49 protein-coding genes, 3 tRNA genes and 1 pseudogene (2 of these 53 only partly in view) are annotated in these 57,671 nt (G+C 55.9%); 33 read left to right on the top strand and 20 right to left on the bottom strand.

Annotated features, from left to right (window positions below; translation table 11 throughout):
• From sucA to sdhC, 5 genes are all read right to left on the bottom strand, one after another.
• On the bottom strand, positions 1-2,262 hold the 5' portion of the coding sequence (sucA, locus tag C6A40_RS01905; protein WP_008501092.1) for a 2-oxoglutarate dehydrogenase E1 component. 546 nt of this gene lie to the left of the window's left edge; 2,262 of the gene's 2,808 nt are visible here — the first part of the coding sequence; it begins with the start codon at positions 2,260-2,262; its stop codon lies off the left edge, out of view.
• Between the two features lie 248 nt (positions 2,263-2,510).
• Entirely contained in the window at positions 2,511-3,227 is a 717-nt protein-coding gene (gene sdhB, locus C6A40_RS01900; protein WP_008501090.1) for a succinate dehydrogenase iron-sulfur subunit SdhB, read from the bottom strand.
• Positions 3,228-3,242: 15 nt separating this feature from the next.
• A complete protein-coding gene (gene sdhA / locus C6A40_RS01895; RefSeq protein ID WP_008501089.1) occupies positions 3,243-5,009 on the bottom strand; it encodes a succinate dehydrogenase flavoprotein subunit in 1,767 nt (588 codons plus the stop codon).
• Positions 5,009-5,356: a succinate dehydrogenase membrane anchor subunit gene (sdhD, locus tag C6A40_RS01890; protein WP_008501088.1), complete on the bottom strand. Its 348-nt coding sequence runs from the start codon at positions 5,354-5,356 to the stop codon at positions 5,009-5,011. Before sdhD ends, sdhA begins: the two co-directional genes overlap by 1 nt.
• Positions 5,350-5,754, bottom strand: coding sequence for a succinate dehydrogenase cytochrome b556 subunit (sdhC, locus tag C6A40_RS01885; RefSeq protein ID WP_020684965.1), 405 nt, complete (start codon positions 5,752-5,754; stop codon positions 5,350-5,352). Before sdhC ends, sdhD begins: the two co-directional genes overlap by 7 nt.
• A 639-nt stretch (positions 5,755-6,393) precedes the next feature.
• Here sdhC and C6A40_RS01870 point away from each other — a divergent pair.
• A complete protein-coding gene (locus C6A40_RS01870; protein ID WP_008501086.1) occupies positions 6,394-7,677 on the top strand; it encodes a citrate synthase in 1,284 nt (427 codons plus the stop codon).
• An 85-nt stretch (positions 7,678-7,762) separates the two neighbouring features.
• Here the strand turns inward: C6A40_RS01870 and nei are convergent, their stop codons facing one another.
• The 7 genes from nei to C6A40_RS01835 all read right to left on the bottom strand — a co-directional run bounded on the left by nei (position 7,763) and on the right by C6A40_RS01835 (position 13,610).
• Positions 7,763-8,554 carry an endonuclease VIII gene (gene nei / locus C6A40_RS01865; RefSeq protein WP_045335490.1) on the bottom strand — a complete coding sequence of 264 codons (792 nt, stop codon included), beginning with the start codon at positions 8,552-8,554 and terminating at the stop codon, positions 7,763-7,765.
• 18 nt (positions 8,555-8,572) lie between these two features.
• The gene (pxpA, locus tag C6A40_RS01860; RefSeq protein WP_045335489.1) at positions 8,573-9,313 is read right to left on the bottom strand and encodes a 5-oxoprolinase subunit PxpA; all 741 of its coding nucleotides are present in this window, start codon (positions 9,311-9,313) and stop codon (positions 8,573-8,575) included.
• On the bottom strand, positions 9,300-10,232 hold the full coding sequence (gene pxpC / locus C6A40_RS01855) for a 5-oxoprolinase subunit PxpC (protein WP_021241019.1): 933 nt from the start codon (positions 10,230-10,232) through the stop codon (positions 9,300-9,302). The genes pxpA and pxpC overlap by 14 nt, the downstream gene beginning before the upstream one ends.
• On the bottom strand, positions 10,226-10,882 hold the full coding sequence (pxpB, locus tag C6A40_RS01850) for a 5-oxoprolinase subunit PxpB (RefSeq protein ID WP_021241020.1): 657 nt from the start codon (positions 10,880-10,882) through the stop codon (positions 10,226-10,228). The genes pxpC and pxpB overlap by 7 nt, the downstream gene beginning before the upstream one ends.
• Positions 10,883-10,896: 14 nt before the next feature.
• Positions 10,897-11,640 (bottom strand): type 2 GTP cyclohydrolase I, encoded by a 744-nt coding sequence (locus C6A40_RS01845; protein WP_045335488.1) that lies wholly within the window; start codon positions 11,638-11,640, stop codon positions 10,897-10,899.
• A 10-nt stretch (positions 11,641-11,650) separates the two neighbouring features.
• Entirely contained in the window at positions 11,651-13,063 is a 1,413-nt protein-coding gene (gene phrB / locus C6A40_RS01840) for a deoxyribodipyrimidine photo-lyase (protein WP_045335487.1), read from the bottom strand.
• A 340-nt stretch (positions 13,064-13,403) separates the two neighbouring features.
• Positions 13,404-13,610, bottom strand: coding sequence for a YbfA family protein (locus tag C6A40_RS01835; protein WP_008501079.1), 207 nt, complete (start codon positions 13,608-13,610; stop codon positions 13,404-13,406).
• Between the two features lie 309 nt (positions 13,611-13,919).
• On the opposite strand from C6A40_RS01835, the gene kdpF reads away from it, so the two are divergent.
• From kdpF to potE, 9 genes are all read left to right on the top strand, one after another.
• Complete coding sequence (kdpF, locus tag C6A40_RS01830; RefSeq protein WP_014069365.1) at positions 13,920-14,009, top strand: K(+)-transporting ATPase subunit F; 90 nt, start codon at positions 13,920-13,922, stop codon at positions 14,007-14,009.
• A complete protein-coding gene (kdpA, locus tag C6A40_RS01825; protein ID WP_023326917.1) occupies positions 14,009-15,688 on the top strand; it encodes a potassium-transporting ATPase subunit KdpA in 1,680 nt (559 codons plus the stop codon). The genes kdpF and kdpA overlap by 1 nt, the downstream gene beginning before the upstream one ends.
• 18 nt (positions 15,689-15,706) lie before the next feature.
• Positions 15,707-17,755, top strand: coding sequence for a potassium-transporting ATPase subunit KdpB (gene kdpB / locus C6A40_RS01820; RefSeq protein ID WP_023326916.1), 2,049 nt, complete (start codon positions 15,707-15,709; stop codon positions 17,753-17,755).
• Between the two features lie 12 nt (positions 17,756-17,767).
• Positions 17,768-18,343, top strand: a complete 576-nt coding sequence (gene kdpC / locus C6A40_RS01815; protein ID WP_114191227.1) for a potassium-transporting ATPase subunit KdpC — start codon at positions 17,768-17,770, stop codon at positions 18,341-18,343.
• On the top strand, positions 18,344-21,031 hold the full coding sequence (gene kdpD, locus C6A40_RS01810; protein WP_008501075.1) for a two-component system sensor histidine kinase KdpD: 2,688 nt from the start codon (positions 18,344-18,346) through the stop codon (positions 21,029-21,031).
• Positions 21,028-21,705: a two-component system response regulator KdpE gene (gene kdpE, locus C6A40_RS01805; protein ID WP_045335485.1), complete on the top strand. Its 678-nt coding sequence runs from the start codon at positions 21,028-21,030 to the stop codon at positions 21,703-21,705. Before kdpD ends, kdpE begins: the two co-directional genes overlap by 4 nt.
• A gap of 278 nt (positions 21,706-21,983) precedes the next feature.
• Entirely contained in the window at positions 21,984-22,088 is a 105-nt protein-coding gene (speFL, locus tag C6A40_RS01800) for a leader peptide SpeFL (RefSeq protein WP_003858645.1), read from the top strand.
• A 254-nt stretch (positions 22,089-22,342) separates the two neighbouring features.
• On the top strand, positions 22,343-24,541 hold the full coding sequence (gene speF / locus C6A40_RS01795; protein WP_045335484.1) for an ornithine decarboxylase SpeF: 2,199 nt from the start codon (positions 22,343-22,345) through the stop codon (positions 24,539-24,541).
• Entirely contained in the window at positions 24,538-25,851 is a 1,314-nt protein-coding gene (gene potE / locus C6A40_RS01790; RefSeq protein ID WP_008501072.1) for a putrescine-ornithine antiporter, read from the top strand. Before speF ends, potE begins: the two co-directional genes overlap by 4 nt.
• 90 nt (positions 25,852-25,941) lie before the next feature.
• Here potE and pgm read toward each other — a convergent pair whose 3' ends face one another.
• Both pgm and seqA read right to left on the bottom strand, forming a co-directional pair.
• The gene (gene pgm, locus C6A40_RS01785) at positions 25,942-27,582 is read right to left on the bottom strand and encodes a phosphoglucomutase (alpha-D-glucose-1,6-bisphosphate-dependent) (RefSeq protein ID WP_023343591.1); all 1,641 of its coding nucleotides are present in this window, start codon (positions 27,580-27,582) and stop codon (positions 25,942-25,944) included.
• A 24-nt stretch (positions 27,583-27,606) separates the two neighbouring features.
• On the bottom strand, positions 27,607-28,155 hold the full coding sequence (gene seqA, locus C6A40_RS01780) for a replication initiation negative regulator SeqA (RefSeq protein ID WP_008501070.1): 549 nt from the start codon (positions 28,153-28,155) through the stop codon (positions 27,607-27,609).
• 183 nt (positions 28,156-28,338) lie between these two features.
• On the opposite strand from seqA, the gene ybfF reads away from it, so the two are divergent.
• From ybfF to fur, 4 genes are all read left to right on the top strand, one after another.
• The gene (ybfF, locus tag C6A40_RS01775) at positions 28,339-29,112 is read left to right on the top strand and encodes an esterase (protein ID WP_045335483.1); all 774 of its coding nucleotides are present in this window, start codon (positions 28,339-28,341) and stop codon (positions 29,110-29,112) included.
• Between the two features lie 128 nt (positions 29,113-29,240).
• Positions 29,241-29,528, top strand: coding sequence for a LexA regulated protein (ybfE, locus tag C6A40_RS01770; protein WP_008501068.1), 288 nt, complete (start codon positions 29,241-29,243; stop codon positions 29,526-29,528).
• Positions 29,529-29,683: 155 nt separating this feature from the next.
• The gene (gene fldA / locus C6A40_RS01765; protein WP_008501067.1) at positions 29,684-30,214 is read left to right on the top strand and encodes a flavodoxin FldA; all 531 of its coding nucleotides are present in this window, start codon (positions 29,684-29,686) and stop codon (positions 30,212-30,214) included.
• 291 nt (positions 30,215-30,505) lie between these two features.
• The gene (gene fur / locus C6A40_RS01755) at positions 30,506-30,952 is read left to right on the top strand and encodes a ferric iron uptake transcriptional regulator (RefSeq protein ID WP_008501066.1); all 447 of its coding nucleotides are present in this window, start codon (positions 30,506-30,508) and stop codon (positions 30,950-30,952) included.
• Between the two features lie 91 nt (positions 30,953-31,043).
• Here the strand turns inward: fur and chiQ are convergent.
• The 4 genes and pseudogenes from chiQ to nagE all read right to left on the bottom strand — a co-directional run bounded on the left by chiQ (position 31,044) and on the right by nagE (position 37,061).
• Positions 31,044-31,370, bottom strand: a pseudogene (gene chiQ / locus C6A40_RS01750) (ChiQ/YbfN family lipoprotein).
• A gap of 47 nt (positions 31,371-31,417) precedes the next feature.
• Positions 31,418-32,815, bottom strand: a complete 1,398-nt coding sequence (gene chiP, locus C6A40_RS01745) for a chitoporin ChiP (protein ID WP_023293022.1) — start codon at positions 32,813-32,815, stop codon at positions 31,418-31,420.
• 446 nt (positions 32,816-33,261) lie between these two features.
• The gene (glnS, locus tag C6A40_RS01740; protein ID WP_008501063.1) at positions 33,262-34,929 is read right to left on the bottom strand and encodes a glutamine--tRNA ligase; all 1,668 of its coding nucleotides are present in this window, start codon (positions 34,927-34,929) and stop codon (positions 33,262-33,264) included.
• A 179-nt stretch (positions 34,930-35,108) separates the two neighbouring features.
• Positions 35,109-37,061, bottom strand: a complete 1,953-nt coding sequence (nagE, locus tag C6A40_RS01735; protein ID WP_025912724.1) for a PTS N-acetyl glucosamine transporter subunit IIABC — start codon at positions 37,059-37,061, stop codon at positions 35,109-35,111.
• A gap of 326 nt (positions 37,062-37,387) precedes the next feature.
• Here nagE and nagB point away from each other — a divergent pair, with 326 nt between their 5' ends.
• The 8 genes from nagB to C6A40_RS01695 all read left to right on the top strand — a co-directional run bounded on the left by nagB (position 37,388) and on the right by C6A40_RS01695 (position 43,864).
• Entirely contained in the window at positions 37,388-38,188 is an 801-nt protein-coding gene (gene nagB / locus C6A40_RS01730) for a glucosamine-6-phosphate deaminase (RefSeq protein ID WP_008501061.1), read from the top strand.
• Positions 38,189-38,243: 55 nt separating this feature from the next.
• On the top strand, positions 38,244-39,392 hold the full coding sequence (gene nagA, locus C6A40_RS01725) for an N-acetylglucosamine-6-phosphate deacetylase (protein WP_008501059.1): 1,149 nt from the start codon (positions 38,244-38,246) through the stop codon (positions 39,390-39,392).
• 8 nt (positions 39,393-39,400) lie between these two features.
• Complete coding sequence (gene nagC / locus C6A40_RS01720) at positions 39,401-40,621, top strand: DNA-binding transcriptional regulator NagC (RefSeq protein WP_021242995.1); 1,221 nt, start codon at positions 39,401-39,403, stop codon at positions 40,619-40,621.
• A 46-nt stretch (positions 40,622-40,667) separates the two neighbouring features.
• On the top strand, positions 40,668-41,420 hold the full coding sequence (gene nagD / locus C6A40_RS01715; RefSeq protein ID WP_008501057.1) for a ribonucleotide monophosphatase NagD: 753 nt from the start codon (positions 40,668-40,670) through the stop codon (positions 41,418-41,420).
• Between the two features lie 249 nt (positions 41,421-41,669).
• Entirely contained in the window at positions 41,670-43,334 is a 1,665-nt protein-coding gene (gene asnB, locus C6A40_RS01710) for an asparagine synthase B (protein WP_021242994.1), read from the top strand.
• A gap of 225 nt (positions 43,335-43,559) precedes the next feature.
• Positions 43,560-43,636: transfer RNA gene (locus C6A40_RS01705), tRNA-Met, on the top strand.
• A 42-nt stretch (positions 43,637-43,678) separates the two neighbouring features.
• A tRNA-Gln gene (locus tag C6A40_RS01700) sits at positions 43,679-43,753 on the top strand.
• A gap of 36 nt (positions 43,754-43,789) precedes the next feature.
• A tRNA-Gln gene (locus C6A40_RS01695) sits at positions 43,790-43,864 on the top strand.
• 105 nt (positions 43,865-43,969) lie between these two features.
• Here the strand turns inward: C6A40_RS01695 and ubiF are convergent.
• Positions 43,970-45,145, bottom strand: coding sequence for a 3-demethoxyubiquinol 3-hydroxylase (gene ubiF / locus C6A40_RS01690; RefSeq protein ID WP_045335481.1), 1,176 nt, complete (start codon positions 45,143-45,145; stop codon positions 43,970-43,972).
• A gap of 135 nt (positions 45,146-45,280) precedes the next feature.
• Here ubiF and miaB point away from each other — a divergent pair, with 135 nt between their 5' ends.
• From miaB to rihA, 10 genes are all read left to right on the top strand, one after another.
• Complete coding sequence (miaB, locus tag C6A40_RS01685) at positions 45,281-46,705, top strand: tRNA (N6-isopentenyl adenosine(37)-C2)-methylthiotransferase MiaB (RefSeq protein ID WP_021242573.1); 1,425 nt, start codon at positions 45,281-45,283, stop codon at positions 46,703-46,705.
• Positions 46,706-46,868: 163 nt separating this feature from the next.
• Positions 46,869-47,915 (top strand): PhoH family protein, encoded by a 1,047-nt coding sequence (locus tag C6A40_RS01680; protein ID WP_008501053.1) that lies wholly within the window; start codon positions 46,869-46,871, stop codon positions 47,913-47,915.
• Complete coding sequence (gene ybeY, locus C6A40_RS01675) at positions 47,912-48,379, top strand: rRNA maturation RNase YbeY (RefSeq protein WP_008501052.1); 468 nt, start codon at positions 47,912-47,914, stop codon at positions 48,377-48,379. Before C6A40_RS01680 ends, ybeY begins: the two co-directional genes overlap by 4 nt.
• 89 nt (positions 48,380-48,468) lie before the next feature.
• Positions 48,469-49,347 (top strand): CNNM family magnesium/cobalt transport protein CorC, encoded by an 879-nt coding sequence (corC, locus tag C6A40_RS01670; protein WP_021242574.1) that lies wholly within the window; start codon positions 48,469-48,471, stop codon positions 49,345-49,347.
• A gap of 5 nt (positions 49,348-49,352) precedes the next feature.
• Positions 49,353-50,891: an apolipoprotein N-acyltransferase gene (gene lnt, locus C6A40_RS01665; protein WP_021242575.1), complete on the top strand. Its 1,539-nt coding sequence runs from the start codon at positions 49,353-49,355 to the stop codon at positions 50,889-50,891.
• 400 nt (positions 50,892-51,291) lie between these two features.
• Positions 51,292-52,197 (top strand): amino acid ABC transporter substrate-binding protein, encoded by a 906-nt coding sequence (locus C6A40_RS01660; protein WP_045335480.1) that lies wholly within the window; start codon positions 51,292-51,294, stop codon positions 52,195-52,197.
• Positions 52,198-52,352: 155 nt separating this feature from the next.
• Complete coding sequence (gltJ, locus tag C6A40_RS01655; protein WP_008501048.1) at positions 52,353-53,093, top strand: glutamate/aspartate ABC transporter permease GltJ; 741 nt, start codon at positions 52,353-52,355, stop codon at positions 53,091-53,093.
• The gene (gene gltK / locus C6A40_RS01650) at positions 53,093-53,770 is read left to right on the top strand and encodes a glutamate/aspartate ABC transporter permease GltK (protein WP_008501047.1); all 678 of its coding nucleotides are present in this window, start codon (positions 53,093-53,095) and stop codon (positions 53,768-53,770) included. The genes gltJ and gltK overlap by 1 nt, the downstream gene beginning before the upstream one ends.
• Positions 53,767-54,492: an amino acid ABC transporter ATP-binding protein gene (locus C6A40_RS01645; protein WP_014883001.1), complete on the top strand. Its 726-nt coding sequence runs from the start codon at positions 53,767-53,769 to the stop codon at positions 54,490-54,492. Before gltK ends, C6A40_RS01645 begins: the two co-directional genes overlap by 4 nt.
• Positions 54,493-54,612: 120 nt before the next feature.
• Positions 54,613-55,554 carry a pyrimidine-specific ribonucleoside hydrolase RihA gene (gene rihA, locus C6A40_RS01640; RefSeq protein ID WP_045335479.1) on the top strand — a complete coding sequence of 314 codons (942 nt, stop codon included), beginning with the start codon at positions 54,613-54,615 and terminating at the stop codon, positions 55,552-55,554.
• A gap of 54 nt (positions 55,555-55,608) precedes the next feature.
• Here rihA and C6A40_RS01635 read toward each other — a convergent pair whose 3' ends face one another.
• Positions 55,609-56,091 carry a zinc ribbon-containing protein gene (locus C6A40_RS01635; protein ID WP_023617134.1) on the bottom strand — a complete coding sequence of 161 codons (483 nt, stop codon included), beginning with the start codon at positions 56,089-56,091 and terminating at the stop codon, positions 55,609-55,611.
• A 214-nt stretch (positions 56,092-56,305) separates the two neighbouring features.
• Here C6A40_RS01635 and leuS point away from each other — a divergent pair, with 214 nt between their 5' ends.
• On the top strand, positions 56,306-57,671 hold the 5' portion of the coding sequence (gene leuS, locus C6A40_RS01630; RefSeq protein WP_021242577.1) for a leucine--tRNA ligase. Its footprint extends 1,217 nt past the window's final position; the window shows 1,366 of its 2,583 coding nt (coding positions 1-1,366); its start codon is at positions 56,306-56,308; the stop codon falls past the right edge of the window.

The following is a 57,671-nucleotide window of genomic DNA, read 5'->3' as shown; positions in this document are numbered from 1 at the left end:
CGACGGCACGCAAACCTGCATGTTCTGCTCGGCGCAGAGCTGCAGATAACGTTCCAGACGCGCGGAGGAGTGCTCCGGACCCTGGCCTTCATAGCCGTGCGGCAGCAGCATCACCAGGCCACACATACGGCCCCATTTCTGTTCGCCGGATGAGATGAACTGGTCGATAACCACCTGCGCACCGTTGGCGAAGTCACCGAACTGCGCTTCCCAGATGGTCAGGGTGCGCGGTTCTGCCGTGGCGTAACCGTATTCGAAAGCCAGTACCGCTTCTTCAGACAGTACGGAGTCCCAGACCTTGAACTGGCCCTGACCGTTGTGCACGTGCTGCAGCGGGGTGTAGGTTGAACCGTTAGACTGGTTGTGAACCACCGCGTGACGGTGGAAGAAGGTGCCACGGCCCGCATCTTCACCGGACAGACGAACAGGAATGCCTTCGTCAACCAGCGTCGCGTAAGCCAGCGTTTCCGCGCCGCCCCAGTCGAACAGCTTCTCGCCTGCCGCCATGGCCTGACGGTCAGCATAAATTTTCGCCACGCGAGACTGCATCTCGATAGCGTCCGGCACGGTGCTGATGCGTTTAGCCAGCTCCTGCAGGCGCTTCATCTCCACCTTGTTCGGGTAGCTCTCATCCCACTCGTGGTTGAGGTACGGCGACCAGGTAAAGGAGTGCATGTTCATCGGGCGCAGCTCTTTCACTACGCATTCACCCGCGTCCAGCGCGTCGCGGTAGAGGTTGACCATTTCGGTCGCATCTTCCAGCGTCGCCACTTTGTCGCTTTCCAGCTTGTCAGCATAGATTTTGCGCGGCGTCGGGTGTTTTTTGATTTTCTGGTACATCAGCGGCTGGGTTGCACTTGGCTCATCCGCTTCGTTGTGGCCGTGACGGCGGTAGCAGAAGAGGTCAATGAACACATCGCGTTTGAAGGTATTACGGAAGTCCAGCGCCAGGCGGGTCACGAAAGCCACGGCTTCCGGGTCATCCGCGTTAACGTGGAAGATCGGCGCCTGAACCATCTTACCGATGTCGGTGCAGTACGGGGTAGAACGTGCGTCAAGCGGGTTAGAGGTGGTGAAGCCCACCTGGTTGTTGATCACGATGCGAACGGTACCGCCCACTTCGTAACCACGCGCTTTGGACATGTTCAGGGTTTCCTGCACCACGCCCTGCCCTGTCACCGCCGCATCACCGTGGATGGTGATTGGCAGAACTTTGTTGCTGCTCGGCTCGTCCAGACGATCCAGACGCGCGCGCACGGAACCGATAACCACCGGGCTGACGATCTCGAGGTGCGACGGGTTAAACGCCAGCGCCAGGTGAACCAGACCGCCTTCGGTTTCGATATCAGACGAGAAGCCCATGTGGTACTTCACGTCGCCGGTGCCGAGGTGTTCTTTATGTTTGCCCGCGAATTCGTCGAACAGGTCCTGCGGTTTTTTACCCAGCACGTTGACCAGTACGTTCAGTCGACCACGGTGTGCCATGCCCAGCACCACTTCACGGGTGCCGCTCTTGCCTGCGTGACGAATCAGCTCTTTCAGCATCGGCACCAGGGCGTCGCCGCCTTCCAGCGAGAAGCGTTTTGCGCCCGGGAACTTCGCGCCCAGATAGCGCTCAAGGCCTTCCGCTGCGGTCAGTTCGCTGAGGAAGCGTTTTTTCTCGTCAGCCGAGAAGGTCGCGTGGCCCGCTACGGATTCGATGCGCTGCTGGATCCAGCGCTTCTCTTCGGTAGAGGTAATGTGCATGTATTCCGCGCCGATGGAGCCGCAGTAGGTTTGCTTGAGCGCATCAATCAGATCGCCCAGCTTCATCGTGTCTTTGCCGATGGCAAAGGAACCTACGTTAAAGCTTTCCTGGAAATCGGCCTCGGTCAGATCGTGATACGCCGGATCGAGATCGGCCACACGGTCTTGTTTCCACAGTCCCAGCGGATCGAGATTCGCATGCTGGTGACCACGGAAGCGATAAGCGTTGATAAGCTGCAGGACTTTAACCTGCTTCGCATTGGTGTCAGGGTCGGAAATCGCAGAAGAGTAACGTGAGGCATCCTTCGCCAGACGACGGAAATAATCACGTGTTTTGGAATGGAATTGATCCGGTTTGACCCCTGTACCAGGCAACTGCTGGAACATGGAACGCCAGTTTGCGTCCACTGAGTCAGGATCGGTTAAGAAGTCTTCATAGAGCTGTTCTATCCAGCTCTGGTTGGCACCAGAGAGGTAAGAAGAGTCCAGCCAGGCTTTCATTGCGCCGTTCTGCATCGTGATCCCTTAAGCATTTTTATGCTTACTTTCGCCGTAGAAACTACCACGCACACCACGTGTACGTGCCGGGGTTCACCTGCGAGCTCTTTTCATTTGGCCCGCGAAGGAACCTTTAGAAACTGTCTGGACTTCAGGGTAGTACAGGGCAGTTTTTAAAGGTTTCTGCATTTTGCCCGGTGGCGCTACGCTTACCGGGCCTACAGTTTCGTAGGCCGGGTAAGCGCAGCGCCATCCGGCAACGTCACTTACGCACTGCGCTGCAGCAGCATCGACTTAATATGGCCGATGGCGCGCGTCGGGTTCAGCCCCTTCGGACACACACTGACGCAGTTCATGATGCTATGGCAGCGGAATACGCTGAAAGCGTCACTCAGTCCTTCCAGACGGCTGTCGGTTTCGGTGTCGCGGCTATCGATCAGGAAACGATAGGCAGCCAGCAGACCGGCCGGGCCGATAAACTTGTCCGGGTTCCACCAGAACGACGGGCAGGACGTAGAACAGCATGCGCAGAGAATACACTCGTACAGACCATCGAGTTTTTCACGCTGCTCAGGAGACTGTAAGTGCTCACGAGCCGGTGGATTTTGCCCATTATTCAATAAGTAAGGCTTAATCTTCTCATATTGTGCATAGAATTGCCCCATGTCTACCACCAAATCACGCACGACCGGCAGGCCTGGCAGAGGACGGATAACAATTTTCTGACCAGGACGCTGCAACGCTGAAATTGGCGTGATGCAGGCCAGGCCATTTTTGCCGTTCATGTTCACACCGTCAGAACCACACACCCCTTCACGGCAGGAGCGACGGAACGACAGGGTTGGATCTTTTTCTTTCAGCTGGATTAAGGCATCCAGCAGCATCATGTCGCGACCTTCTTCCGCTTCCAGGGTGTAGTCCTGCATGCGCGGAGCGTCATCAACATCCGGGTTATAACGATAAACTGAGAATTCGAGTTTCATTATCCTGTCTCCGCATTAGTAAGTACGAATCTTCGGCGGGAACGCCGGACGCAGTTTCGGTTCCATGTTGACGCTACGACGCGTCATGGTTTCCGACTCTGGCAGATACAGGGAATGGCACAGCCAGTTTTCGTCATCACGCTCCGGGAAGTCGAAGCGGCTATGCGCGCCACGGCTTTCGGTACGGAAGTTTGCCGACATCGCGGTCGCGAACGCGGTTTCCATCAGGTTATCCAGCTCCAGGCACTCAACGCGCTGGGTGTTGAACTCGCTGGAGGTGTCGTCCAGACGGGCATTTTTCAGACGCTCGCGGATCGCTTTCAGCTGCTCAAGACCTTTGGCCATCGCGTCGCCTTCGCGGAATACCGAGAAGTTGTGCTGCATGCACTCCTGCAGCGCTTTACGGATTTCCACCGGATCTTCGCCGTTACGGTTGCCGTTCCAGCGGTTGAGGCGCTCAAGAGAGGCATCAATTTCGTCGTCGGTCGCGTCACGCAGCGCGCCCTGCTCGGCAATGGATTCCTGCAGATGCAGACCCACTGCGCGACCAAACACCACCAGATCCAGCAGCGAGTTGCCGCCCAGACGGTTTGCGCCGTGTACGGATACGCAGGCAATTTCGCCCACCGCGAACAGGCCAGGAATGACCACGTCTTCGCCCTGCTCGTTCACGGTCAGCGCCTGACCGGTCACTTTGGTCGGAATACCGCCCATCATGTAGTGGCAGGTTGGGATAACCGGAATCGGCTCTTTCACCGGATCGACGTGCGCGAAGGTGCGGGACAGTTCCAGAATGCCCGGCAGACGGGACTCCAGCACTTCTTTACCCAGGTGGTCGAGCTTCAGCTTCGCGTGTGGACCCCAAGGGCCGTCACAGCCGCGGCCTTCACGAATTTCGATCATGATGGAACGCGCCACCACGTCACGACCCGCCAGGTCTTTCGCATTCGGGGCATAACGCTCCATGAAGCGCTCGCCGTGTTTATTCAGCAGGTAGCCACCTTCACCACGGCAGCCTTCTGTTACCAGCACGCCTGCACCGGCGATGCCGGTTGGGTGGAACTGCCACATCTCCATATCCTGCACCGGCACGCCCGCGCGGATAGCCATACCGACACCGTCACCGGTGTTGATGTGGGCGTTGGTGGTGGACTGGTAAATACGGCCTGCACCGCCGGTCGCCAGCACGGTTGCGCGGGCTTTGAAGTAGACCACTTCACCGGTTTCGATGCACAGCGCGGTACAACCAACGATGGCGCCATCGGCGTTTTTCACCAGATCCAGCGCATACCATTCGGAGAAGATGGTGGTGTGGTTTTTCAGGTTCTGCTGATACAGGGTGTGCAGCAGCGCGTGACCGGTACGGTCAGCCGCCGCCGCGGTGCGTGCCGCCTGCTCGCCGCCGAAGTTTTTCGACTGGCCGCCAAACGGACGCTGATAGATGGTGCCATTTTCCAGACGGGAGAACGGCAGACCCATGTGGTCCAGCTCCAGAATCGCTTCCGGGCCAGTTTTACACATATATTCGATGGCATCCTGGTCGCCGATGTAATCGGAACCTTTTACCGTGTCATACATGTGCCATTCCCAGTTATCTTCATGGGAGTTACCCAGCGCAACGGTAATACCGCCCTGCGCAGACACAGTATGGGAACGGGTTGGGAAGACTTTAGAGAGCAGCGCACAGCTCTGGCCACTCTGGGAAATTTGCAGTGCGGCACGCATACCTGCGCCACCGGCACCAATCACAACAGCATCAAATTCTCTGACTGGCAGTTTCATTACACACCCCACACCACAACGAATCCATAAATAACGTAAACCACCAGTGCAACCACAATGGCCAGCTGCAGTGGAAGGCGAATCGCCAGCGGTTTAACGTAATCGGTCAACACCTGCCACATGCCAATCCAGGCATGAATAAGGATGGAGAAAAGGGCCAGCAGGGTGAACACTTTGGTGAAGGCGGATCCGAAGAACCCACTCCAGATTTCCCACGTCAGCGTGCCGCTGGTCGCGAAGAAACCGATCATATAGATGATGTAGAGGGTGAGAACGATGGCGGTAGCACGGACCAGAATGAAGTCATGTACGCCATTGCGTCCTAATGCGGAGGCGTTGCTTACCATACGAGAACTCCTGCGAGAAGTGAAAGCACGACTGTAATCACAAATGAAATGTTAGCGGAGCGTTTCCCGGCTTCGAAGGTCTCTTCCAGGTAGCCAAAGTCCATCAGCATATGGCGAACACCCACCACAACGTGGTACGCCAGCGCGGTCAGAATGCCCCACATGATGAATTTCACGAAGAAGCTGTTCATGATGGCAGAGGCCTGGAGGAATCCTTCAGGGGAAGAGAGGCTGGTGCCCAGTAACCACAGCAGAATACCGACCGCCACAAACGTAATCACACCAGAAACACGGTGCAGAATGGACGCTATTGCTGTTACGGGGAACCGGATCGTTTTGAGATCCAGATTGACAGGTCTTTGTTTTTTCACATTTCTTATCATGAATAACGCCCACATGCTGTTCTTATTGTTTCCTTCCTCCGGACTGCGATGCGGGTCAGACAGCGTTCCTTTTCTATAACTGCGCGTCATGCAAAACAGTGCTTCCAGATGCTTAAACGACACATTACAACGCTGGGTGGCTCGGGATTGCAGGGTGTTCCGGAGACCTGGCGGCAGTATAGGCCGTTCACAAAATCATTACAATTAACCTACATACAGTTTGTCGGGTTTTCTCTGGAACAGTGATCAGGGTCACGATAACAACATCTTTTTAATTTTTAATCATCTGATTTGACAAATGTTAAACAATATTGTTACAAACGTCATCAGAAAAGGCATATAATGCGCAAAAGTTATGAGGTCTCTCTTTCACCTGACAAATAGTTATGTAACAGTGTGATGGTATTGACCGAAGTTATCAGGACAGTTATTAGTGATATACAGGTTTGAATAATTCGGACTGCAAAAACGCTGATTTGCTGTTGTTTCACTGATATTTCATTCGTTTACCTGCAAGGCGCCATAGCTCTGTACCCTGGTTTGTCCTCGTGAGCTGAGCGGTAAGCCAAATAACAATCTGGTAACGGTGATTAACAGCTGAAAGCAAATCCGGTAAAGCGCAGTCTTAAGCATAAGGCGCTAAGGAGACCGTAAATGGCTGATACAAAGGCAACGCTCACCCTAAATGGTGACACTGCTATTGAACTGGATGTGCTAAAAGGCACGCTCGGTCAGGATGTTATTGATATCCGTACGCTGGGTTCCAAAGGGGTATTCACCTTTGACCCTGGATTTACCTCTACCGCATCTTGCGAATCCAAAATCACCTTTATCGACGGTGACGAAGGTATCCTGCTCCATCGCGGCTTCCCTATCGATCAGTTAGCCACCGAATCCAACTATCTGGAAGTGTGCTACATCCTGCTGAACGGCGAAAAACCGACGCAGGCCCAGTTCGATGAATTTAAAACCACCGTGACCCGTCACACCATGATCCATGAGCAGATTACCCGTCTGTTCCATGCGTTCCGTCGTGACTCTCACCCAATGGCGGTGATGTGCGGTATTACCGGTGCGCTGGCAGCGTTCTACCACGACTCCCTTGACGTGAATAACCCACGTCACCGTGAAATCGCCGCTTACCGTCTGCTGTCCAAAATGCCTACCATGGCGGCGATGTGTTACAAATACTCCATCGGCCAGCCGTTTGTGTATCCGCGTAACGACCTCTCCTACGCGGGCAACTTCCTGCGCATGATGTTCTCCACGCCGTGCGAAGAGTACGAAGTGAACCCGGTTCTGGAACGCGCGATGGACCGTATTCTGATCCTGCATGCTGACCACGAACAGAACGCCTCGACCTCAACCGTTCGTACCGCAGGCTCTTCAGGCGCGAACCCGTTCGCCTGTATCGCTGCGGGCATTGCCTCCCTGTGGGGACCGGCGCACGGCGGCGCGAACGAAGCGGCGCTGAAGATGCTGGAAGAGATCAGCACCGTTGAGCACATTCCTGAGTTCGTGCGTCGCGCGAAAGACAAGAATGACTCCTTCCGCCTGATGGGCTTCGGTCACCGTGTTTACAAAAACTATGACCCGCGCGCCACCGTGATGCGTGAAACCTGCCACGAAGTGCTGAAAGAGCTGGGTACCAAAGATGACCTGCTGGAAGTGGCGATGGAGCTGGAACACATCGCGCTGAACGACCCGTACTTCATCGAGAAGAAACTCTACCCGAACGTCGATTTCTACTCTGGCATTATTCTGAAAGCGATGGGCATTCCGTCTTCCATGTTCACCGTGATCTTCGCCATGGCGCGTACCGTAGGCTGGATTGCGCACTGGAACGAAATGCACAGCGAAGGCATGAAGATCGCCCGTCCTCGTCAGCTGTATACCGGCTACGAGCAGCGTGATTTTAAGTCTGACCTGAAGCGCTAAAAGTTAAGCCCGGTGGCGCTACCGCTTACCGGGCCTACAAATGCGAAACGTAGGCCGGGTAAGGCGTAGCCGCCACCCGGCTTTTTTATTTTTGACAATGTGGACACCAGTAAAAGGGTCTCGAAGAGAGCATAATCCTGTCGATAATCCCGCCGCACCGCTCGCACTTCTTCCCCGCCCGATGAAACACCTTGAACCGGAACAGCGCCCCGTGGTGCTTGTTTTCATCTACGATGCCACGCGTGTTGTACGACAGCCGCGGGATGTCCAGCAGCGCGTGGGACAGCGCCTCCAGCTGTTCATCGCTCAGCTGAGAAGCTTTGTGCTGCGGTGCCAGCCCGACTTCCCAGAGGATCTCCACCCGCAGGTAGTTGCCAAGCCCGGCGAGAAAGGCCTGGTCAAGGAACAGGCCGGAAAACTGCCGGTTGCGGAATGCGGTAGATAGCAGCCGGGCCTTCACATCGCTCGCCGTCAGGCGCATATCCAGCACGTCCGGCCCAACCCGCTGTAAGAACGGGTGCGTGAGCAACTGCTCAGGCGTTAACATTTCGATATCAGAGGCGCTATAGAGCAGGATCGCCTTATCCGCCGTTTGCAGCCTGACGCGCAGCACGCGGGTCGTTTGCGGCTGTTCACCCGCCTCCACCACGCGCCACACGCCGTAAAGCTGGTTATGGCTATATAACGTCAGGTTATGGGAAAAGTGCGTGAGCAACGCTTTGCCGCGCGTTTCAATATGCGTTACCGACTGCCCTACCAGCTGTGATTCAAACGGTTTCAGTTGAGGAAAAGCAAACCAGACCTCCGTCAGCGGTTTGCCCTTTATCGCCGCCTCGAGGCTATCCGCCGCGCGGCGGATCTCCGGGCCTTCTGGCATTTTTCTGTCCTTTTATGATTAATCTGCGCTGACAAGAATGCCCTCTTCAGCGAACGCGGCCCGCAGGCGGCGCGCGAACTGGAGCGCATGCTCGCCATCGCCGTGTAAACATACCGTATCAGCCTGAACGTGCGCCGTTGTGTCATCCACGGCGGTCACTCGCCCGTAGCGCACCATCTCCAGCGTCTGCGCCAGCGCTTTCGCTTCATCGGTAATCAGCGCACCGGCTTGCGTGCGCGGAACCAGACTGCCGTCCGGCATGTATCCCCGATCGGCAAACACCTCCTGCCGCGTGGTCAGCCCCAGCCGTTCTCCGGCACGAATAAGCTCACTGCCCGCCAGGCCGACCAGAATCAGCTGCGGATTACAGTCCCGCACCGCACGGGCAATCGCCGCCGCCAGCACCGGGTCTTTTGCCGCCTGGTTATAGAGCATACCGTGCGGCTTCACGTGACGCAGTACGCCCTTCCCGGCGCGAACCATCGCCTCCAGCGCGCCAGTCTGGTAGAGCACCTGCGCGTAGACCGTCTCAGGCGGCAGGTCCATCGCGGTGCGACCAAAGTTCTCCCGGTCAGGGAAGCTCGGGTGAGCGCCAATCGCCACGCCATTTTTGATGGCATGACGCACGCTCTCCAGCATGGTTTGCGCATCGCCCGCGTGAAAGCCGCAGGCAATATTGACCGAAGAGACCAGCGTCATTAGCGCCGCGTCGGCGCTGCCGCCCTCGCCCAGATCGGCGTTTAAATCAATCTTTACCATCGAGCCTCCACGCCAGCTGTTCGAGATAGCGCTGCTGATCCTGCCGCGCCTTTAGCGCCTCCTCCAGCGAACACTGCACGAAGTGAATCGGCTGTCCGAGGGGAATTTGCGCCAGATGGTAGCGATCGGCTTCAATAATGCAGGCAATTCGCGGATAGCCCCCCGTCGTCTGCGCGTCGTTCATTAAGACGATCGGTTGCCCGTTGCCTGGAACCTGAATCACGCCGGGCAACAAACCGTGGGAGAGCAGTTCCCGGTCGGTGGTCCGGATCAGCGGCTGCCCCTGCAGACGATAGCCCATTCGGTTACTCTGCGGACTAAGCTTCCACGGCGCGCGCCAGAAAGACTCTTTTGAGGCCTCGTCGAACTCATGATATTCCGGCCCCGGTAAGGCGCGGATCTGGTTTCCCCAGAGAAGTTGTTTCACCCCCTGAGCCGTCGAGAAGTGACGCGAAGAGGGCTTAATCGCCAGGCGATCGCCGTCGCGCAACAGACGTCCTTCGTGACCGCCTATCCCGGCTTTCTGATCGGTACTGGATGAGCCCAGCACCTCAGGCACATCAATGCCGCCAGCCACCGCGAGATAGCTACGCACGCCGTGCAGAGGACGTTTTAAGGTCAGACGCTGCCCGGCTTTCGCCCGCAGACGCCAGCCGGTCCACACCGCTTTGCCGTCCAGCGTGGCATCACAGCCTGCGCCGGTAAGTGCGAACCAGGTCTCCTGACCAAACTCAATGACACACTGGCCGAGCGTAATTTCGAGCGCCGCCGTGCTGCCGGGGTTGCCCACCAGCACGTTAGCGATTTCCAGCGCTGGACGGTCCAGCGCGCCACAATAGCTCACGCCGGACTGGCGCATGCCAAAGCGCCCGGCATCCTGTACGGAGGTGTAAAGCCCGGCGCGAATAAGCGTTAACATACCCCCTCCTTCTGCGGGATAAAGCGAAGGGTGTCGCCCGGGCGCAGGAGTATTGGCGACGCCAGCGCGGGGTCAAATAACGGGGTGGCGGTATGCCCAATAAGCTGCCAACCACCGGGCGAAGCCAGCGGATAGACGCCGGTCTGCTCGCCACCAATCGCGACCGTCCCCGCCGGTACGCTCAGGCGCGGTTCAGCGCGGCGCGGCGTATGCAGCCGGGGAGATAATCCCCCCAGATACGGGAATCCGGGCTGGAATCCCAGGAACCAGACGACGTAATCCACCGAACTGTGCAGTTCAACCACCTGCTTTTCGGTGAGCCCGCAATGGTCTGCGACTACACCAAGATCCGGTCCCCCCGTACCGCCATAAACGACCGGGATCTCAATGGCACGCGATTCCGGCTCCAGCGCCTCGCTCTCTTCCCACCAGCGCTGTAAACGCTCGATGGCATCCAGCGCCAGCGTATGCGGACTACGCAGCACCACCGTGATGTTATTCATCCCCGGAATGGCTTCAACCACGTCCGGCAGATCGACCAGACGCTGGGTTAGCCGCCAGATACGCTTTTGCGTGGCAAGGGTCACCGGCGGCTCGAGCTCCAGAACCACTGCCGTTTCTCCCAGAAGATAACAACGCGCTCGCTGCACTCAGGCACCTCTCATCAGGCCGGATTAGGGATATCAATAAAGGTTACATCCAGATCGGTATTTTCCGTCAGCCACTCGCTGAGGGCCCGAATGCCGCCGCGCTCGGTGGCATGATGGCCGGCCGCGTAGAAATGCAGCCCCTGTTCACGCGCCGAGTGAATGGTCTGCTCGGAAACCTCGCCGGTGATAAAGGCATCAACACCGAAGCGCGCGGCGCTGTCGATAAAGCCCTGCCCGCCCCCGGTGCACCAGGCAACGCGTTTTACCAGGTCCGCGCCCGTATCGCCGCACCACAGCGGGCGACGCCCCAGGCGCGCTTCAATCCACGAGGCCAGCTCCAGTCCGGGAACCGGCATCGCCAGCTCGCCCCACGGCACCAGCGGCTCGATTTCGCCCATTACGGTTATCCCCAACAGCTGCGCAAGCTGAACGTTGTTGCCCAGTTCCGGGTGTGCGTCCAGCGGCAGGTGGTAACCGTACAGGTTGATGTCATTTGCCAGCAACGTTTTCAGGCGGTTGCGCTTCATGCCGCGAATAATCGGTGATTCGTTTTTCCAGAAGTAGCCGTGATGGACAATCACCGCATCGGCTTCCTGACGGACAGCCTCGTCCAGCAGCGCCTGGCTTGCCGTGACGCCGGTGATAATTTTCTGCACCGTTTCGCGCCCTTCTATCTGCAGGCCATTTGGGCCATAGTCGCTAAAGGAGGCGGTATTGAGTTTTTCGTTAATCAGGCGTTCCAGTTCACTGTTTTTCATCTTTATGCTCTCAAACTTTTCGGGCGGCTTCGTACGCCGCCAGCGTGGCGGTGCGCGCCTGTTTATGGTCAACAATCGGGCGGGGATAATCGAGCTTTACGCCCTGTTTATCCGCCCATGCCCACGGGTCGTGGATCGCTTTCGCAGGAACGTTCCTGAGCGCGGGCAACCAGCGGCGGATAAAGTCGCCGTTGGCATCAAATTTTTGCCCCTGAGTGGTCGGATTAAAAATCCTGAAATAGGGAGCCGCATCGGTGCCGGTAGAGGCCGCCCACTGCCAGCCGCCGTTATTCGCAGCGAGATCGCCGTCGATCAGCTGAGAGATAAAATAGCGCTCTCCGATACGCCAGTCGATAAGCAGATCCTTCACCAGAAAGCTGGCGGTAATCATTCGCAGGCGGTTGTGCATCCACCCGGTTTCATTCAGCTGGCGCATGGCGGCATCAACAATCGGATAGCCCGTTTCCCCTTTTTGCCAGGCCTGTAAACGTGCCTCATCGTGCTGCCATTTTACGTTGTCGGTCCAGGGGATGAACGGACGATGCTTACAGAGATCGGGATGATACGTCATCAGATGGCGATAGAATTCACGCCAGATGAGTTCGTTCAGCCACACCGAACCCGCCCCACCGTCCATCGCCTGCGGCTGCTCGGCCAGAAGACGATGTAAACACTGGCGAGGAGAGAGTACGCCCAGCGCCAGGCTTGCCGATAAGCGGCTTGTCCCTTCAATCGCCGGGAAATCCCTGCGCGCATCGTACTCTCCCGCGCCCTGTTTGCAAAACTGGCGCAGCTTCGCAATTGCTGCCTTCTCGTTTGCGGGGAACAGAAGCTCATCGAATGTCTGTTGGGGATAGTTAAACGTTAATTCAGGCAGCGTGGTTATAGCTTCCCCTCTGGCTGCGGGTGCGGGTACGCACTCCGGCAGCGCCTCTTTCAGACGCTTAACAAAAGCATTTTTAAACGGCGTGAACACTTTATACATTTCATGGCCGCCGGTCATGACGCTGCCCGGTGCCAGCATTACGCTGTCATCAAATCCTTCACAAACCACCTCGCCCAGAATGTTCTCCAGTTGGCGATCCCGCAGCCGTTCGTTCAGCTCGTACTGGTAGTTATAAAAAAGATGCGTGACGCCGTTCTGCTGACATACCTCCCGCAACATCTTAAGCTGCGCGGCAAAGTCACTGACCTCTTTGTAGATCAGCGGGATACCTTTTTCAGCAAGTGAGTGTTGCAGATCGTTCAGATGCGATTTGAGGTAAGCCGCCTGCCGCGGGGCCATATCATGCTGCTGCCACTGTTCGGGCGTAGCGATAAACAGCGCCAGCACGCTGGCGTCATCGGAACGGCAGGCTGCCGCGAGTGCGAAGTTGTCATGTACGCGCAGGTCCGCGCGAAACCAAACCAGATGGGTGGGCATAAAACTCCAGGCTATTGTCCATTATGTCCATAAGGGCATGCCGTAAAAGGAAAAAGCATGCATTGAACTACTTTGCCATGAAGTGTAGACGGGATGAAATAAAAAAGGCCGCCCAAGGCGGCCTTACAGACTGATGACAAGGTGCATGCTGTGCATTTCGCCCGGCGTCGCTACGCTTGCAAGGGCCTACAATGAAACATGCAATGCATTGATCTCTTTGCCCTGTGTTTGCCGGGTAAGCGCAGCGTCACCCGGCAAGAAAGACGACTATTATGTGCCTGTAAACCCTGACGAGGGGCTATCGCTCCCCCGGCGTTTTTTTCTGGGTGTCGTCTTAGTATCAGTAAAAATCGCAGGTCGCTTTCTCGGCCTGATCCATCCACACCGGCTTCTCGCTGGTTTTCGCCCAGACGCGGTGCAGATAGCTATAAAAACGTGCACGATCTTTCCAGAACAGCATCACCGGCAGAGCCAGCACGCCAGCCACTACGGCGAAAGCGCGGCGCATGAACACGATATGAGCCGGAAACTCTTTATAAAGATCCATATTTTTCTCCCCTATAGTTGGCCGGAAACGTCATCCGGAAAATTCAAAATCTGTGACCTGGCTAAAATAATATCGCTTTGTTTGTAATTTTACTACTCATCCGACCACTTATTTTCGTCCGTTTAGCCAAAATTTACATTCACGCCGTAATTAAGTTACAAAAAAGTTAACGATTTACTTATCAATAGTTAAATTGTGGGCTTTGCCATTTTTATACTTTTTTTACACCCGCCCTTCTCATTTTTGCGAAATCTTTGCGCCATAAATCCTACCGTTAGCACAACAACAAAAGTCACCCGGAGGTGGATTGTGAGTGCAGGTCTTATTGCCGGCATCGTGCTGGTGTTCCTGTTATTGGGTTATCTGGTTTATGCCCTGATTAATGCGGAGGCATTCTGATGGCTGCTCAGGCGTTTTTGCTTATTGCCAGTTTCTTAGTGGTGTTGTTCGTCCTGGCAAGGCCACTGGGCTCGGGGCTGGCACGGCTGATCAATAACGTTCCCCTGCCCGGCACGGGAAGCGTTGAAAAAGGGATCTGGCGCGTACTGGGTATAGACGATCGGGAGATGAACTGGCGTGACTATCTGATCGCTATTCTGCTGCTGAACATTGTCGGACTCATTGCGCTTTTTGCCATGCTGATGTTGCAGGGTGTCCTGCCTTTGAATCCGCAACAGTTACCGGGCCTGTCCTGGCATCTCGCGCTAAACACGGCGGTCAGTTTTGTCACCAACACCAACTGGCAGTCCTATTCCGGTGAAACCACGCTCAGCTACTTCAGCCAGATGGTCGGATTAACCGTGCAGAACTTCCTCTCTGCCGCCAGCGGTATTGCGGTGATCTTCGCGCTGACGCGTGCGTTTGCACGTCAGAAAGTGAGTACGTTAGGTAACGCATGGGTAGACCTGACGCGCATTACGCTGTGGATCCTGCTGCCGATTGCGCTGCTGATCGCGCTGTTCTTCATTCAGCAGGGCAGCCTGCAAAACCTGCTGCCTTACGCACCTTATACCTCGCTGGAAGGTGCAAAACAGCTCCTGCCGATGGGGCCAGTGGCGTCGCAGGAAGCCATCAAAATGCTCGGGACGAACGGCGGCGGCTTCTTCAACGCCAACTCCTCGCATCCGTTTGAAAACCCGACCGCCCTGACCAATTTTGTGCAGATGCTGGCGATTTTCCTGATCCCCGCCGCGCTCTGCTTTGCCTTTGGCGACGTGGTCAACGATCGCCGTCAGGGGCGTACCCTGCTCTGGACCATGTCGCTGATCTTTGTGGTCTGTGTTGCGCTGGTGATGTGGGCCGAATGGCAGGGTAATCCGCACTTCCTCTCACTGGGTGCAGATAGCGCAATCAACATGGAAGGTAAAGAGAGCCGCTTTGGCATTCTCGCCAGCAGCCTGTATGCGGTGGTCACCACGGCAGCGTCGTGCGGGGCCGTCAATGCCATGCATGATTCCTTTACGGCACTGGGCGGCATGATCCCGATGTGGCTGATGCAGATTGGTGAGGTGGTGTTTGGCGGCGTGGGCTCCGGTCTTTACGGCATGCTGCTGTTCGTGCTGCTGGCGGTGTTTATTGCCGGTCTGATGATTGGCCGCACCCCGGAGTATCTGGGTAAAAAGATCGACGTTCGCGAGATGAAGTTAACCGCACTGGCGATTCTGGTCACCCCGGCTCTCGTGCTGCTCGGCACCGCGCTGGCGTTGATGACCGAGGCCGGACGCAGCGGCATCTTTAACCCCGGCATTCACGGTTTTAGCGAAGTGCTGTATGCCGTCTCCTCTGCCGCCAACAACAACGGCAGCGCCTTTGCAGGCCTAAGCGCCAACTCTCCATTCTGGAACTGTCTGCTGGCGTTCTGCATGTTCGTGGGCCGCTTCGGGATCATTGTGCCGGTTATGGCGATAGCCGGATCGCTGGTGAACAAAAAAATCCAACCGACCACCACCGGAACGTTACCGACCCACGGCGCACTGTTTATCGGCCTGCTGACGGGCACCGTGTTGCTGGTCGGCGCCCTGACCTTTATCCCCGCCCTCGCGTTAGGCCCGGTCGCGGAATACCTCTCTTTACGCTGATTTTGCGGAGAAATTGTCATGAGTCGTAAACAACTGGCCCTGTTCGAACCGTCATTAGTTCGCCAGGCGCTCATGGATGCGGTGAAAAAGCTGAGCCCGCGCGTGCAGTGGCACAACCCGGTGATGTTTATCGTCTGGGCGGGAAGCGTCCTGACCACCGCCCTGGCGATTGCCATGGGAACGGGCCATATGCCGGGAAATGCGATGTTTACCGGCGCCATCAGCCTGTGGCTGTGGTTTACCGTGCTGTTCGCCAACTTTGCGGAAGCGCTGGCGGAAGGCCGGAGTAAAGCCCAGGCCAACAGCCTGAAAGGGGTGAAAAAGACCGCCTTCGCGCGCAAGCTACGTGAGCCGAAGTACGGTGCCCAGATGGACCACGTTCCGGCAGATGAACTGCGTAAAGGCGATGTGGTGCTGGTGGAAGCCGGTGACATCATCCCTTGCGACGGCGAAGTCATTGAAGGGGGCGCATCGGTGGATGAGAGCGCCATCACCGGCGAATCCGCGCCGGTGATCCGTGAGTCCGGCGGCGATTTCGCCTCCGTGACGGGCGGGACGCGCATTCTCTCCGACTGGCTGGTGATCCAGTGTAGCGTTAACCCGGGTGAAACCTTCCTCGACCGGATGATCGCCATGGTGGAAGGCGCACAGCGTCGTAAAACGCCAAACGAGATTGCCCTGACCATCCTGCTGGTGGCCCTGACCATTGTCTTCCTGCTGGCAACCGCGACGCTGTGGCCGTTCTCTGCCTATGGCGGTACCGCGGTCACCGTCACGGTGCTGGTGGCGCTGCTGGTTTGTCTGATCCCCACCACCATCGGCGGCCTGCTGTCGGCCATCGGCGTGGCCGGCATGAGCCGTATGCTCGGTGCCAACGTCATCGCCACCAGCGGGCGTGCGGTAGAAGCCGCCGGTGACGTGGACGTCTTGCTGCTGGATAAAACCGGCACCATTACCCTCGGTAACCGCCAGGCGTCGGATTTCTTACCCGCCCCGGGCGTGGATGAAAAAACGCTGGCGGATGCCGCCCAGCTCTCCTCGCTTGCCGATGAAACCCCGGAAGGCCGCAGTATTGTGATCCTCGCCAAGCAGCGCTTTAACCTGCGCCAGCGCGACGTTCAGAGCCTGCACGCCACGTTCGTGCCCTTCACGGCGCAAACCCGCATGAGCGGCATTAACATTCAGGATCGCATGATCCGTAAAGGCTCGGTTGACGCCATCCGCCGCCACATCGAGGCCAACAACGGCCACTTCCCGCCGGAAGTGGACAGCCTGGTCGAAAGCGTGGCCCGTCAGGGGGCGACGCCGCTGGTGGTGGCCGAAGGCGCGCGCGTGCTCGGGGTCATTGCCCTGAAGGACATCGTCAAAGGCGGCATCAAAGAGCGCTTTGCCCAGCTGCGTAAAATGGGGATCAAAACGGTGATGATCACCGGGGATAACCGTCTTACCGCCGCGGCGATTGCTGCCGAAGCGGGCGTGGATGATTTCCTTTCCGAAGCCACACCGGAAGCCAAGCTGGCACTGATTCGTCAGTATCAGGCGGAAGGCCGTCTGGTGGCGATGACCGGCGACGGGACCAACGATGCTCCTGCCCTCGCGCAGGCCGACGTGGCGGTGGCGATGAACTCCGGTACCCAGGCCGCAAAAGAGGCGGGCAACATGGTCGACCTCGACTCTAACCCGACCAAGCTGATTGAAGTGGTGCACATCGGCAAGCAGATGCTGATGACGCGCGGTTCGCTGACCACGTTCAGTATCGCCAACGACGTGGCGAAGTATTTCGCCATCATTCCGGCCGCGTTTGCTGCGACCTATCCGCAATTAAACGCCCTGAACGTGATGCACCTGCACTCTCCGGCCTCGGCCATTCTGAGCGCAGTGATTTTTAACGCCCTGATTATTGTCTTCCTGATCCCGCTGGCGCTGAAGGGCGTGAGCTATAAGCCGCTCACGGCGGCCGCCATGCTGCGCCGCAACCTGTGGATTTACGGCCTGGGCGGGCTGGTGGTGCCTTTCATCGGTATCAAGGCTATCGACCTGCTGTTGACCCTGTTCGGGCTGGTTTAAAAGGTGAATTAAATGACCATGTTACGCCCCGCTATACTTCTGTTCATACTGTTGTCTCTCATTACCGGCGGGCTGTACCCGCTGGTGACCACCGCGCTGGGCCAGTGGTGGTTTAAGGATCAGGCCAACGGCTCGCTGATACTGCAAAACGGTGAAAACCGCGGCTCTCGCCTGATTGGTCAGAACTTTACGGATGCCCGCTACTTCCAGGGACGCCCTTCCGCCACTGCCGAAAGCCCGTATAATCCGATGGCATCCGGCGGCAGCAACCTGGCGGGCAGCAACCCCGAGCTGGACAAAGCCGTCGCGGAGCGCGTAGCAGCCCTGCGCGCCGCGAATCCGCAGGCCAGCCGTGACGTTCCCGTGGAGCTGGTAACCGCCTCGGCCAGCGGGCTGGACTACAGCCTGACGCCGGCAGCGGTGGCATGGCAGATCCCGCGCGTCGCCGCTGCCCGTCAGCTGACCGACGAACAGGTGAGCAGGCTTGTGGCAGAGCACACGCAAAAGCCGCTGGTCAGCTTCATCGGCATGCCCGTGGTAGATATTGTTGAGCTGAATCTGGCGCTGGACGCGCTAAGGAAAAACTAAATGACCGACGAGCCCATGCGCCCGGATCCGGACAGGCTGCTCGAACAAACAGCTGAGGCCCATCGCGGCAAACTGAAAATTTTCTTCGGCGCCTGCGCGGGCGTCGGGAAAACCTTCGCCATGCTGACGGAAGCCCAGCGGCTTCGGGCGCAGGGGCTCGATATTCTGATCGGCGTGGTTGAAACCCATGGACGTAAAGAGACGGCATCACTGCTGAAGGGGCTGGCTACCCAGCCGCCCCGCCGCATCAGCCACCGCGGTCGGTTAGTCACTGAATTCGATCTCGATGCCGCCCTCGCCCGCCGCCCCGCGCTTATCCTGATGGACGAGCTGGCGCACAGCAATGCGCCAGGCTCGCGCCACCCCAAACGCTGGCAGGATGTTGAAGAGCTGCTCGAGGCCGGCATTGATGTGTTCACAACGGTTAACGTTCAGCATCTTGAAAGCCTGAACGACGTGGTCAGCGGCGTGACCGGCATTCAGGTGCGCGAGACGGTGCCCGACCCGTTCTTTGATTCTGCCGATGAGGTGGTGCTGGTTGACCTGCCTCCTGACGATTTGCGCCAGCGCCTGCACGAAGGCAAGGTTTATATTGCCGGCCAGGCCGAGCGCGCCATCGAACATTTCTTCCGCAAAGGTAACCTGATTGCCCTGCGCGAGCTGGCCCTGCGGCGTACTGCCGATCGCGTTGACGATCAGATGCGCGCCTGGCGCGACCTGCAGGGACAGGAGCGCGTCTGGCACACGCGGGATGCTATTCTGCTGTGCGTGGGCCACGGCAGCGGCAATGAAAAACTGGTCCGCACCGCTGCGCGCCTGGCGGCCAAATTTGGCAGCGTCTGGCATGCGGTGTATGTTGAAACGCCGCAGCTGCACGCGCTGCCCGAAAACCAGCGTCGTGCGATCCTGAGTTCGCTGCGCCTGGCGCAGGAGCTGGGCGCGGAAACCGCCACCCTTTCCGATCCGCAGGAAGATAAAGCGATTCTGCGCTACGCGCGCGAGCATAACCTGGGGAAAATCGTCATCGGCCGTCGCCAGCATCGCCGCTGGTTTAGCCGCGAATCCTTTGCCGACAAGCTGGCCCGTCGCGCGCCGGATCTGGATCTGGTGATCGTGGCGCTGGACGACAAACCTACCCCCTTACCCAATCGCGCGCCGGACAGCCGTACCTTCAGCGATAAATGGCGCATTCAGCTTCGCGGCTGTCTCGTCGCCGTCGTGCTCTGCGCCCTGATTACCGTGATTGCCAGCCAGTGGCTGATTGCGTTTGATGCCGCCAACCTGGTGATGATCTACCTTTTGGGCGTGGTGGTGGTGGCGCTCTTCTACGGGCGCTGGCCGTCGGTCCTGGCGACGGTGATCAACGTCATCAGCTTCGATCTGTTCTTTATTGCCCCCCGCGGGACGCTGGCCGTCTCGGACGTACAGTACATCCTCACCTTTGCCGTCATGCTCACCGTCGGGCTGGTGATCGGCAATCTGACGGCGGGCGTGCGCTATCAGGCGCGCATCGCCCGCTATCGCGAACAGCGCACGCGCCATCTCTATGAGATGTCGAAATCGCTGGCGGTGGGCCGCACGCCGCTGGATATCGTGCAGACCAGCGAGCAGTTTATCCGCTCGACGTTTCATGCCAGCAACCTGATTTTACTCCCGGACGAACACGGCAAGCTGCGCCCGCTGACCTCCGCCACAGGCATGACGCCCTGGGACGAAGCCATCGCGCGCTGGAGCTTTGACAAAGGCTTACCGGCGGGCGCAGGGACCGACACCCTCCCCGGCGTGCCCTACCAAATTCTGCCCCTGCGCAGCGCCGATAAAAATCAGGGGCTGGTCATCGTGGAGCCTTCCAACCTGCGCCAGCTGATGATCCCCGAACAGCAGCGACTGCTGGAGACCTTTACCCTACTGGTGGCCAGCGCGCTGGAACGACTGGCCCTCACCGCCAGCGAGGAACAGGCCCGTCTGGCGAGCGAGCGTGAAAGCATTCGTAACTCGCTGCTGGCGGCGCTCTCTCACGATCTGCGTACCCCGCTCACCGTCCTGTTTGGTCAGTCAGAAATTCTGACGCTGGACCTGGCGGCGGAAGGCTCTAAACATGCCCTTCAGGCCAGCGAGATCCGCCAGCACGTGCTGAATACCACGCGCCTGGTGAATAACCTGCTCGACATGGCGCGTATCCAGTCAGGCGGATTTAACCTCAAAAAAGAGTGGCTCACGCTGGAAGAGGTGGTGGGCAGCGCGCTGAAAATGCTCGAGCCCGGCCTGGGCGGGCGACATATTGCGCTGAACATGCCCGAACCCCTGACCTTAATTCACGTTGATGGTCCGCTGTTTGAACGGGTGCTGATCAACCTGTTGGAAAATGCCGCCAAATATGCGGGCGCCAGCGCGCAGATTGGGGTGGATGCGACGGTGGACGACGGCGCGCTTCGCCTTAACGTCTGGGATACCGGCCCGGGCATTCCTGCCGGGCAGGAGTTGGCTATTTTCGAGAAATTCGCGCGCGGCAATAAGGAGTCGGCCATTCCGGGCGTGGGGCTGGGGCTGGCCATTTGCCAGGCGATCATTGACGTGCATGGCGGCTCCATTTCCGCGGAGAATCGTCCGGAAGGCGGTGCGCGTTTTTGTGTTACACTTCCTCTGGAAACCCCGCCAGAACTTAATGAATTACCAGAGGATTTGTGATCAACGTTCTGATTGTTGAAGATGAGATCGCCATTAGCCGTTTTCTGCGCGCTGCGCTGGAAGGAGGCGGTCTGCGCGTCCATGATGCAGGTACGCTTCAGCGGGGGTTAATTGAAGCGGCCACCCGCAAGCCGGACCTGGTGATCCTCGATCTGGGTCTCCCGGACGGTGACGGCATCGATTTTATTCGTGAAGTCCGTCAGTGGAGCCAGATGCCGATTCTGGTGCTCTCCGCCCGTACTGAAGAGACGGATAAAATCGCCGCGCTGGATGCCGGGGCGGATGACTACCTGATTAAACCGTTTGGCATCGGCGAGCTACAGGCTCGCCTGCGCGTGGCGCTGCGTCGCCACAGCGCCACCACGCCTGCCGATCCAACCTACACATTTGGGGATATCCGGGTTGACCTGGCCGCGCGGCGCATTGTGCGCGGCGAAGAGGAAATTCACCTCACGCCCATCGAATTTCGCCTGCTCGCCGTGCTGCTCAACAATCACGGCAAGGTTCTCACCCAGCGCCAGCTGTTAAGTCAGGTGTGGGGGCCCAACGCCGTGGAACATAGTCACTATTTACGCATATATATGGGGCACCTTCGTCAGAAACTCGAAGTCGACCCCGCTCGCCCTCGCCATTTATTAACTGAAACCGGTATCGGTTATCGGTTTATGCTCTGAATAACTATTCAGTTTATTTTTAAATAAAATAAAAACCTCTCAGAAAATATTTCATAAATAATCCAATCGATATTTTTTGGGTTATCTATGCCCATTTAAAACATTTGCAATACATTCTGTTAACCCGATACCAACAAATCAGAATTTTGATCTGCGATATTCATCAAAAACGACTATTTATTTCTAAAATGATCGGTTAACGGTGATCTCCTTCACAGTTAATCGCGTTTTCCTGGATAAAATGACCGTGCTTTCAATTACTGAAAGGAAAATAAATCATGGAAAACAACAATCGTTTAATGCCCCATATAAGGCGGACAACACATATCATGATGTTTGCCCACCGAAACTGCTTTGACTTTCATCTCTTTAATGCCCGGTAGTCCTTCGACTTCTGGCGCATTCGCTTACAGGTTACCCTGAAACCTCTTATTTTACAGGCCATTGCCTGTGAACGCGTGCGCTCATTCATTTTGATTCAGACCCATCCGCACCGGGCGGACTGAATTTCAATCATCAAAAAAGCAATGTACTGATTTTAATCAGCGGCCACCCTTTGCTTTTTTTCCGGAAAATTATCGATTTCTTTTTTGCAAGAAATCGAGGGACGCTTATTACCTAAAATAAAGAGAGAAAGATGAAAAGTTTAAAAATCGCAGCCAGCCGCGCCTGTCCTGATTGCTTTACCACCCAGCGTGAACTGGTGGATGTCCGGGCCTCGGATTATATCGACGTTGCCGCTATTGTGCTGGCGGTCAGTGATATTACCGACGGCATACTGGAAGAAATAGAAGCCACCGGATTTGGCATTCCTGTTTTTGTCGCGACGCATAAAGAAGAATTCATTCCGGCAGATTATTTATCGCGCATTCATGGCGTATTTGAGTATTCAGACACCAGCAACGACTTTTATGGACGCCAGCTGGAGGCGGCTGCCCTGAAGTATGAAACCCAGCTGCGTCCGCCGTTTTTCCGCGCCCTTGTCGACTATGTAAAACAGGGCAACAGCGCGTTTGACTGCCCGGGGCATCAGGGCGGCCAGTTCTTCCGCCGCCATCCTGCCGGTAATCAGTTCGTTGATTTCTTTGGCGAGACGCTTTTCCGCGCCGATCTGTGCAACGCCGACGTGGCAATGGGCGATCTGCTGATCCACGAAGGCGCGCCGTGCATCGCACAGCAGCATGCGGCGAAGGTCTTTAATGCCGATAAGACCTATTTCGTGCTCAACGGTACCTCGTCATCCAACAAAGTGGTGCTGAACGCCCTGCTCACCCCGGGCGACCTGGTGCTGTTCGACCGTAATAACCACAAATCCAACCATCACGGTGCCCTCCTCCAGGCAGGCGCAACGCCGGTCTATCTGGAAACCGCGCGCAACCCGTACGGCTTTATCGGCGGCATTGACGCCCACTGTTTTGAAGAAAGCTATCTTCGCGAGCTTGTGGCAGAAGTCGCACCCGGCCGTTCACGCGATGCGCGTCCGTTCCGTCTGGCGGTGATCCAGCTGGGCACCTACGATGGCACCATCTACAACGCCCGCCAGGTGGTGGATAAGATTGGGCATTTGTGTGATTACATCCTGTTTGACTCGGCCTGGGTGGGTTACGAGCAGTTTATTCCAATGATGGCCGACTGCTCGCCGCTGCTGCTGGAGCTGAACGAAAACGACCCGGGGATTTTGGTTACCCAGTCCGTGCATAAACAGCAGGCCGGCTTCTCGCAGACCTCGCAAATCCACAAGAAAGACAGCCATATCAAAGGCCAGCAGCGCTATGTCCCGCATAAGCGGCTGAATAATGCCTTTATGATGCACGCCTCCACCAGCCCGTTCTATCCGCTGTTTGCCGCGCTGGACATCAACGCCCGTATGCATGAAGGCCAGAGCGGCCGCAACATGTGGATGGACTGCGTGGTGAACGGGATTGAGGCGCGAAAACTAATCCTGGAGAACTGCCAGTATCTGCGACCGTTCGTGCCGGAGACGGTGGATGGCCGTCCGTGGGAAAGCTGGGACACGGCGGAGATTGCGACCGATCTGCGCTTCTTCCACTTCGTACCGGGTGAAAACTGGCACGCTTTTGAAGGCTACGCCGAGCATCAGTATTTTATCGACCCGTGCAAGCTCCTGCTGACCACGCCGGGCATTAACGCCCGCACCGGGGAGTATGACGGCTTCGGCGTGCCTGCCACCATCCTCGCCAACTTCCTGCGTGAAAACGGCATCGTGCCGGAGAAATGCGATCTCAACTCGATCCTGTTCCTGCTCACGCCTGCGGAAGATATGGGCAAGCTGCAGCAGCTGGTGGCGCAGCTGGTGCGTTTCGAAAAACTGCTCGAGAGCGATGCTCCATTAAAAGAGGTGCTGCCTTCCATCTGCAGACAACATCCGGAACGTTACGCGGATTACACCCTGCGCCAGATCTGCCAGGAGATGCATGACCTGTACGCCCGTCACAATGTCAAACAGCTGCAGAAAGAGATGTTCCGCAAGTCTCACTTCCCGCGCGTGATGATGAACCCGCAGGACGCGAACTACGCCTATCTGCGCGGAGAAGTGGAGCTGGTCTCCCTGCGCGACGCGGAAGGCCGCATCGCCGCCGAAGGCGCCCTCCCTTATCCACCGGGGGTATTGTGCGTGGTTCCAGGGGAGGTCTGGGGTGGCTCCGTACTGCGCTACTTCGCCGCGCTGGAAGAAGGCATCAACCTGCTGCCGGGCTTCGCGCCGGAGCTGCAGGGTGTGTACGTCGAAGAGTGCGAGGGCCGCAAACAGGTTCGCTGTAACGTCATCAAACAACCCGCCGCTCAGCCCGCGCTGCTGAAAGGAGAGAAATTATGAGTAAGTCCAATAAGATGGGCGTGGTGCAGCTGACCATCCTCACCATGGTGAACATGATGGGTTCAGGGATCATTATGCTGCCCACCAAGCTTGCCGAAGTAGGAACCATTTCAATTATCTCCTGGCTGGTGACCGCCGTCGGCTCGATGGCGCTGGCGTGGGCGTTTGCCAAGTGCGGGATGTTCAGCCGCAAGTCAGGCGGCATGGGGGGCTACGCCGAGTATGCCTTTGGCAAGTCGGGCAACTTTATGGCCAACTATACCTACGGGGTGTCACTGCTGATCGCCAACGTGGCGATTGCCATCTCCGCCGTGGGCTACGGTACGGAGCTGTTTGGCGCGACGCTTAGCCCGGTACAGATTGGCCTGGCCACCATCGGCGTGCTGTGGATCTGCACCGTGGCTAACTTTGGCGGGGCGCGTATCACCGGACAGCTCTCCAGCATCACCGTCTGGGGCGTGATTATTCCGGTTGTCGGCCTGTGCATCATCGGCTGGTTCTGGTTCAGCCCGACCCTGTACGCCAACTCCTGGAACCCGCACCATGTACCGTTCTTCAGCGCAGTCGGCTCTTCTATCGCCATGACGCTCTGGGCCTTCCTGGGCCTGGAATCCGCCTGCGCGAACGCAGAAGTGGTTGATAACCCTGAAAAGAACGTGCCGATTGCGGTCCTCGGCGGTACGCTGGGCGCAGCGGTGATCTATATCGTCTCGACAAACGTCATCGCGGGCATCGTTCCGAACATGGATCTGGCCAACTCCACGGCGCCGTTCGGGCTGGCCTTCGCGCAGATGTTCACGCCGGAAGTCGGGAAAGTGATTATGGGTCTGATGGTCATGTCATGCTGCGGTTCACTGCTTGGCTGGCAGTTCACCATCGCACAGGTATTTAAATCTTCGGCTGATGAAGGTTACTTCCCAAAAATCTTCTCCCGCGTCACCAAAGCCGATGCGCCGGTGCAGGGCATGCTGGCGATTGTTATCTTCCAGAGCGGATTGTCGCTGATGACGATTAGCCCGTCGCTGAACAGCCAGTTCAACGTGCTGGTCAACCTGGCGGTGGTGACGAACATCATTCCGTATATTCTGTCGATGGCGGCGCTGGTGATTATTCAGAAGGTTGCGAAGGTGGATCCGCGCAAGGCGCGTGCGGCCAATATCGTGGCGCTGATTGGCGCAATCTACAGCTTCTATGCGCTCTATTCCTCCGGCCAGGAAGCGATGCTGTATGGTGCGATGGTGACCTTTATGGGCTGGACGCTGTACGGTCTGGTGTCACCACGGTTTGAATTGAAGAATAAGCACAGTTGAAAAAAAGCCCGGTGGCGCTAGCGCTTACCGGGCCTACGATCGTTGTTATAGGCCGGGCAAACGCAGTGCCGCCCGGCACACAAACCGCACTTACGCGTTTTTCAGCACTTCGCTGACAATCTCTACCGCTTCTTTCTCAATCTGCTGACGATGCTCAGCGCCGAGGAAGCTTTCGCAATAGATTTTATACGCATCTTCCGTACCGGATGGACGCGCAGCGAACCAGCCGTTTTCGGTCATTACTTTCAGACCACCAATAGACGCACCGTTACCCGGTGCCGCCGTCAGACGCGCGGTGATCGGATCGCCCGCCAGGGTGCTTGCACTGACCATCTCCGGAGAGAGTTTGGACAGGGCCGCTTTCTGGGCAGACGTTGCGCTGGCCTGAATACGGTTATAGCTTGGCGCACCAAAGCGTGCTGCCAGGTCGTTGTAATGTTCCTGCGGGTTTTTACCGGTGACCGCGGTGATTTCCGCCGCCAGCAGGCACATGATGATGCCGTCTTTATCGGTTGACCACGGCGTGCCGTCGAAGCGCAGGAAAGAGGCCCCCGCGCTCTCTTCACCACCGAAGCCAAAGCTGCCGTCGTGCAGACCGTCAACAAACCATTTGAAGCCCACAGGTACTTCCACCAGCTTGCGGCCCAGCGCCTCGACCACGCGGTCGATCATCGCGGAGGACACCAGCGTTTTACCGACAGCCACCTCTTTGCCCCACTGCGGACGGTGCTGGAACAGGTAGTTGATCGCAACGGCCAGATAGTGGTTCGGGTTCATCAGCCCGGCAGGAGTGACGATACCGTGACGGTCGTAATCCGGGTCGTTCGCAAACGCCAGATCGAATTTATCACGCAGCGCCAGCAGGCCCGCCATCGCGCACTCGGAGGAGCAGTCCATGCGGATCGCGCCGTCTTTGTCCAGGTGCATAAAACGGAAGGTCTGATCGACGTGATCGTTCACGATGGTCAGATCCAGCTTGTAGTGCTCGGCAATACGTTTCCAGTATTCAATACCGGAGCCGCCCAGCGGATCCACGCCCAGCTTCAGGCCGGCTTTCTGGATGGCCGCCATATCGACGATCTCCGCCAGCCCTTCCACGAACGGCTGAACCAGATCCTGCTCTTTTACGTGGCCGGACGCCATGGCCGCATCCAGAGAGATGCGCTTCACGCCTTTCAGACCGTCAGCCAGCAGGGCGTTCGCACGATCTTCCACCACTTTGGTGACGTTGGTGTCTGCCGGGCCACCGTTAGGCGGGTTGTATTTGATGCCGCCGTCTTCCGGCGGGTTGTGGGATGGCGTGATCACGATACCGTCAGCCAGCGCGCCACCTTTTTTGTTGTGCACCAGGATGGCGTTAGAGACCGCAGGCGTTGGGGTGAAGCCGTTGTTCTCCTGAACAATCACATCGACGCCGTTCGCAGTCAGAACTTCCAGCACGGAGATAAAGGCCGGTTCAGACAGCGCATGGGTATCTTTCCCCACGTAGCAAGGACCGGTAACGCCATTTTTAGCGCGCTCTTCCGCAATGGCCTGAGCAATGGCCAGAATGTGCGGTTCGTTAAAGCTGTGGCGAGCCGCGCTGCCGCGGTGACCAGATGTACCAAACTTCACTGCGTGTTCTGCGTTGCCCACGACCGGCTTCAGCACGTAATACTGCGCGGTCAGCTGAGCGACGTTAATCAAATCGCTTTGTTGTGCAGGTTGGCCTGCACGGCTGTGATTTGCCATTACCGGGTCCTTCTGATGCAAGGGTTAAATTGTACCGCAAACCTTCTCAATCAATTCCGCCGGGAACTGCATGGACTGCATGATATGTTCAATCATGCTGCACTTGCGGCCCGTATTGGTATTGGTGATCACCCAGTACGGGGTGCCAGGAACATGTTTGGGTTTGGTTTGATTGCCATTTTGCAGCAGCGTCTGCTCGTCGCCCGCGAAGTAGACGCGAGTACGACCGTGCAGCGACTCGGTCGCTTCAGCAAACGCTTTGTTATCCAGTGAATAAAGTGTAGACAGCACCAGCATAAAGCGGTTAACCGCCTTTTTTTGCTCCGCATATTCATCGGAGAGCAGCAGCTCGCGCATCGCGCGCACTTTATCTTTTGCCGGTGTCACGGCAGGTTTTGCTTGTGCAACAACGCTTGGCTGAGACACGACATCTTTGGTGACTGGGGTAGCAGGCTGTGAAGCGGCGGAAATTTTAAGCATGCGCCGTAAAATGTCGGACGCGCTCTCCCCGATATGCCGCGTCTGGCTGGCAATATACTGATAGAGTTCGTCATCAACTTCGATTGTTTTCATCTTAATCCAGTGCGATATCTTATCTGAATACAAGTCATTGGGATTATAAGGTCAAATCCCAACAGCGGATAGCGTCAAACCAGGTTGGCGGCAAAAGTCAGATTAAACTGGAACCTTGCAGCCGGGCGGCAGAATGGTCAACATGATACCCTAACCTGACATACGTAAAAAAAGAACTTTGCCATGAAATTGAATACCCGAGCGCAAACTGCACAATCGCCGAACAATAATTCTCCCATCGTACTGGTTCACGGGCTTTTTGGCAGCCTGGATAACCTGGGCGTTCTGGCGCGCGATCTGGTTACCGACCACGATATTCTTCAGGTCGATATGCGCAATCACGGTCTTTCCGGCCGTTCCGACGAGATGACCTACGCCGCGATGGCGCAGGATCTGCGGGATACGCTGGATGCCAACAACTTGCAAAAGGTGACCCTCATCGGGCATTCAATGGGCGGTAAAGCGGTGATGGCCCTGACGGCGCTGGCCCCGGAGCGTATTAACGGCCTGGTGGTGATTGATGTTGCGCCCGTGGATTACGACGTCCGCCGTCACGACGAAATTTTTGCCGCCATCAATGCGGTCACCGAAGCGGGTGTCGCGACGCGTCAGCAGGCGGCTGCCGTCATGCGTGAGCATCTTGATGAAGAAGGCGTCGTCCAGTTCCTGCTGAAGTCATTTGTTGACGGCCAGTGGCGTTTTAACGTGCCGGTACTCTGGGACCAGTACAACAATATTGTGGGCTGGGAAACCGTGCCCGCCTGGCCGCACCCTACCCTCTTTATTCGCGGCGGCAACTCCCCTTACGTTACCGACGCGTACCGCGACGCCATACTGGCGCAATTCCCGCAGGCTCGCGCCCACGTCATTGCCGGAGCCGGGCACTGGGTGCATGCGGAAAAACCTGACGCCGTGCAGCGCGCCATTCGCCGCTATCTTGCTGATACTGCAAATTGATTAAAAAGAGAGCGACTGGAAGGCTGCGGGCTTCCAGTCGTTGGCGCGCCGTTTTTGGTGATGTATGATGGCGCGCTTATCGCCCGGGCATTAGCAGGGCGGCGTGTTTCCCCCGAAGTCTCAGAATCATGGCCAAAGAACAAACGGACCGTACGACACTAGATCTGTTCGCGAATGAGCGTCGCCCGGGACGACCGAAGACGAATCCGCTTTCGCGCGATGAACAGCTGCGTATCAATAAACGCAATCAGCTTAAACGCGATAAAAATCGTGGGCTTAAGCGTGTCGAACTGAAGCTCAACGCCGACGCTGTCGATGCGCTTAACGAGCTGGCCGACGCGCGAAATATTAGCCGCAGCGAGCTCATTGAAGAGATGTTGATCGCCCAGCTTGAGATGCTGCGCAGCCAGGCATAAGTCTGAAAATTCCCTTAATTACCCTTTTCATGTAGCACAGAGTGCAGTCCTGCGCGATAGCTGTTTCCGCAGGGTTGCCAGTTCTGCTATTATTGCCCTTATCCGTGGCCGAATTGCGCCACCATACTATTAAGTTTCAAGAGGTTATTTTACTCATGGCAATCATCGGCATTTTCTTTGGCAGTGATACCGGCAATACCGAAAATATCGCGAAAAACATTCAAAAACAGCTCGGTAAAGACGTTGCTGATGTGCATGACATCGCCAAGAGCAGCAAAGAAGATCTCGAAGGCTATGACATTCTGCTGCTGGGTATTCCGACCTGGTACTACGGCGAAGCCCAGTGCGACTGGGATGATTTCTTCCCGACGCTGGAAGAAGTGGACTTCAACGGTAAGCTGGTTGCCCTGTTTGGCTGTGGCGACCAGGAAGACTACGCCGAGTACTTCTGTGACGCGCTGGGTACCATCCGCGACATCATTGAGCCGAATGGCGCTGTGATCGTCGGCCACTGGCCAACCGCCGGTTACCACTTCGAAGCGTCCAAAGGTCTGGCCGATGACGATCACTTCGTGGGTCTGGCCATCGACGAAGACCGTCAGCCAGAACTGACTGCAGAGCGCGTCGAGAAATGGGTTAAGCAGATCCGTGAAGAACTGCACCTGGACGATATTCTCAACGCCTGATTTTTATCGCGGCGCAACGGCGGTTGCGCCCGCGCACCAGGTCAAACCGATTAAATTAATTGCTACAATCTTTTAACTTTTTCGCCCAGACCTGTACAATGTCTCCCTGATAAAATGTGGTTTTCCACCGAGCAAGTTTGTTGGTGATACCCCATTTTTATAAGCATATTTTGCCTGAGACTTGCAGTTTTCATTTAGCCATGGCAGTTCTATAATGAGACGCATTATCCCGGGTGCATTTTCTGTCACTTCCTACAGAAGTGAATCGTTTAGCAACAGGACAGATTCCGCATGACTGACAACAATACCGCATTAAAGAAGGCTGGCCTGAAAGTTACGCTTCCTCGGTTAAAAATCCTCGAAGTGCTTCAGGGTCCAGACAATCACCATGTCAGTGCGGAAGACCTTTATAAACGTCTTATCGACATGGGTGAAGAGATTGGGCTGGCTACCGTCTATCGCGTGCTGAACCAGTTTGATGACGCGGGCATTGTCACCCGTCATAATTTCGAAGGTGGTAAATCTGTCTTCGAACTGACCCAGCAGCAGCACCACGATCACCTGATCTGCCTCGACTGTGGCAAGGTCATTGAATTTAGCGATGACTCTATCGAAGCGCGCCAGCGTGAAATCGCCGCGCGTCACGGCATCCGTCTGACCAACCACAGCCTGTACCTTTATGGTCACTGCGCTGAAGGCGATTGCCGCGAAAATGAACATGCGCATGACGCAAAATAAGTGAGTGTTCATACTCTGAGCCAGCCGTAAGGTTGGCTTTTTTTTGCCAGAAAAAAGCCCGGTGGCACTGTGCCACCGGGCGTAAAGCAACTTATTTATTGTTATTGCGTATCTCGTTCCAGATCTTATCGCAACGCTTCGCCACTTCCTGATCGTTACCGGTTTTACGTGCCTGGATACAGGCCTGGTAATCCATCACGCGGACATTCTCCTGCGTCGCGAACTGCTCGTGCGCTTTCTCTTTCTTCAGCACATTCAGCACGCTCTGGCAGGCTTCAATTTTCTCCGGCGATCCTTCCGCTGTATTAATACAGGCGCTGTAGGCCTCCTTGAGACGGGAGTCCTATTTCGGTGCCTGAGTCTGGGCACACGCCACCAGCCCCGATGCCAACAGCGCGACGATTACGATTTTTTTCATCATTTGCAGTCTCCGGTCCGGCGGGATCTAACCCGCCGGACGATTCATCAGAAGATGGTGAACGGTGCGATAACCATGAATTTCACGTCACGTTCATCCTGGAAGATGTTGCCGTAACCGCCCGCGTAGCTCGGGATATCGGAGTGGTTGTCGTACTGGGTGAAGTGCAGTTTGAACATCGTGCCTTTCGCGCGGCCATCCTGCAGGGTGTAGATAGCATCCAGGCTGTAGGAAGACTCTTTCAGGCGATAGTTTGGATCGTAGTAAGCATCCGGTGTTGCCATGTCGGCTGGTTTTGCATCCCAGGCGTAAGCATAAGAAGCGCCCACGGCCCAGCCCGGCAGGTTCCAGTTTTTCAGGTCATACATCGCGCCGAAGAAGACCGCTTTCTCACCGTCGGCGTTGAAGTCGGAGCGGTTATCCCACCAGATATCAAGACGACCGTTGGAGGAAGCATAGGTCGGGGTCATACGCTGCAGGAAGTAGCCCTGCTGCCCTTCCGCTTTCACCCATGTGCCTTCCAGACGTAAATCAACCTGACCGACCTTGTAGCCGAAGGTTAACGCCTGCAGCCACGCGGTGCCGTCGTAGATATCATTGACGCCACCGTTACTGACTTTGTCGCGCGTACCGTAGAACTGGTAGCTGGTACTCAGCGGGCTACCCGCAATATCAAACTTATAGCTGGCCTTGGCAAAGTATTGATCGATATACCCTTGCGCCTGGCCGAATGCCGCTTCGAGAACCAGATCGTTTTTGAAGTCGTATTTCGCACCCAGCGAGTGGAGGTAATCGACTTTGGTTTTCTTATCGTTCTGGTAGAACTTGTCCATTTCAATGTGCCACGGTGCTTTGTACTCGTTGGTCCACATATAGGAGAAGCTCAACGCACCTGCGTCACCGTAGTCAAAGTTAGCCCCGGCTTCTGCACCCTGATAGGTACCCGGCATAAAGCTCCAGTGTGGGGCTAACAGCGTCTGGCCGGTTGGCTGAATATAGCCCCCACGCGCCCAGACCGGGCCGTATTTGAATTTCGCTGCGGCCTTGTAGAGGCTGATACCGCTCTTATCCCCGGACCAGTCTTCATCATAGGCTTTGTTGCTGGAGGAGAAGGCGATTTCGTTCGGGTGGCCGCTGTCGCCGTTTTCCGCCATTTCGATCGCGGTGAACGCGGCGATATCCAGACCGAACATATCCGCGGCGTAGCCTGACTGGAAGTCCAGGTTGGCGTTCCAGGTGGAGTGTGAGAGGTTGGTTTTGTATTTATCTTCAGTGACGTCTTTACGGTCACGCTCACGCTGCCAGTAATAAATACCGCCCGTGAGGGTAGAATCTTCGATGAAACCCGCTGCTTTTGCCTCTGGCGCAATCACCAGGCCCGACATTGCTGTCACACCGGCAATAGCCAGCGCCAGCGCACTACGTTTGCCACTGAACGTACGCATAGATTATTCCTCTTTGACGAATTAAAACGCCTGAAACGGCGTAAATAAAAAAGACCAAATGGTCAGGGGTAGTGTTAAATACCCTCGAATTAACTACCGTCTTTAGGTTATTTTTCGCGACGCGAATTATCAATGCTTTTCAGCGGGCAAAAGTCAGGATTATGACGAAGTGCACATAATTGGTAGTGCTTTGTAACATTTACAGGAAGGCGAGGAATGACGGGAAATTCTCAGCTATTTCAGTGTCCAGGCGTGGGATCGGTTTCCTTTTTTATAACCCTTTTAAATTTCGTAATGACACAAACTTTTTTTTAAAAAATAAGTAGCACCTCATTGACCTGTTATTTTCATGACGCCCCTTTAACCCCTGGCTTAATACTCTGATCGTTAAATAAAAAAACGCCGCATAATGCGGCGTTTGTTTCTCATTGACCAGAGCAGCAATATTATTCGCCGATCTTCGTCCAGGTATCACGCAGACCCACGGTACGGTTAAATACCGGTTTTTCCGCAGTGCTGTGACGGCTGTCCAGGCAGAAGTACCCTTCACGTTCGAACTGGAACGCTTTGCCTGCTTCAGCCGCTTTCAGAGAAGGCTCCGCATAACCCTGCTTGATCACCAAAGATTCCGGATTAATGGTCGCCAGGAAGTCTTCCGCCGCACCTGGGTTAGGCACGCTGAACAGGCGATCGTACAGACGAATCTCTACCGGCAGCGCGTGGGATGCGCTCACCCAGTGGATAACGCCTTTCACCTTGCGGCCATCCGCCGGATCTTTACTCAGCGTTTCAGCGTCATAAGTACAGAAGATGGTGGTGATATTTCCTTCTGCATCTTTTTCTACGCGCTCGGCTTTGATGACGTAAGCATTACGCAGACGCACTTCTTTACCCAGCACCAGACGCTTGTACTGCTTGTTGGCTTCTTCGCGGAAGTCAGCGCGGTCAATCCAGATCTCGCCGCTGAACGGCACGTCGCGGCTTCCCATTTCCGGTTTGTTCGGATGGTTAGGCATGGAGACCAGCTCGCTTTCACCCTGCGGATAGTTTTCGATGACCAGCTTCACCGGATCGATAACGGCCATCGCGCGCGGAGCGTTTTCGTTGAGATCTTCGCGAATGCAGGATTCAAGGGAGGCCATCTCGATGGTGTTGTCCTGCTTGGTCACGCCGATGCGTTTGCAGAACTCACGAATAGAGGCGGCAGTGTAACCACGACGACGCAGACCAGAGATGGTTGGCATACGCGGGTCGTCCCAGCCCTCAACGTGCTTGTCGGTGACCAGCAGGTTCAGCTTACGCTTGGACATCACGGTGTATTCCAGATTCAGACGAGAGAACTCGTACTGACGCGGATGCACAGGAATGGTGATGTTATCCAGCACCCAGTCGTACAGACGACGGTTGTCCTGGAACTCCAGCGTACACAGCGAGTGGGTGATGCCTTCCAGCGCATCGCTGATGCAGTGGGTGAAGTCGTACATCGGATAGATGCACCACTTGTTGCCGGTCTGGTGGTGTTCTGCGAACTTGATGCGGTACAGCACCGGATCGCGCATCACGATGAACGGAGACGCCATATCGATTTTGGCACGCAGGCACGCTTTGCCCTCTTCGAAGCCACCGGCACGCATTTTTTCAAACAGCGCCAGGTTCTCTTCCACGCTGCGATCGCGGAACGGGCTGTTTTTACCCGGTGCGGTCAGCGTACCGCGGTACTCACGGATCTCATCTGCAGACAGTTCGTCTACATACGCCAGACCTTTGTTGATGAGCTCTACCGCGTAGGCATACAGCTGATCAAAATAGTCAGAGGAGTAGCAGATATCGCCAGACCAGTTGAAGCCCAACCATTGCACGTCATTTTTGATGGACTCAACGTATTCGATGTCTTCTTTTACTGGGTTGGTGTCATCGAAACGCAGGTTGCACTGTCCCTGGTAGTCTTGCGCAATGCCAAAGTTCAGGCAGATGGACTTCGCATGCCCGATATGCAGGTAGCCATTCGGCTCCGGCGGGAAACGGGTATGAATTGTGGTGTGCTTACCACTGGCCAGATCTTCATCGATGATCTGACGAATAAAGTTACTCGGGCGGGCTTCTGCCTCACTCATCGTGGATTCCTCAAAGCGTAAACAACGTATAACGGCATATGATCTTATAAGCCGGACGTAGTGACAACCCTTAGTTACGGAAAATACGTATCAGATGAAAATAATGGGGGCATTTGCCGCAAAAAAAAGCGGCGGAGGATATCCCCCGCCGCTTAAGGCATGACTCTACTCAGGAGCGATTACTTGCCTTTAATCTCATACAGTGGGGTTTGACCCGCAACGACCTGACCTTTCGCCTGGATGACCAGACCGCTGAAGTCGTCAATGTTGCTGCAAACCACCGGGCTAATCATGGAACGCGCGTTGGCATTCAGGAAGTCCAGATCCATTTCCAGAATCGGCTGCCCGGCCACCACTTCAGCGCCCTCTTCCACCAGGCGAGTAAAGCCCTGACCATTCAGCGCAACGGTATCGATACCCATGTGGACAACGATCTCCGCGCCCTTTTCGGTTTCGAGGCAGAACGCGTGGTTGGTGTTGAAGATTTTCACGATGGTACCGGCAGCAGGAGACACCACGGTTTTATCCGTTGGTTTCACCGCCACACCGTCACCGACCGCTTTGCTGGCGAACGCTTCATCAGGTACCTGCTCGAGGTCAACGACATCACCCGTTACCGGAGAGACCAGCGCGGCCACCGTCACGGCGTTTGGCACAGCCTGCGGTTTCGCTACCGGGGCAGCCGTCGACGCAGGCGCGCTGTCGGTTGATGCCGCCGCGACCGGTCCACGGGCAACCACTTTCTTCATTTCGTCACCGATGGATTCCGCTTTGGCACCCACGATAACCTGGATAGTTTGTTTGTTCAGTTTAACCACGCCCGATGCACCAAGGCGTTTACACATTGCGTCGCTGACGCGCGCCGAGTCACCCACCGTCAGACGCAGACGGGTGATACAGGCATCAATGGCTTTCAGGTTGTCAGTCCCCCCAACGGCAGCGATATAGCTGGTCGCCAGCTGGGTCAGACCCTCTTCGGTGTTGCTGTTGGCTTCGCTGGTGACCACTTCGTCTTTGGTGTCTTCGCGGCCCGGCGTTTTGAGGTTAAACATACGAATAACCGCAGTGAACAGCACGAAGTAGATGACGAAGAAGACCAGACCCATTACCACCAGCATCCAGACGTTCTTGCTTGCCGCCGGCAGGTTGTACATCAACACGTAGTCGATCGCGCCTGCAGAGAAGGAGAAGCCAGCATGGATACCCAGCAGGGTCGCCACAAACAGGCTGATACCGGTCAGGACCGCATGCATGAGGTACAGCACCGGCGCCAGGAACATGAACAGGAATTCCAGCGGCTCGGTTACGCCGGTCAGGAACGCGGTAATCGCAACGGACAGCAGCATGCCGCCAACCATTGGGCGACGCGCTTTTGGCGCAGCCAGGTACATTGCCAGCGCAGCGCCCGGCAGACCAAACATCATGATTGGGAAGAAGCCAGACATGAACATGCCTGCGGTGCCGTCACCCGCGTAGAAGCGGTTGATGTCGCCGTGGAATACGGTGCCCGCAGCATTGGTGAACTCACCAATCTGGAACCATGCGATAGTGTTCAGCACCTGATGCAGACCGGTTGGGATCAGCAGACGGTTGATGAAACCAAAGATACCTGAGCCAAGTGCACCCGCTGATACAATCCACTCACCACCCGCATGGATCGCATGCTGTACCGGTGGCCAGACGTAGCCAAAGATAGCGGCCAGAACCAGACAGAAGAAACCTGTCGCGATCGGCACGAAACGTTTGCCGCCAAAGAAACTCAGGAAGTCTGGCAGCTTAATGTTTGCCCAGCGGTTGTACACAGCACCACCCACCAGACCGGTAATGATACCTGCCAGCACGCCCATGTTGATTTCTGGGTTAATGGTTACCATCGCTTTCGTCAGGATGAAATAACCGACTGCCCCTGCCAGCGCTGCGGCACCCGCGCTGTCTTTTGACCAGCTAGAGGCAACACCGATGGCGAAAATCAGCGCCAGGTTGTCAAAAATGGCACCGCCAGCCTGAGCAATAAACGGTACGTTAAGAAGATCGGGTTGCCCGAATCGCAGCAGCAGCGCTGCAACCGGTAGCACGGCGATAGGGAGCTGCAAAGCCCTACCGAGGCGCTGGAAAAAACCTAAAATATTCATCCTATTCCCCCTACGAGACCCTTTTTCAGGCTCGCGCATAAACTATGTTTTTATTGTGTCACGAACGATAGATACCGTTGATAATTCACTGGCAGTCTGAGTGTGTGAAAAATTAATTCGTATCGCAAATTAAACACCTATTTTTTGTGATTTTTGTCACCAAATATCGTATTCAGCCCTCCCTTACACTGGCTAACAGTGAAAACTTATTTTATCATTCAAAAAATCAAGACGGATTGATCCGGCCTGAAAGTTTCCAGGTTACGCTTTAGTATCAGGTTCCGAAGCCATCCGCCCACTCTTCTACTTAAACTTTGAGGTGAACAATGAGACTGATTCCCCTGGCAACTGCAGAACAAGTTGGTAAATGGGCCGCTCGCCATATCGTAAACCGCATTAACGCGTTCAAACCGACCGCCGATCGTCCTTTCGTTCTGGGCCTTCCGACCGGCGGCACACCGCTGACCGCTTACAAGGCGCTGGTTGAGATGCATAAAGCAGGCCAGGTTAGCTTCAAACATGTTGTGACCTTCAATATGGATGAATATGTTGGCTTACCGAAAGACCACCCGGAAAGCTACCATAGCTTTATGCACCGCAATTTCTTTGATCACGTTGATATCCCAGCTGAAAATATTAACCTGCTGAATGGAAACGCGCCGGATATTGACGCAGAATGCCGTCAGTATGAAGAAAAAATCCGTTCCTACGGTAAAATCCACCTGTTCATGGGTGGTGTAGGTAATGATGGTCATATCGCGTTTAACGAACCGGCGTCCTCTCTGGCTTCCCGTACCCGTATTAAAACGCTGACCCATGACACGCGCGTGGCGAACTCCCGCTTCTTTGACGGTGACGTTAACCAGGTTCCAAAATACGCCCTGACCGTAGGCGTAGGCACCCTGCTGGATGCCGAAGAAGTGATGATTCTGGTGCTGGGCGGCGTGAAAGCGCAGGCGCTCCAGGCTGCTGTTGAAGGCAACGTTAACCATATGTGGACCATCAGCTGTCTGCAGCTGCATCCTAAATCAGTCATCGTCTGCGACGAACCGTCCACGATGGAGCTGAAGGTTAAAACGCTGAAATACTTCAACGAGTTAGAAGCCGAGAACATCAAAGGTCTGTAATTGAATAACCGCCTCTTTATCAAGAGGCGGCCGCTTTTTTTAACCGGGGGTCGTTATGTACGCTTTAACCCACGGTCGGATTTATACCGGCCATGAAATTCTGGATGACCACGCGATTGTTATCGCGAATGGCCTGATTGAACGTGTTTGTCCGCTGGCAGAACTGCCGCCGGAGATTGAACAGCGCTCACTCAATGGAGCAGTAATCTCCCCCGGTTTCATCGACGTACAGCTCAACGGCTGCGGCGGTGTGCAATTCAATGATACCGCCGATGCGGTAACGGTCGAAACGCTGGAGATCATGCAGAAAGCCAACGAGAAATCGGGCTGCACCAGCTATCTGCCAACGCTCATCACCAGCAGTGATGACCTGATGAAGCAGGGTATCCGCGTGATGCGCGAATACCTGGCCAAACATCCGAATCAGGCGCTCGGTCTGCACCTGGAAGGGCCATGGCTGAACATGGTCAAGAAAGGAACGCATAACCCGGACTACGTGCGTAAACCTGATGCGGAGCTGGTTGACTACATGTGTGCCAACGCCGATGTGATCACCAAGGTGACGCTGGCACCGGAAATGACCGGCACGGACGTCATCAGCAAGCTGGCCGCCGCCGGAATTGTGGTTTCAGCGGGCCACTCAAATGCCACGCTGAAAGAAGCGAAAGCCGGTTTCCGTGCGGGCATTACCTTTGCGACGCACCTGTATAACGCCATGCCATACATCACAGGTCGTGAACCGGGTCTGGTTGGCGCGATTCTGGATGAGCCAGACGTTTACTGCGGCATTATCGCGGACGGCTTACACGTTGATTACACCAACATTCGCAACGCCAAGCGGCTGAAAGGTGACAAGCTCTGCCTGGTAACGGACGCTACCGCACCGGCAGGTGCAAATATTGAGCAGTTCATTTTTGCCGGTAAAACAATATACTACCGCAATGGACTGTGTGTGGATGAAAACGGTACGCTGAGCGGTTCCTCTTTGACCATGATTGAAGGGGTGCGTAACCTGGTTGAGCATTGCGGAATTGCGCTTGATGAAGTCCTGCGCATGGCCACCCTTTATCCTGCGCGCGCTATCGGCGTGGATAAACAGCTTGGCGGAATTGCACCAGGTATGGTTGCAAACCTGACGGCATTCACACACGATTATAAAATTATTAAGACCATCGTTAATGGTAACGAGGTCGTCACTGAGTAAGTAAAAGTATGACACCTGGCGGACAAGCTCAAATCGGTAATGTCGATCTCGTTAAACAGCTTAACAGCGCGGCGGTATATCGCCTGATTGACCAACACGGGCCAATCTCACGTATTCAGATAGCCGAACAAAGCCAGCTTGCTCCCGCCAGCGTGACAAAAATTACCCGCCAGCTCATTGAGCGCGGTTTGATCAAAGAAGTCGATCAGCAGGCCTCCACCGGGGGCCGCCGCGCTATCTCCATTATTACCGAAACCCGCAATTTTCAGGCAATTGGCGTCCGTCTGGGCCGTCATGACACCACGCTCACGCTGTACGATCTGAGCAGCAAAGCCATTGCGGAAGAGCACTATCCCCTTCCGGAACGCACCCAGGAGACGCTGGAGCATGCGCTGCTGAATACCATCGCGCAGTTTATTGAAAGCTGTCAGCGCAAGATCCGCGAACTCATCGCCATCTCGGTGATTCTGCCCGGTCTGGTCGACCCGGAAAGCGGCGTGATCCGCTATATGCCGCACATTCAGGTTGAAAACTGGGGGCTGGTCGACGCGCTGGAAAAGCGCTTTAAAGTGACCTGCTTTGTGGGCCATGACATTCGCTCTCTGGCGCTGGCAGAGCACTACTTTGGTGCGAGTCAGGACTGTGAAGACTCTATTCTGGTGCGCGTTCACCGCGGTACGGGCGCAGGCATTATCTCTAACGGCCGAATTTTTATTGGTCGCAACGGTAACGTCGGTGAGATCGGCCACATTCAGGTTGAACCGCTCGGGGAGCGCTGCCACTGCGGCAACTTTGGCTGCCTTGAAACCATTGCCGCCAACACCGCCATCGAGCAGCGCGTTCGCCATCTGCTTGAACAGGGTTACCAAAGCCGCGTCACGCTGGACGACTGCAAGATAGGCACCATCTGCAAAGCCGCTAATAAAGGCGACGCGCTGGCCTGTGAAGTGATCGAGCAGGTGGGGCGCCATCTGGGGAAAACCATCGCCATCGCCATTAACCTGTTTAACCCACAAAAGGTGGTGATCGCCGGTGAAATTGTGGAAGCGGAAAAGGTGCTGCTCCCCGCGATTGAAGGCTGTATTAACACCCAGGCGCTGAAAGCATTCCGCCAGAATCTTCCGGTGGTTCGTTCAAAGCTTGACCATCGTTCGGCGATTGGGGCGTTCGCGCTGGTCAAACGCGCCATGCTCAACGGAATTCTGCTGCAGCATTTGCTGGAAAGTTGATCGGACCTTATAGTAACGCCTTCTTTTTTTTAATGTCGGACTGTCCATGACCATTAAGAATGTAATTTGTGATATCGACGGCGTGCTGATGCACGACAACGTTGCCGTGCCGGGTGCTGCGGAGTTTCTTCACCGCATCATCGACAAAGGAATGCCTCTGGTTCTTCTCACGAACTACCCTTCTCAGACCGGTCAGGATCTGGCAAACCGCTTTGCCACGGCGGGGGTCGACGTCCCGGACAGCGTGTTTTATACCTCGGCGATGGCCACGGCGGATTTTCTGAAGCGTCAGGAAGGAAAAAAAGCCTATGTGGTCGGTGAAGGCGCGCTGATCCATGAGCTGTATAAAGCGGGCTTTACCATCACCGACGTCAACCCGGACTTTGTGATTGTAGGTGAAACGCGTTCCTACAACTGGGAGATGATGCATAAGGCATCCTTCTTTGTGGCTAACGGCGCGCGCTTTATTGCGACCAACCCGGATACCCACGGTCGCGGTTTTTATCCGGCCTGCGGCGCGCTGTGTGCCGGTATCGAGAAGATCTCCGGGCGCAAGCCGTTCTATGTCGGCAAGCCCAGCCCGTGGATCATTCGCGCCGCGCTCAACAAGATGCAGGCCCACTCTGAAGAGACCGTGATTGTCGGCGACAACCTGCGCACCGATATTCTGGCCGGTTTCCAGGCCGGTCTGGAGACGATTCTGGTGCTCTCTGGGGTCTCTCAGCTTGATGACATTGACTCAATGCCGTTCCGCCCAAGCTGGATTTACCCCTCCGTCGATGAAATTGACATCATCTGATACCAAACCACGCCTCAGGGCGTGGTTTTTTATTTTCTCACCTGCAAAACACGACTACATCTAACGAAAAAGCACTTTTATTGAATAATCCTCAATAAAAGCGCTCATGACATACGCGTTTTTCACTGATCTGCAACCACCATTGCACTATTTCCGTTTTCGCCCGTAAAACGCTTGCGCGCCCTGCCCCTTTGCGGCATTTTCATAAGCAAGCAACATTACAAAGCAACAGGGTTAACGGAGAAGGTTATGTGTTCAATTTTTGGCGTACTGGATATTAAAACTGACGCGGGCGAACTGCGTAAAAAGGCACTCGAACTGTCCCGCCTGATGCGCCATCGCGGCCCGGACTGGTCAGGCGTTTACGCCAGTGACAAAGCAATTCTGGCTCACGAACGTCTGTCTATTGTTGACGTCAACGCCGGTGCACAGCCGCTGTATAACGAGAAAAAAACGCACGCGCTGGCTGTCAACGGTGAGATCTATAACCACCAGGCGCTGCGCGCCGAGTACGGCGACCGCTACGCGTTCCAGACCGGGTCCGACTGTGAAGTGATCCTGGCGCTGTATCAGGAGAAAGGTCCCGAGTTTCTGGACGACCTGCAGGGTATGTTTGCCTTCGCCCTGTACGACAGCGAAAAAGACGCCTACCTGATTGGCCGCGACCACATCGGTATTATCCCGCTGTACATGGGCCACGATGAACACGGCAACTTCTACGTTGCGTCTGAAATGAAAGCCCTGGTGCCGGTCTGCCGCACCATCAAAGAGTTCCCGGCAGGCAGCTACCTGTGGAGTAAAGACGGCGAGATCCGTCCGTACTACCAGCGCGACTGGTTCGACTACGACGCGGTAAAAGACAACGTGACGGACAAAGCCGAGCTGCGTCAGGCGCTGGAAGATTCCGTGAAAAGCCACCTGATGTCAGACGTACCTTACGGCGTGCTGCTCTCCGGCGGTCTGGACTCCTCCGTGATCTCCGCGATCACCAAGAAATTTGCGGCTCGTCGCGTAGAAGATCAGGAGCGCTCAGAAGCCTGGTGGCCACAGCTGCACTCCTTTGCCGTGGGCCTGGAAGGCGCGCCGGATCTGAAAGCCGCGCAGGAAGTGGCAAACCACCTCGGCACCGTGCACCATGAAATTCACTTCACCGTGCAGGAAGGCCTGGATGCGATCCGCGATGTGATCTATCACATTGAAACCTATGACGTTACGACAATTCGCGCCTCCACGCCGATGTACCTGATGTCGCGTAAGATCAAGGCGATGGGCATCAAAATGGTGCTCTCCGGTGAAGGTTCTGACGAAGTGTTTGGCGGCTACCTCTACTTCCACAAAGCGCCAAATGCCAAAGAGCTGCACGAAGAGACCGTGCGTAAACTCCAGGCGCTGCATATGTTTGACTGCGCGCGTGCCAACAAAGCGATGTCGGCATGGGGTGTCGAAGCGCGTGTACCGTTCCTGGATAAGAAATTCCTCGACGTGGCGATGCGCATCAACCCGCAGGATAAAATGTGCGGCAACGGTAAAATGGAAAAACATATCCTGCGTGAATGTTTTGAATCCTACCTGCCGGCGAGCGTAGCATGGCGTCAGAAAGAGCAGTTCTCCGATGGCGTAGGCTACAGCTGGATCGACACCCTAAAAGAGGTGGCGGCGAAACAGGTTTCTGACCAACAGCTGGAAACCGCAAGCTTCCGCTTCCCGTACAACACGCCGGGCTCGAAAGAAGCGTACCTCTACCGTGAAATTTTTGAAGAACTGTTCCCGGTACCGAGCGCTGCAGAGTGTGTGCCGGGTGGTCCATCCGTCGCCTGCTCGTCTGCCAAAGCGATTGAATGGGATGAATCGTTCAAATCCATGAACGATCCGTCAGGACGTGCGGTAGGCGTTCACCAGTCAGCCTACAAATAATCACGCATTTCATCTCAGGCCCTGCGGGGCCTGATTTTTTTGCCCCGCTTTTGCACAGCTAAAACCGATTAATAACCAATAATTGCCGAATATTCGGTCACGCTGTTCGCAACCTAACCAAACAGTCACATTCCGGCTATTTTCGTTGAAAAAGGTGTTGACGCTGCAAGGGTCTATACGCATAATGCGCCCCGCAACGCCGATAAGGTAACGCGAAAAAAAGATGGCTACGTAGCTCAGTTGGTTAGAGCACATCACTCATAATGATGGGGTCACAGGTTCGAATCCCGTCGTAGCCACCAAATTGAGATTATCGATGTTGTTCGGTAATGAAAAAAAATTGTTGGGGTATCGCCAAGCGGTAAGGCACCGGATTCTGATTCCGGCATTCCGAGGTTCGAATCCTCGTACCCCAGCCAATTTACAAAGTCGTTAAGCAGCTTGTTTAACGCAATTGGGGTGTCGCCAAGCGGTAAGGCTCTGGTTTCTGATACCAGCATTCCGGGGTTCGAATCCCTGCACCCCAGCCACTTAAAACAAAAAAGCCCGCTCTGCGGGCTTTTTTGTTTTTGTACAGAATTGTGCGGCCTGATGCCCTCACCCTGGCCCTCTCCCACGGGGAGAGGGAAAAAAGTTTAGAGTCCGAGAGCGTACTTCAGGGCCTGACGCTTCAGGCCACCGGCACGTTCCGCGGCCATCAGGCCTATGTTACGCAGAATACGCACTGGCGCTACGTCATTGCTGAACCCCGCATAGAACAGATCCATCCCTGACTGCATGATAAAGTTATCCGCCATACGCCGCGTCTGATAACGCTTCAGCACCTGATGGCTGGCCCAGTTTTCCGCGTGTCCGCGGGCGCTGCCCAGCACATCCAGCAGGGCATCGACGTCACGATACCCCAGGTTCACGCCCTGCCCGGCCAGCGGATGAATGGTGTGTGCCGCATCCCCCACCAGGGCTAAGCCTTCGCGGGCATACTGCAACGCATGACGGCGCGTGAGCGGGAACGCCCCGGCGGCGACCGGCGTGACGTGCCCCAGACGGCTCGGGAAGTGCAGCAGGATCTCGCGCTGCAGCTGTTCCATGTTCATCCCCTGCAGCTGACGAATGCGCGCCGGTTTGTCGTACCACACCAGCGACGCCCAGTTATCAAACAGCGGTAAAAAGGCATGCGGGCCGTTCGGCGTAAAGTGCTGCCAGGTGCTTTCGCCCGGCCCATTCTCACACTCGGCGGTAATCAGCATACAGGACTGTTCATACTGCCAGGCATGAACCCCGATCCCCGCCATCTGTCTGACCTGCGAGTTAGCGCCGTCCGCCCCGATGACCAGCTTCACGGCCAGCTCATCGCCGTTGTCGAGCGTCAGTAGATAGCCACGCTCGTGAGGATGCAGCGCCTTAAGCGACGCTGGCACGCGCAGCGTCACCTTCGGATGCGCCTCCAGCGCCTGCCAGAGCGCCCGCTGGAGCACGTTGTTTTCCACCATATAGCCCAGGCGCGGCAGCTTTAGCTCAGCGGCATCAAACGCGACGTAGGCATTTTCCCACTCCCAGGTTTCGAGGCGGCTGTAAGGGTGCGCGCGCATCGCCTGCACTGCCTCCCAGACGCCCAGCCCGCGCAGCAGATCGACGGATGCCGCGCTGATCGCAGAAATGCGCACGTCCGGTTTGCTGGCGGGATCGTAGGCTGGCGGAGCCGCCTGTTCGATTACCGTTACCTCAAATCCCTGCTGCGCCAGCCCCAGCGCCAGCGCGCCGCCGACCATACCGCCGCCGACAACGGCAACTTCGGTGTGTTGGAGTGTCATGGTCAATTTTCCTTATTGGAGAATCCCTTAAGTTTACCGGATTTTTGCGGTCCTGAGACACATAACCTTCATACTGGTCACAACCCCACCAAAGCATTACAATACGCGGCTTGCAATCCTGAGCTGAGCAAGTCGATGACTAAAAAACTCCATATAAAAACCTGGGGCTGTCAGATGAACGAATACGATTCATCCAAGATGGCCGATCTGCTGGATACCACCCACGGATACCAGCTGACTGAAAATGCGAAAGAAGCCGATGTGCTGCTGCTGAACACCTGTTCAATTCGTGAAAAAGCGCAGGAAAAAGTCTTTCACGTGTTAGGCCGCTGGAAACTTCTCAAACGAAAAAATCCGGACCTGATCATCGGCGTGGGCGGCTGCGTCGCGTCGCAGGAAGGCAAGCTGATCCGCCAGAGAGCCCCGTATGTGGACATTGTCTTTGGCCCTCAGACCCTGCACCGTCTGCCTGAGATGATCAATCAGGTTCGTGGCAACCGTAGCCCGGTCGTTGACGTCAGCTTCCCGGAAATCGAAAAATTTGACCGTCTGCCGGAGCCGCGTGCCGATGGCCCGACCGCCTTCGTCTCCATCATGGAAGGCTGCAACAAATACTGCACGTACTGCGTGGTGCCGTACACCCGTGGTGAAGAGGTCAGCCGCCCGGCAGATGACATTCTGTTTGAAATCGCGCAGCTTGCCGCGCAGGGTGTGCGCGAAGTGAACCTGCTGGGCCAGAACGTTAACGCCTGGCGCGGTGAGAACTACGACGGCACGACCGGCAGCTTTGCTGAGCTGCTGCGTCTGGTGGCCGCGATTGACGGCATCGACCGCATTCGCTTTACCACCAGCCATCCGATGGAATTTACCGATGACATCATTGACGTTTATCGCGATACGCCAGAGCTGGTGAGCTTCCTGCACCTGCCGATTCAGTGTGGCTCTGACCGCGTGCTGAACCTGATGGGCCGCCCCCATACGGTGCTGGAGTACAAATCCACCATCCGTAAGCTGCGTGAAGCACGTCCGGATATCCAGATTAGCTCCGACTTTATCGTCGGCTTCCCTGGCGAAACCGCAGAAGACTTCGAGCGCACCATGAAGCTCATCGGCGAAGTGAACTTTGACGTCAGCTACAGCTTCATCTTCTCTGCGCGTCCAGGAACACCGGCGGCCGATATGGTTGACGATGTACCGGAAGAAGAGAAAAAGCAGCGCCTGTATATTCTGCAGGAGCGCATCAACCAGCAGGCTAACGCCTGGAGCCGCCGCATGCTCGGTACCGTACAGCGCATTCTGGTGGAAGGCACTTCCCGCAAGAGCATTATGGAACTCTCTGGTCGTACGGAAAATAACCGCGTGGTGAACTTTGAAGGCACCCCGGATATGATCGGTAAATTTGTGGACGTCGAGATTGTCGAAGTGCTGACCAACTCGCTGCGCGCGAAAGTGGTCCGCACCGAAGACGAAATGGGCCTGCGTATTGCAGAGTCACCGGAATCCGTGATCTCGCGTACCCGCAAAGAAAACGATTCTGGCGTTGGGATTTACCAGCCATAATCCTTCAGGCCTGCCGCTTTGGCAGGCCTTGTATTTCCTCTCATCGCCCCCAATATCTTCCGCAACGCTTGCGCCTTTATTCTGTGGCGTGAATAATTTCGGTAATGACCGTTTTATTGCGCCGTGTGGCAGCGGGTCAGTTAATCAATCAAAGAGGAACAGTTTGAACATAGATACGCGTGAAATTAGCCTTGAGCCAGCAGACAACGCTCGCCTGCTGAGCCTGTGCGGGCCGTTTGATGACAACATCAAACAACTGGAGCGACGTCTGGGTATCGAAATCAATCGTCGCGATAATCATTTCAAACTCACCGGACGCCCTATCTGCGTCAACGCCGCTGCGGACATTCTGCGTAGCCTGTATGTCGACACCTCCCCCATGCGCGGCGAAATTCAGGATATCGAACCGGAGCAGATTCACCTCGCCATTAAAGAGGCGCGCGTGCTTGAGCAGAGCGCGGAGAGCGTGCCGGACTATGGCAAGGCAATCAACATTAAGACCAAGCGTGGCGTCATCAAGCCGCGTACGCCAAACCAGGCGCAGTATATCGCCAATATTCTCGACCACGACATCACCTTCGGCGTGGGGCCGGCGGGTACGGGTAAAACCTATCTGGCCGTTGCCGCGGCGGTCGATGCGCTGGAGCGTCAGGAAATCCGGCGTATCCTGCTGACCCGCCCTGCCGTTGAAGCCGGTGAAAAACTGGGCTTCCTGCCTGGCGATCTGAGCCAGAAGGTCGACCCGTATCTCCGTCCTTTATACGATGCGCTGTTCGAAATGCTGGGCTTTGAGAAGGTCGAGAAGCTCATTGAGCGTAACGTGATCGAAGTGGCCCCGCTCGCCTACATGCGCGGCCGTACGCTGAACGATGCGTTCATCATTCTCGACGAGAGCCAGAACACCACCATCGAACAGATGAAAATGTTCCTGACGCGTATTGGCTTTAACTCGAAAGCGGTGATTACCGGCGACGTCACGCAGATCGATCTGCCGCGCAGCACCAAATCGGGCCTGCGCCACGCCATCGAAGTGCTGGCCGAGGTCGATGAAATCAGCTTTAACTTCTTCCACAGTGAAGACGTGGTACGCCACCCGGTGGTCGCGCGTATCGTTAACGCTTATGAAGCCTGGGAAGAGGCAGATCAGAAGCGTAAGGCCGAACTGGCCGCAGAACGTAAGCGCGAAGCGCAGGAGCAAGAACAGAAATGAGTCAGGTGATCCTCGATTTACAGCTGGCCTGTGAAGACAATTCCGGCATGCCAGATGAGGCACAGTTTCAGAAATGGCTGGATGCCGTTATCCCCCAGTTTCAGGAAGAATCAGAAGTCACGATTCGCCTGGTGGATGAAGCAGAAAGCCATGAGCTTAACCTGACCTATCGCGGGAAAGATAAGCCGACCAACGTGCTCTCTTTCCCGTTCGAAGCCCCGCCGGGCATCGAGATGCCGCTGTTGGGCGATCTGATCATCTGCCGCCAGGTGGTTGAACAGGAAGCCAAAGAGCAGCAGAAACCTCTTGAAGCCCACTGGGCGCACATGGTGGTACACGGCAGCCTGCATCTGCTCGGCTACGATCATATTGAAGACGACGAAGCGGAAGAGATGGAGTCCCTCGAGACAGAGATAATGCTTGCTCTGGGCTATGAGGATCCGTACATTGCCGAGAAAGAATAGTCAGTCACCGGACTGACTCCCCTGCCGCCACGAAAGGACATCGCGTGGCGGTAAACATTGAACTAACAAGAGAACCCTTAACAAACGCCATGAGCGACGACAATTCACACAGTAGCGACACGACAACCAGTAAAAAGGGATTTTTCTCCCTCATTCTGAACCAGCTTTTCCACGGCGAACCGAAAAACCGTGATGAACTGCTGGAGCTGATTCGTGATTCCGGGCAAAACGACCTAATCGACGAAGATACGCGCGAAATGCTCGAAGGGGTTATGGACATCGCCGACCAGCGCGTTCGCGATATCATGATTCCCCGCTCGCAGATGATCACCCTGAAACGTAACCAGACGCTGGACGAGTGTCTCGATGTCATCATCGAATCCGCCCACTCGCGTTTCCCGGTCATCAGCGAAGACAAAGATCACATCGAAGGGATTTTGATGGCGAAAGATCTGCTGCCGTTTATGCGCAGCGATGCCGAAGCCTTCAGCATGGAAAAAGTGTTACGCCAGGCCGTGGTTGTGCCGGAAAGTAAACGTGTGGATCGGATGCTGAAAGAGTTTCGCTCTCAGCGTTACCACATGGCGATTGTTATTGATGAATTTGGTGGCGTCTCCGGTCTGGTCACGATCGAGGATATCCTTGAGCTGATCGTGGGCGAAATCGAAGATGAGTATGACGAAGAAGAGGATATCGACTTCCGTCAGCTCAGCCGCCACACCTGGACCGTACGGGCGCTGGCCTCCATTGAGGACTTCAACGACGCCTTCGGGACCCACTTCAGCGATGAAGAGGTCGATACCATTGGCGGGCTGGTGATGCAGGCCTTTGGCCACCTCCCGGCGCGCGGAGAGACCGTTGACATCGACGGTTACCAGTTCAAAGTAGCCATGGCCGACAGCCGACGTATTATACAGGTTCACGTCAGAACGCCGGACGACTCACCGGTGCCAAAACTGGAAGATTAATGTAAATGGCATTTGCCCCATTGCTTGAACGCCAGCGCGTCCGTTTGCTGCTGGCGCTGTTACTCGGAGCCAGCGGTACGCTGGCTTTTTCTCCTTACGATATCTGGCCTGCGGCCATTCTCTCCCTGATGGGGCTTCAGGGGTTGACCCTGAACCGTCGTCCGGTGCAGGCTGCCGCTATTGGCTACTTCTGGGGACTGGGGCTGTTTGGCTCAGGTATTAACTGGGTCTACGTCAGCATCGCGCAGTTTGGCGGTATGCCGGGCCCGGTAAACGTCTTCCTGGTGGTACTGCTCGCCGCGTATCTCTCGCTCTATACAGGTCTGTTCGCCGGCATCCTTTCTCGCCTGTGGCCCAAAACCACCTGGCTGCGCGTCGCCATTGCCGCGCCGGTGGTCTGGCAGATCACGGAATTCCTGCGCGGCTGGGTGCTGACCGGCTTCCCGTGGCTGCAGTTCGGCTACAGTCAGATTGACGGCCCGCTGAAAGGCCTGGCGCCGGTCATGGGCGTTGAGGCCATTAACTTCCTGCTGATGGTCGTTAGCGGCCTGCTGGTATTAGCGCTGGTTTCACGATGCTGGAAACCGCTGGCTGTGGCGCTGGTGCTGTTCGCCCTGCCCTTCCCGCTGCGCTATATCCAGTGGTTCACGCCGGAGCCCGCGCGCGCCATGCAGGTCTCCATGGTGCAGGGGAATATCCCGCAGTCGATGAAGTGGGACGAGAAAGAACTGCTGAATACGCTGAAGATCTACGCCAACGCCACCGAAGAGGTGATGGGTAAATCGCAGCTGATTATCTGGCCGGAGTCTGCTATTCCCGATCTGGAGATCAACCAGCAGCCGTTCCTCAACATGATGAACGACCTGCTGCTCTCGCGTGGCAGTACGCTGATCACCGGGATTGTCGATGCGCGTCTGAATCAGCAGAACCGCTACGACACCTACAACACCATCATTACGCTCGGCAAAGACAGCGAATACAGCTACCACTCCACTGACCGGTACAACAAGAACCACCTGGTGCCGTTTGGTGAATTTGTGCCGCTGGAGTCAATTCTTCGCCCGCTGGCCCCGTTCTTCGATCTGCCGATGTCCTCCTTCAGCCGCGGACCGTACGTTCAGCCTCAGCTGCACGCGCACGGCGCAGCCCTGACGGCGGCCATCTGCTACGAAATTATCTTAGGCGAGCAGGTGCGCGATAACTTCCGCCCGGATACGGACTATCTGCTGACCATCTCTAACGATGCCTGGTTTGGTAAATCAATCGGCCCGTGGCAGCACTTCCAGATGGCACGCATGCGCTCCCTGGAGCTGGCCCGTCCGCTGCTGCGCAGCACCAACAACGGCATCACCGCCGTGATTGGTCCGCAGGGTGAAATCCAGGCCATGATCCCGCAGTTCACCCGAGAAGTGCTGACCACCAACGTCACTCCTACCACCGGGCTGACGCCGTACGCCCGCACCGGCAACTGGCCGCTGTGGATCCTGACCGCGCTGTTCGGCTTTGGCGCGGTGCTGATGAGTCTGCGCCAGCGTCGTCGATAATCCCTCCTCTTCCTGCCGGGTGGCGCTGACGCTTACCCGGCCTACTGTTTCGCTTTTGTAGGTCGGGTAAGCGTCAGCGCCACCCGACAATTCCCTCCAGACTTCAATTCTGGCACGCCTATTGCTTTGTTTATTCAGGTAAACGCTGTTTGGCTTACTGTGCAACTTTGTCGCACCAGCGTAGATCATCGGTAGCACCGAAACGGTGCAACGGGAGATATTTGCCTCTGAATGGTGCGGCGTGCTTCGCAAAAATAAACAATAACGCAGCAAAATCTTTACATTAAGCCAGACTAAATGTTAACAAGCTTGCATAACACTGCACTCGCATTGCGCGAGATATAACAACATCACAATGGGTATCAATGCGTCACTGGCGCTGATAAAAAAGGAGTTGGGTATGCAATTACGTAAACTGGCCACAGCAATGCTGGTTATGGGGATGTCCGCAGGCGTGGTTCACGCTGAAGACGCTCCGGCAGCAGGCAGCACTCTCGACAAGATTGCCAAAAACGGCGTTATCGTGGTCGGCCACCGTGAATCTTCTGTCCCGTTCTCTTACTACGACAACACGCAAAAAGTCGTGGGCTATTCACAGGATTACTCCAACGCCATCGTTGAAGCTGTGAAGAAAAAGCTGAACAAACCTGACCTGCAGGTGAAGCTGATCCCCATCACTTCACAGAACCGTATTCCGCTGCTGCAAAACGGCACCTTTGACTTCGAGTGTGGCTCCACCACCAACAACCTCGAGCGTCAGAAGCAGGCTGCCTTCTCCGACACCATCTTTGTTGTGGGCACCCGCCTGCTGACGAAGAAAGGCGGTGAGATCAAAGACTTCTCTGACCTGAAAGGGAAAGCGGTCGTTGTCACCTCCGGGACCACGTCTGAAGTGCTGCTGCACAAGCTGAACGACGAGAAGAAAATGGATATGCGCATCATCAGCGCGAAAGACCATGGCGACTCCTTCCGTACCCTGGAAAGCGGTCGTGCCGTCGCGTTTATGATGGACGACGCCCTGCTGGCAGGCGAGCGTGCGAAAGCGAAGAAACCAGACAACTGGGATATCGTCGGTACCGCGCAGTCGAAAGAAGCCTACGGCTGTATGCTGCGTAAAGACGATCCGCAGTTCAAAAAGCTGATCGATGACACCATCGCCCAGGTGCAGACCTCAGGCGAAGCGGAAAAATGGTTCGACAAATGGTTCAAGAACCCGATTCCACCAAAAAACCTGAACATGAATTTTGAACTGTCAGACGACATGAAAGCGCTGTTCAAATCTCCAAATGACAAGGCTCTTAACTAATTAGAACAACAGGGGCGGGATCTCCTGCCCTCTCGATTGTCGGGAAGCATGGACAGACTATACGTTGAGTGGTCGTTCCCCACTCAGCGCGAAAAATGAGCTTCTCACCAATCTTCGAGGGTAGCGCTGCTACCCTTTTTTTTCTGGAGTTTATTATGTCAATCGACTGGAACTGGGGCATATTCCTGCAACAAGCCCCGTTCGGCAACACCACCTATCTTGGCTGGCTGTGGAGCGGCTTTCAGGTCACCGTGGCATTATCGATAACGGCGTGGATCATCGCGTTTCTTGTCGGTTCTCTGTTCGGTATTCTGCGCACCGTCCCTAACCGTTTTCTTTCAACACTCGGCACCCTGTACGTGGAACTGTTCCGTAACGTTCCGCTGATCGTGCAGTTCTTTACCTGGTATCTGGTTATACCGGAACTGCTGCCGGAAAATATTGGCATGTGGTTCAAGTCGGAACTGGATCCGAATGTGCAGTTCTTTGTCTCCTCCATGATGTGTCTGGGGCTGTTTACCGCTGCGCGCGTTTGCGAGCAGGTGCGTGCCGCCATTCAGTCATTACCCCGCGGACAAAAAAATGCGGGTCTGGCGATGGGGTTAACCCTGCCACAGACCTACCGCTACGTGCTGCTGCCTAACGCCTACCGCGTCATCGTTCCGCCGATGACCTCCGAGATGATGAACCTGGTGAAAAACTCGGCCATCGCCTCGACCATCGGCCTGGTCGATATGGCCGCGCAGGCGGGCAAGCTGCTGGATTACTCCGCTCACGCGTGGGAATCCTTCACCGCGATCACGCTCGCCTACGTTCTGATTAACGCTTTCATCATGCTGGTGATGAACCTGGTTGAACGCAAAATTCGCCTGCCGGGCAACATGGGGGGCAAATAATGTACGAATTTGACTGGAGTTCTATCGTTCCATCCATGCCTTACCTGCTTGATGGACTGATGATTACCTTAAAAATCACCGTCATTGCCATCATCGTCGGTATTGTCTGGGGCACCCTGCTGGCCGTTATGCGCCTGTCGAGCTTTAAGCCGCTCGCCTGGTTTGCAACCGCCTACGTTAACGTGTTCCGTTCCATCCCGCTGGTAATGGTGCTGCTGTGGTTTTACCTGATCGTGCCCGGCTTCCTGCAAAACGTGCTGGGGCTGTCGCCGAAAACCGATATCCGTCTGATCTCGGCGATGGTGGCGTTCTCAATGTTTGAGGCCGCTTACTACTCTGAGATTATCCGTGCAGGCATTCAGAGTATCTCCCGCGGGCAATCCAGCGCCGCGCTGGCGCTGGGGATGACGCACTGGCAGTCCATGCAGCTCATTATTCTGCCGCAGGCGTTTCGCGCCATGGTTCCGCTCCTGCTGACCCAGGGAATTGTGCTGTTCCAGGATACGTCCCTGGTCTACGTGCTGAGCCTGGCAGACTTCTTCCGTACCGCGTCCACCATCGGTGAGCGTGATGGTACGCAGGTTGAGATGGTGCTCTTTGCGGGAGCGGTCTATTTTGTGATTAGTTTAAGCGCGTCGCTGTTGGTCAGCTGGCTGAAGAAAAGGACGGTACAATGATTTCCCTGAAAAATGTTTCTAAATGGTATGGGCACTTTCAGGTGCTGACCGACTGCTCCACCGAAGTGAAAAAAGGCGACGTGGTAGTGGTGTGCGGACCGTCCGGTTCCGGTAAATCGACGCTGATCAAAACCGTCAATGGTCTGGAGCCGGTCCAGCAGGGCGAGATCGTCGTCAACGGTACCAAAGTCAACGACAAGAAAACCAATCTTGCCCAGCTTCGCTCTCACGTTGGTATGGTGTTCCAGCATTTTGAGCTGTTCCCTCACCTCTCCATTATTGAGAACCTGACGCTGGCCCAGGTGAAAGTGCTCAAGCGTGATAAAAAAGCGTCGCGCGAGAAAGGCCTGAAGCTCCTGGAACGCGTTGGCCTCTCTGCGCATGCCGATAAGTTCCCGGCGCAGCTTTCTGGCGGCCAGCAGCAGCGTGTGGCGATCGCCCGTGCGCTGTGCATGGATCCGGTTGCCATGCTGTTTGACGAGCCCACATCGGCGCTCGATCCGGAGATGATCAACGAAGTGCTGGACGTGATGGTCGAACTGGCGCACGAAGGGATGACCATGATGGTGGTGACCCACGAAATGGGCTTCGCCCGCAAGGTGGCCAACCGCGTGATCTTCATGGACGAAGGGAAAATTGTCGAAGATTCCCCGAAAGAGGAGTTCTTCGCCAACCCGAAATCGGAACGTGCGAAAGATTTCCTCGCGAAAATCCTGCACTAATCTTCTCGGTGCGCAATCTGCGGATTGCGCACTGCCTCACGCTTTCGCTCACTTCTTCTCGTCCGTGCCCCATTGCAGCGTTAACCTTGTCACAAAATAACGCTATGAATGGAGAACGCTATGGCACAACCTATAATTTTCGATTGCGACCCGGGTCATGATGACGCGATCGCGCTCGTCCTTGCACTTGCCTCCCCCGAGCTCGACGTCAAAGCCGTCACCTCTTCTGCCGGAAACCAGACGCCGGATAAAACCCTGCGTAACGTTTTGCGCATGCTGACGCTGCTCAAGCGCACGGATATTCCTGTCGCCGGCGGCGCCCTCAAGCCCCTGATGCGTGAATTAATTATTGCGGATAACGTGCATGGCGAAAGCGGGCTGGACGGTCCGGCGCTGCCGGAACCTGGCTTCACGCCGCAAAGCTGCACCGCCGTGGAGCTGATGGCAAAGGTGCTGCGCGAGAGCGCGGAACCCGTCACCCTGGTGGCAACGGGACCGCAAACCAACGTCGCGCTGCTGCTGAACAGCCATCCTGAACTGCACAGCAAAATCGCTCGTATCGTCATCATGGGCGGGGCTATGGGCCTGGGAAACTGGACGCCTTCCGCAGAGTTCAACATTTTTGTCGATCCGGAAGCAGCGGAAATCGTCTTCCAGTCGGGCCTGCCAGTTGTGATGGCAGGGCTGGACGTGACGCATCGCGCGCAGATTATGGCAGGCGACATTGAGCGCTTCCGCTCCGTTGGCAATCCGGTCGCGACAACCGTGGCTGAGCTGCTCGACTTCTTTATGGAGTATCACAAAGCCGAGAAATGGGGATTCCACGGCGCGCCGCTGCACGATCCGTGCACCATTGCCTGGCTGTTAAAACCGGAGATGTTTACCACAGTCCACAGGTGGGTTGGCGTCGAAACGCAGGGGAAATACACCCAGGGGATGACGGTGGTGGACTACTACTCGCTGACGGGGAATAAACCGAATACCACGGTGATGGTGGATATTGACCGTGAGGCGTTTGTGGATTTGCTGGCGGAGAGACTGGCTTACTACTCTGCGGCCTGATGCCCTCACCCCGGCCCTCTCCCACGGGGAGAGGGCGCAAACCTGTGCTTTTACCTAGGGCTCAAACGGCCGACGCTGGAACTGATCGTGGCCGCATTTCGGACACAGCGACAGGACCTCCGGCGTATACACCGCAATATGATGGTGGCAATTCTCGCACACCAGATTTCCCAGCCCGACCACTTCACCGCTGTGGTACACACCGTGGTGGTTTAAATCCTGAAAGACTTCACGCCACTCCAGCTGCGTTTTATCCGTGATATCGGCCAGCTCCTGCCACAGGCTCTCTTTGATCACCCGCATGAAAACGCTGTCCGTGACCTCCTCCTGGCTTTCCTGGTAGCTGCGCGCGAACTCTTCCAGATCGCGACGCACGGCGCGGGTCACCTCTTCCACTTCGGTTCGCGTTAACTCACCCGTTTGCGACACGCGGGCACGCGCCTGCTCCACCAGCGCGTCGATATCACGCTCGCCGTTACGCAGCCGTTCCGTCAGTGTCGCCACCAGTTCGCGGTAAAATTGAGCAACCTTGTTCATCATTTTGCCTCCCGGGTCAGTAACTATTTCTAATAATAGACCTTATTTCAGCGCCGCTTTGTCAGGTGAAGCACAGACCCGGTAAATTCCTGCAAAGCGCATTTGTGCGAAAGGCTGTTTTGACGCGGGCGTTTGGGCTATGCTATGCGGATCTGAATTACCACATCCATTGGCTACATTTGTAGCTGTATTGAACACAGGACCACTGGCTGCCATGCAAGAGCAATACCGCCCGGAAGAGATAGAATCAAAAGTCCAGCAACACTGGGACGAGAAGCGCACCTTTGAAGTAACCGAAGACGAGAGCAAAGAGAAGTATTACTGCCTGTCGATGCTTCCCTATCCTTCTGGTCGACTACACATGGGCCACGTGCGTAACTACACCATCGGTGATGTGATTGCGCGCTACCAGCGCATGCTGGGCAAAAACGTTCTGCAACCCATCGGTTGGGATGCGTTCGGTCTGCCTGCGGAAGGCGCGGCGGTCAAAAACAATACGGCGCCGGCACCGTGGACGTACGACAACATCGCGTACATGAAAAACCAGCTCAAAATGCTGGGCTTTGGCTATGACTGGAGCCGCGAGCTGGCAACCTGTACCCCGGAATACTACCGCTGGGAACAGAAATTCTTCACCGAGCTGTACAAAAAAGGCCTGGTGTACAAGAAGACCTCTGCCGTTAACTGGTGCCCGAATGACCAGACCGTTCTCGCGAACGAACAGGTTATCGATGGCTGCTGCTGGCGCTGTGATACTAAAGTAGAGCGTAAAGAGATCCCGCAGTGGTTTATTAAAATCACCGCTTACGCTGATGAGCTGCTGAACGATCTGGATAATCTGGACCACTGGCCAGATACCGTTAAGACCATGCAGCGCAACTGGATCGGCCGTTCTGAAGGCGTGGAAATTACCTTCAACGTTGAGAACTACGACCAGACCCTGACCGTCTACACCACCCGTCCGGACACCTTCATGGGCGCGACCTACCTGGCCGTGGCCGCAGGTCACCCGCTGGCGCAGAAAGCGGCAGAAAACAATCCGGAACTGGCTACCTTCATCGACGAGTGCCGCAACACGAAAGTGGCAGAAGCCGATATGGCAACGATGGAGAAAAAAGGGGTTGATACCGGCTTTAAGGCCATTCACCCACTGACGGGCGAAGCGATCCCTGTCTGGGCCGCCAACTTCGTACTGATGGAATACGGCACAGGCGCCGTGATGGCTGTTCCAGGTCACGACCAGCGCGACTATGAATTTGCCACTAAATATGGCCTGACCATCAAGCCTGTTATTCTGACGGCTGACGGTTCTGAACCAGACCTGTCCGAACAAGCGCTGACCGAAAAAGGGACCTTGTTCAACTCCGGCGAGTTTAACGGTCTGAGCTTCGAAGAGGGCTTCAACGCTATCGCCGACAAGCTGGCCTCCCTTGGCGTGGGCGAGCGTAAAGTTAACTTCCGTCTGCGCGACTGGGGCGTTTCCCGTCAGCGTTACTGGGGTGCGCCAATTCCAATGGTGACGCTGGAAGATGGCACCGTGATGCCAACGCCGGAAGATCAGCTGCCGGTGATCCTGCCGG

The sequence above is a fragment of the Enterobacter sp. GER_MD16_1505_Eko_090 genome (assembly GCF_003331015.1).
Taxonomy (GTDB): domain Bacteria; phylum Pseudomonadota; class Gammaproteobacteria; order Enterobacterales; family Enterobacteriaceae; genus Enterobacter; species Enterobacter roggenkampii.
The sequence above is the reverse complement of the archived record's forward strand: the minus strand, read 5'-3'. Positions and strand labels throughout refer to the sequence as shown.

What these genes read in the sequence shown, in the direction of transcription:
- sdhB (WP_008501090.1), bottom strand. Translation starts at nt 3,227, where the DNA reads ATGAAACTCGAATTCTCAGTTTATCGTTATAACCCGGATGTTGATGAC.
- sdhA (WP_008501089.1), bottom strand. Translation starts at nt 5,009, where the DNA reads ATGAAACTGCCAGTCAGAGAATTTGATGCTGTTGTGATTGGTGCCGGT.
- sdhD (WP_008501088.1), bottom strand. Translation starts at nt 5,356, where the DNA reads ATGGTAAGCAACGCCTCCGCATTAGGACGCAATGGCGTACATGACTTC.
- sdhC (WP_020684965.1), bottom strand. Translation starts at nt 5,754, where the DNA reads ATGTGGGCGTTATTCATGATAAGAAATGTGAAAAAACAAAGACCTGTC.
- C6A40_RS01870 (WP_008501086.1), top strand. Translation starts at nt 6,394, where the DNA reads ATGGCTGATACAAAGGCAACGCTCACCCTAAATGGTGACACTGCTATT.
- nei (WP_045335490.1), bottom strand. Translation starts at nt 8,554, where the DNA reads ATGCCAGAAGGCCCGGAGATCCGCCGCGCGGCGGATAGCCTCGAGGCG.
- pxpA (WP_045335489.1), bottom strand. Translation starts at nt 9,313, where the DNA reads ATGGTAAAGATTGATTTAAACGCCGATCTGGGCGAGGGCGGCAGCGCC.
- pxpC (WP_021241019.1), bottom strand. Translation starts at nt 10,232, where the DNA reads ATGTTAACGCTTATTCGCGCCGGGCTTTACACCTCCGTACAGGATGCC.
- C6A40_RS01845 (WP_045335488.1), bottom strand. Translation starts at nt 11,640, where the DNA reads ATGAAAAACAGTGAACTGGAACGCCTGATTAACGAAAAACTCAATACC.
- phrB (WP_045335487.1), bottom strand. Translation starts at nt 13,063, where the DNA reads ATGCCCACCCATCTGGTTTGGTTTCGCGCGGACCTGCGCGTACATGAC.
- C6A40_RS01835 (WP_008501079.1), bottom strand. Translation starts at nt 13,610, where the DNA reads ATGGATCTTTATAAAGAGTTTCCGGCTCATATCGTGTTCATGCGCCGC.
- kdpA (WP_023326917.1), top strand. Translation starts at nt 14,009, where the DNA reads ATGGCTGCTCAGGCGTTTTTGCTTATTGCCAGTTTCTTAGTGGTGTTG.
- kdpB (WP_023326916.1), top strand. Translation starts at nt 15,707, where the DNA reads ATGAGTCGTAAACAACTGGCCCTGTTCGAACCGTCATTAGTTCGCCAG.
- kdpC (WP_114191227.1), top strand. Translation starts at nt 17,768, where the DNA reads ATGACCATGTTACGCCCCGCTATACTTCTGTTCATACTGTTGTCTCTC.
- kdpD (WP_008501075.1), top strand. Translation starts at nt 18,344, where the DNA reads ATGACCGACGAGCCCATGCGCCCGGATCCGGACAGGCTGCTCGAACAA.
- speFL (WP_003858645.1), top strand. Translation starts at nt 21,984, where the DNA reads ATGGAAAACAACAATCGTTTAATGCCCCATATAAGGCGGACAACACAT.
- speF (WP_045335484.1), top strand. Translation starts at nt 22,343, where the DNA reads ATGAAAAGTTTAAAAATCGCAGCCAGCCGCGCCTGTCCTGATTGCTTT.
- potE (WP_008501072.1), top strand. Translation starts at nt 24,538, where the DNA reads ATGAGTAAGTCCAATAAGATGGGCGTGGTGCAGCTGACCATCCTCACC.
- pgm (WP_023343591.1), bottom strand. Translation starts at nt 27,582, where the DNA reads ATGGCAAATCACAGCCGTGCAGGCCAACCTGCACAACAAAGCGATTTG.
- seqA (WP_008501070.1), bottom strand. Translation starts at nt 28,155, where the DNA reads ATGAAAACAATCGAAGTTGATGACGAACTCTATCAGTATATTGCCAGC.
- ybfF (WP_045335483.1), top strand. Translation starts at nt 28,339, where the DNA reads ATGAAATTGAATACCCGAGCGCAAACTGCACAATCGCCGAACAATAAT.
- ybfE (WP_008501068.1), top strand. Translation starts at nt 29,241, where the DNA reads ATGGCCAAAGAACAAACGGACCGTACGACACTAGATCTGTTCGCGAAT.
- fldA (WP_008501067.1), top strand. Translation starts at nt 29,684, where the DNA reads ATGGCAATCATCGGCATTTTCTTTGGCAGTGATACCGGCAATACCGAA.
- fur (WP_008501066.1), top strand. Translation starts at nt 30,506, where the DNA reads ATGACTGACAACAATACCGCATTAAAGAAGGCTGGCCTGAAAGTTACG.
- chiP (WP_023293022.1), bottom strand. Translation starts at nt 32,815, where the DNA reads ATGCGTACGTTCAGTGGCAAACGTAGTGCGCTGGCGCTGGCTATTGCC.
- glnS (WP_008501063.1), bottom strand. Translation starts at nt 34,929, where the DNA reads ATGAGTGAGGCAGAAGCCCGCCCGAGTAACTTTATTCGTCAGATCATC.
- nagE (WP_025912724.1), bottom strand. Translation starts at nt 37,061, where the DNA reads ATGAATATTTTAGGTTTTTTCCAGCGCCTCGGTAGGGCTTTGCAGCTC.
- nagB (WP_008501061.1), top strand. Translation starts at nt 37,388, where the DNA reads ATGAGACTGATTCCCCTGGCAACTGCAGAACAAGTTGGTAAATGGGCC.
- nagA (WP_008501059.1), top strand. Translation starts at nt 38,244, where the DNA reads ATGTACGCTTTAACCCACGGTCGGATTTATACCGGCCATGAAATTCTG.
- nagC (WP_021242995.1), top strand. Translation starts at nt 39,401, where the DNA reads ATGACACCTGGCGGACAAGCTCAAATCGGTAATGTCGATCTCGTTAAA.
- nagD (WP_008501057.1), top strand. Translation starts at nt 40,668, where the DNA reads ATGACCATTAAGAATGTAATTTGTGATATCGACGGCGTGCTGATGCAC.
- asnB (WP_021242994.1), top strand. Translation starts at nt 41,670, where the DNA reads ATGTGTTCAATTTTTGGCGTACTGGATATTAAAACTGACGCGGGCGAA.
- ubiF (WP_045335481.1), bottom strand. Translation starts at nt 45,145, where the DNA reads ATGACACTCCAACACACCGAAGTTGCCGTTGTCGGCGGCGGTATGGTC.
- miaB (WP_021242573.1), top strand. Translation starts at nt 45,281, where the DNA reads ATGACTAAAAAACTCCATATAAAAACCTGGGGCTGTCAGATGAACGAA.
- ybeY (WP_008501052.1), top strand. Translation starts at nt 47,912, where the DNA reads ATGAGTCAGGTGATCCTCGATTTACAGCTGGCCTGTGAAGACAATTCC.
- corC (WP_021242574.1), top strand. Translation starts at nt 48,469, where the DNA reads ATGAGCGACGACAATTCACACAGTAGCGACACGACAACCAGTAAAAAG.
- lnt (WP_021242575.1), top strand. Translation starts at nt 49,353, where the DNA reads ATGGCATTTGCCCCATTGCTTGAACGCCAGCGCGTCCGTTTGCTGCTG.
- C6A40_RS01660 (WP_045335480.1), top strand. Translation starts at nt 51,292, where the DNA reads ATGCAATTACGTAAACTGGCCACAGCAATGCTGGTTATGGGGATGTCC.
- gltJ (WP_008501048.1), top strand. Translation starts at nt 52,353, where the DNA reads ATGTCAATCGACTGGAACTGGGGCATATTCCTGCAACAAGCCCCGTTC.
- gltK (WP_008501047.1), top strand. Translation starts at nt 53,093, where the DNA reads ATGTACGAATTTGACTGGAGTTCTATCGTTCCATCCATGCCTTACCTG.
- C6A40_RS01645 (WP_014883001.1), top strand. Translation starts at nt 53,767, where the DNA reads ATGATTTCCCTGAAAAATGTTTCTAAATGGTATGGGCACTTTCAGGTG.
- rihA (WP_045335479.1), top strand. Translation starts at nt 54,613, where the DNA reads ATGGCACAACCTATAATTTTCGATTGCGACCCGGGTCATGATGACGCG.
- C6A40_RS01635 (WP_023617134.1), bottom strand. Translation starts at nt 56,091, where the DNA reads ATGAACAAGGTTGCTCAATTTTACCGCGAACTGGTGGCGACACTGACG.